This window comes from Paraeggerthella sp., assembly GCF_048427265.1.
In the GTDB taxonomy this organism is placed as follows: Bacteria; Actinomycetota; Coriobacteriia; order Coriobacteriales; family Eggerthellaceae; genus Paraeggerthella; species Paraeggerthella hominis.
Genome location: NZ_DBFOSR010000014.1, coordinates 1 through 40,785 on the forward strand (window position 1 = coordinate 1; position 40,785 = coordinate 40,785).

Annotated in this window: 30 protein-coding genes and 2 tRNA genes; 28 read left to right on the top strand and 4 right to left on the bottom strand. The window is 63.2% G+C overall.

The window, feature by feature from the left end; translation table 11 throughout:
• The 14 genes from ACMNI9_RS01290 to lysS all read left to right on the top strand — a co-directional run.
• A partial coding sequence (locus ACMNI9_RS01290; protein ID WP_418830484.1) for a formyltransferase family protein occupies positions 1–214 on the top strand: 214 nt, incomplete at its 5' end.
• Positions 211–1,200: an XdhC family protein gene (locus tag ACMNI9_RS01295; protein WP_418830486.1), complete on the top strand. Its 990-nt coding sequence runs from the start codon at positions 211–213 to the stop codon at positions 1,198–1,200. The genes ACMNI9_RS01290 and ACMNI9_RS01295, both read left to right, overlap by 4 nt.
• Before the next feature lie 107 nt (positions 1,201–1,307).
• Entirely contained in the window at positions 1,308–2,876 is a 1,569-nt protein-coding gene (purH, locus tag ACMNI9_RS01300; protein ID WP_216528945.1) for a bifunctional phosphoribosylaminoimidazolecarboxamide formyltransferase/IMP cyclohydrolase, read from the top strand.
• A 241-nt stretch (positions 2,877–3,117) separates the two neighbouring features.
• Positions 3,118–3,945, top strand: a complete 828-nt coding sequence (locus tag ACMNI9_RS01305) for a J domain-containing protein (RefSeq protein WP_114567916.1) — start codon at positions 3,118–3,120, stop codon at positions 3,943–3,945.
• 123 nt (positions 3,946–4,068) lie between these two features.
• On the top strand, positions 4,069–5,217 hold the full coding sequence (locus tag ACMNI9_RS01310) for an ATP-grasp domain-containing protein (protein WP_225748767.1): 1,149 nt from the start codon (positions 4,069–4,071) through the stop codon (positions 5,215–5,217).
• A gap of 29 nt (positions 5,218–5,246) precedes the next feature.
• Positions 5,247–6,449, top strand: coding sequence for a lysylphosphatidylglycerol synthase transmembrane domain-containing protein (locus tag ACMNI9_RS01315; protein ID WP_225748768.1), 1,203 nt, complete (start codon positions 5,247–5,249; stop codon positions 6,447–6,449).
• A 141-nt stretch (positions 6,450–6,590) separates the two neighbouring features.
• Positions 6,591–8,069: an extracellular solute-binding protein gene (locus tag ACMNI9_RS01320; RefSeq protein WP_418830490.1), complete on the top strand. Its 1,479-nt coding sequence runs from the start codon at positions 6,591–6,593 to the stop codon at positions 8,067–8,069.
• Between the two features lie 41 nt (positions 8,070–8,110).
• The gene (locus ACMNI9_RS01325) at positions 8,111–11,176 is read left to right on the top strand and encodes an EAL domain-containing protein (RefSeq protein ID WP_418830493.1); all 3,066 of its coding nucleotides are present in this window, start codon (positions 8,111–8,113) and stop codon (positions 11,174–11,176) included.
• A 108-nt stretch (positions 11,177–11,284) separates the two neighbouring features.
• Entirely contained in the window at positions 11,285–11,710 is a 426-nt protein-coding gene (locus tag ACMNI9_RS01330; RefSeq protein WP_114567910.1) for a PaaI family thioesterase, read from the top strand.
• 208 nt (positions 11,711–11,918) lie between these two features.
• Positions 11,919–11,995 (top strand) — tRNA-Pro (locus tag ACMNI9_RS01335).
• Positions 11,996–12,809: 814 nt separating this feature from the next.
• Entirely contained in the window at positions 12,810–13,652 is an 843-nt protein-coding gene (locus ACMNI9_RS01340; protein ID WP_418830495.1) for a CpsD/CapB family tyrosine-protein kinase, read from the top strand.
• Between the two features lie 365 nt (positions 13,653–14,017).
• The gene (tatA, locus tag ACMNI9_RS01345) at positions 14,018–14,281 is read left to right on the top strand and encodes a twin-arginine translocase TatA/TatE family subunit (RefSeq protein ID WP_114567912.1); all 264 of its coding nucleotides are present in this window, start codon (positions 14,018–14,020) and stop codon (positions 14,279–14,281) included.
• Between the two features lie 174 nt (positions 14,282–14,455).
• Complete coding sequence (gene greA, locus ACMNI9_RS01350; protein WP_114567913.1) at positions 14,456–14,926, top strand: transcription elongation factor GreA; 471 nt, start codon at positions 14,456–14,458, stop codon at positions 14,924–14,926.
• Positions 14,927–14,942: 16 nt separating this feature from the next.
• Positions 14,943–16,439: a lysine--tRNA ligase gene (gene lysS / locus ACMNI9_RS01355; protein ID WP_216528940.1), complete on the top strand. Its 1,497-nt coding sequence runs from the start codon at positions 14,943–14,945 to the stop codon at positions 16,437–16,439.
• 464 nt (positions 16,440–16,903) lie between these two features.
• Here lysS and ACMNI9_RS01360 read toward each other — a convergent pair whose 3' ends face one another.
• On the bottom strand, positions 16,904–17,617 hold the full coding sequence (locus ACMNI9_RS01360; protein WP_231088198.1) for a hypothetical protein: 714 nt from the start codon (positions 17,615–17,617) through the stop codon (positions 16,904–16,906).
• A gap of 1,092 nt (positions 17,618–18,709) precedes the next feature.
• On the opposite strand from ACMNI9_RS01360, the gene ACMNI9_RS01365 reads away from it, so the two are divergent.
• The 9 genes from ACMNI9_RS01365 to ACMNI9_RS01405 all read left to right on the top strand — a co-directional run bounded on the left by ACMNI9_RS01365 (position 18,710) and on the right by ACMNI9_RS01405 (position 27,992).
• Complete coding sequence (locus ACMNI9_RS01365; protein ID WP_418830498.1) at positions 18,710–21,274, top strand: ATP-dependent Clp protease ATP-binding subunit; 2,565 nt, start codon at positions 18,710–18,712, stop codon at positions 21,272–21,274.
• Positions 21,275–21,343: 69 nt separating this feature from the next.
• Complete coding sequence (gene ispD / locus ACMNI9_RS01370; RefSeq protein WP_114567809.1) at positions 21,344–22,186, top strand: 2-C-methyl-D-erythritol 4-phosphate cytidylyltransferase; 843 nt, start codon at positions 21,344–21,346, stop codon at positions 22,184–22,186.
• Between the two features lie 40 nt (positions 22,187–22,226).
• On the top strand, positions 22,227–22,733 hold the full coding sequence (gene ispF / locus ACMNI9_RS01375) for a 2-C-methyl-D-erythritol 2,4-cyclodiphosphate synthase (protein ID WP_225748985.1): 507 nt from the start codon (positions 22,227–22,229) through the stop codon (positions 22,731–22,733).
• Between the two features lie 72 nt (positions 22,734–22,805).
• Positions 22,806–23,477 (top strand): serine O-acetyltransferase, encoded by a 672-nt coding sequence (gene cysE / locus ACMNI9_RS01380; RefSeq protein ID WP_225748773.1) that lies wholly within the window; start codon positions 22,806–22,808, stop codon positions 23,475–23,477.
• Entirely contained in the window at positions 23,474–24,976 is a 1,503-nt protein-coding gene (cysS, locus tag ACMNI9_RS01385; protein WP_216528937.1) for a cysteine--tRNA ligase, read from the top strand. The genes cysE and cysS overlap by 4 nt, the downstream gene beginning before the upstream one ends.
• A gap of 162 nt (positions 24,977–25,138) precedes the next feature.
• Entirely contained in the window at positions 25,139–26,383 is a 1,245-nt protein-coding gene (locus ACMNI9_RS01390) for a peptidase U32 family protein (RefSeq protein ID WP_225748774.1), read from the top strand.
• A gap of 318 nt (positions 26,384–26,701) precedes the next feature.
• A complete protein-coding gene (locus ACMNI9_RS01395) occupies positions 26,702–27,334 on the top strand; it encodes a tryptophan-rich sensory protein (RefSeq protein ID WP_418830503.1) in 633 nt (210 codons plus the stop codon).
• Positions 27,335–27,437: 103 nt separating this feature from the next.
• On the top strand, positions 27,438–27,737 hold the full coding sequence (locus ACMNI9_RS01400; protein ID WP_114567804.1) for a CDP-alcohol phosphatidyltransferase: 300 nt from the start codon (positions 27,438–27,440) through the stop codon (positions 27,735–27,737).
• A 179-nt stretch (positions 27,738–27,916) separates the two neighbouring features.
• Positions 27,917–27,992: transfer RNA gene (locus tag ACMNI9_RS01405), tRNA-Ala, on the top strand.
• A 797-nt stretch (positions 27,993–28,789) separates the two neighbouring features.
• On the opposite strand, the gene ACMNI9_RS01410 is transcribed toward ACMNI9_RS01405, so the two are convergent.
• Positions 28,790–29,635, bottom strand: coding sequence for an Mrp/NBP35 family ATP-binding protein (locus ACMNI9_RS01410; RefSeq protein WP_114567800.1), 846 nt, complete (start codon positions 29,633–29,635; stop codon positions 28,790–28,792).
• Positions 29,636–29,777: 142 nt separating this feature from the next.
• Here ACMNI9_RS01410 and ACMNI9_RS01415 point away from each other — a divergent pair, with 142 nt between their 5' ends.
• The 4 genes from ACMNI9_RS01415 (at position 29,778) to modD (ending at position 34,832) form a co-directional block, all read left to right on the top strand.
• Positions 29,778–31,079: an amidohydrolase family protein gene (locus ACMNI9_RS01415; protein ID WP_418830508.1), complete on the top strand. Its 1,302-nt coding sequence runs from the start codon at positions 29,778–29,780 to the stop codon at positions 31,077–31,079.
• 254 nt (positions 31,080–31,333) lie between these two features.
• On the top strand, positions 31,334–31,945 hold the full coding sequence (locus tag ACMNI9_RS01420) for an RNA polymerase sigma factor (protein WP_418830511.1): 612 nt from the start codon (positions 31,334–31,336) through the stop codon (positions 31,943–31,945).
• A complete protein-coding gene (locus ACMNI9_RS01425; protein WP_418830514.1) occupies positions 31,942–33,558 on the top strand; it encodes a DUF4179 domain-containing protein in 1,617 nt (538 codons plus the stop codon). The genes ACMNI9_RS01420 and ACMNI9_RS01425 overlap by 4 nt, the downstream gene beginning before the upstream one ends.
• A gap of 431 nt (positions 33,559–33,989) precedes the next feature.
• Positions 33,990–34,832 carry a ModD protein gene (gene modD, locus ACMNI9_RS01430; RefSeq protein ID WP_225748777.1) on the top strand — a complete coding sequence of 281 codons (843 nt, stop codon included), beginning with the start codon at positions 33,990–33,992 and terminating at the stop codon, positions 34,830–34,832.
• A 43-nt stretch (positions 34,833–34,875) separates the two neighbouring features.
• On the opposite strand, the gene ACMNI9_RS01435 is transcribed toward modD, so the two are convergent.
• A complete protein-coding gene (locus ACMNI9_RS01435; RefSeq protein ID WP_225748778.1) occupies positions 34,876–35,217 on the bottom strand; it encodes a hypothetical protein in 342 nt (113 codons plus the stop codon).
• Positions 35,218–35,534: 317 nt separating this feature from the next.
• On the opposite strand from ACMNI9_RS01435, the gene ACMNI9_RS01440 reads away from it, so the two are divergent.
• On the top strand, positions 35,535–37,607 hold the full coding sequence (locus ACMNI9_RS01440; protein ID WP_418830522.1) for an elongation factor G: 2,073 nt from the start codon (positions 35,535–35,537) through the stop codon (positions 37,605–37,607).
• A 149-nt stretch (positions 37,608–37,756) separates the two neighbouring features.
• Here ACMNI9_RS01440 and ACMNI9_RS01445 read toward each other — a convergent pair whose 3' ends face one another.
• Complete coding sequence (locus ACMNI9_RS01445; RefSeq protein ID WP_418830517.1) at positions 37,757–40,711, bottom strand: SpaA isopeptide-forming pilin-related protein; 2,955 nt, start codon at positions 40,709–40,711, stop codon at positions 37,757–37,759.
• Positions 40,712–40,785 lie beyond the last annotated feature (74 nt).

Below are 40,785 nucleotides of genomic sequence, written 5' to 3' on the forward strand. Positions count from 1 at the left end.
GGTGACGGGCGTGACCGTGCATTTCGCGAACGAGGACTACGACAAGGGACCCATCGTGGCGCAGCGCGCCGTCGAAGTGCGCGAAGGCGACGCGTTGGAGGATTTGGAGGCGCGCATCCATGAGGTGGAGCACGTCATCTACCCCGAGGTGCTGCGCCAGATCGCCGAGGGCCGCGTGACGGTGGGCGAGGACAGGAAGGTGCATATCGCATGATGAGGGACGTGCTCGCCGCGGTGGCGGCTGATCTGCGGGCGGGCCGCACGCCCGTCCTGTCGGCTGACGACTTCCCGTGTTTTTCAGCGGAGGCCCTTGCGGGCAACCAGCATGTCGACCCGTCGTACGCGGACGTGATCGCGCGCAGCTTGGGCGAAGCCGACGCCGTCGTGTTCGAGCGCGCCGTGCGCGCCATCGACGAAGGCGACCTTGCCTGGATCGGCTTCAAGGTGGTCTACGATGCACAGCAGGCCCAGGCCAACACCGACAACGAGGTGACGAAGAAGTACGGCGACCAAGGTTCCGCCGACGGCGAGCCGCTCGTGTTCTTCTGCAACGATGCGAAGGAGATCGTGGCGGCGCGCCCGCATTCCGCACGCGATGCGTTTCAGATGAAGGACGTCACGCGCGGGCCTTCGATGCACAACGAGCAGTTCGAAGGCCTCACCTGGCTTTCCGTCCCGCTGTTCGAGCAGGTGCGCGTGTGGTTGCTGGGCGCGTCGGACGCGGCCAGCGAAGTCGCGGCGCTGGCCGCGCACGTGGGCTTTCGCGTGACGGTGGTCGACTACGACCCCGCGTACGTGAGCGAAGCCCGCTTCCCGGACGCCGAGCGCATCGTCCTTCCCGGCGGCAGCTTCGATGCGCTGGACCAGTTGTCCTGCACGTCGGCGGACTACGTGTGCGTGCTCACGCGCGGCCACATGTTCGACCCCGAGGCCTGCGTGTGGGCGGCCAAGCACGGCGCGCATTACGTGGGCATGATGGGGTGCGCTGGCAAGAACGATCGCGTGCACGAGCTGGTTTTGGCGGCGGGCGCCACCGAGGACGACTGGGTGCGCGTCAAGCGCCCCATCGGCTTGAAGTTCGGGGCGAAGACGCCCGCCGAATTGGCGATAGCGATCGTCGGCGAGCTGGTGGACGTACGCTACCGGCAACGGTACAGTGAAGAAGCCCGCGCCAAGCACGAAAGCAGCTTGGGCAGGTAGATAGAGCGCCGGAGGCAATGCCGGTGCAGGGCAATAGGGCCCGCAGCGTCGAGTTGTTTCGTCGTTCGCAAGGCGGCGGAACCCAAAAGGAAAGGATGTAAGACCATATGAGCAATCCGAAGGTCAAGCGCGTTTTGATGTCCGTTACGGACAAGGCGGGCGTCGTCGATTTCGCCCGCGTCCTCGTGGAGGAGTTCGGAGCGGAGGTCATCTCCACGGGCGGCACGGCCCGCGTCATCGCGGAGGCCGGCGTGCCGGTCACGCCGATCGACGACGTGACGCAGTTCCCGGAGATGATGGACGGACGCGTGAAGACGCTGCACCCGCGCGTGCACGGCGGTCTGCTGGCCAAGCGCGACAACGAGGCCCACATGGCCCAGGCGGCCGAGCACGGCATCCAGATGATCGATATGGTGGTCGTGAACCTGTACGCCTTCGAGAAGACGGTGGCCGGCGGCGCCGACTTCGCAACCTGCATCGAGAACATCGACATCGGCGGCCCGTCCATGCTGCGCTCCGCCGCCAAGAACTTCGAGAGCGTGGCCGTGGTCACGCGCCCGGAAACCTACGACGACATCTTGGCCGAGATGCGCGCCAACGACGGTGCCACCACGCGCGATACGCGCGCGAAGCTGGCGCTCGACGTGTTCCGCACGACGGCCGCCTACGACGGCGCCATCGCCGCCTGGATGGGCGAGCAGCTCGAAGGCGACCAGAAGTACCCGGCCGCCCGCGCCCTCAACCTGACCAAGGTGCAGGACCTGCGCTACGGCGAGAACCCGCATCAGTCCGCCGCGTTCTACCGTCGCGACAGCTACGCGGGTGCCGAGCACAGCCTGGCCCACGCCAAGCAGCACCAGGGCAAGGAGCTTTCGTACAACAACTACCTGGACCTGGACGCCGCCTGGACGGCCGTGCGCGAGTTCGACGAGCCCGCGTGCGTCATCGTGAAGCACCTTACGCCGTGCGGCGTGTGCCAGGACGCCGACCTGGTGGCCGCGTACCAACGCGCGCATGCGTGCGACCCGGTCAGCGCGTACGGCGGCGTCATGGCGTTCAACCGTCCGGTCACGTCCGACGTGGTGGTTGCCATCTTCGAGAACAAGCAGTTCGTCGAGGCCATCGTGGCGCCCGAGTTCGCGGGCGACGCGCTGGACATGTACAGTGCCAAGAAGAACGCGCGTCTCCTGTCCACGGGCGGCGTGAACAAGGCCGGCGGGGAAGTGGAGTACCGCTCCGTCGAGGGCGGCCTGCTCGTGCAGGATTCCGACGGCGTGCTGGAGGATCCGGCTGCGTTCACGGTTCCCACGAAGCGCCAGCCTACCGACGAGGAAATGGCCGAGCTGCTGTTCGCTTGGAACGTGTGCAAGTCGGTCAAGTCCAACGCCATCGCGCTTACCAAGAACCATGCCACGGTGGGCGTGGGCGGCGGCCAGCCCAACCGCGTGAACTCCGCGCGCATCGCCGTCGAGCAGGCGGGCGAGCAGGCGAAGGGCTCCGTGGCCGCGTCGGACGCGTTCTTCCCGTTCCGCGACGGCCTTGACGCTTTGGCCGAGGCCGGCGTGACGGCCATTATCGAGCCGGGCGGGTCCATCCGCGACGACGAGGTGATCGCCGCCGCTGACGAGCACGGCATCGCGCTCGTGTTCACCGGCCATCGCCACTTCAGGCACTAAGCTGGCAGCTGGCGCGCGGCCGAAGCCCGCAGCGCCCCCCCAAGCACGCTTGATCGAAAAGCTGGATCCGCTTGTCGGGTCCAGCTTTTTTGCAGGAAGGGCAACGGCCGCTTTTTCGCATCAATGTCGTAGCCGCGAACGTGTGAGCGTTTCGGGTATGGTTATGTTCCTTCCTTGTCGTAAAAGGAACATACTCGCACCGGGGGCGCAACGCGCAATGCGCTTCGGTATAGTGGGCGGCATGAAGAAATCTCAAGCGTTGAACATACTGAACCTGAGCGAGGGGGCTACTGACGACGAGGTCAAAGCCTCGCATCGCAAGCTGGTCATCGCCCATCACCCGGACAAATTTCCGCTTGATTCCGCCGAGCGTGCCGAAGCGGAAGAGCTGACCAAGCAAATCAACGAAGCGCGCGATGTGCTGCTCAACCGCTCGTGGACGCCGGAGTTCGACCCGCGTCGCGACCCGCGCCCCTATGCGGGCAACCCGTACGCGCATCCTACGGCGAACCCGTACGGATCGCCCCAGCAGGTCGAATGGGACCCGTTCGCGGATTGGCCGTTCGGGCAGGGTTCGTCGCAAGGGCAGGGCCGCACCACCTACGTATGGACCTCGTGGGACGGCGCCCGCTCCGCCGGCGAGGGCGCGCCCGGCGGCGTGCCGTTCGATCCGTTCGACCCGTTTGCGCCGTTCAGGGCATCGGCTCCTCAGAAAACGCCGGAACAGGTGCGCGATGAGACGCGCCAAAGCATCAAGAAGGAAGGCGCCGTCGTGGCGGCGAAAGCGGCGGCTTTGGCGGTGTTGAGCTTGGCGGGGTCTCCTGCCACCGGGCTGTTCGTGTACGTGGTGGCGTCGTTCGTCTACGGGCTGTGGAAGCGTTTGGGCAGCTGTTTGATCGGCTTTTTCGTTCCTATCGCGCTCGTGCTTGCGCCGTTCGTGTTCATGATCGCGCCGCGGCAAGGTGCGGTGACGATAGGGCTGGGCCTTGCGTTTGCGGTTGCGGTTCTTTTCGACATCACGAACGCGCGCGACCTTGTGCGCGTCTATCGTGCCGCCGGTCGGGAGTAGGGCTGCCGGGCGCGGGCGCGCCCATGCTATACTGTTTGTTTGTCGCCGCGCGGTGTTTGCGCCGGCGGATGCGCGAAGCGCTTCGCATGCTCGAAGCGCACCGATGAAGGAGGATTCGAAGCAATGATAGTGCTTGACGAGCCGTATGCATCAGAACCGCTGCTTGCGTGGATGGAGTCTTCGCAGCATCCCGTGCTCGACAACGAATTCGCGCGCACGACAGCCGCGGGCCGTGCGTTGAACCTGGTGTCGGCAGACGAAGCCGTGCGCCGTATCGATGCAGGCGAGCGCGTGTACACCAATTCCGAAAACGCCTTGGCGTGGATCGTCGAGAACGCGCATAACGAAAGCCTGTCGCGCGCTATCGGGCTGTTCAAGGACAAAGCCGCTATGCGGCAGGTTCTGGCTGCCCTCGACCCTGATCTGTTCTTCAAAACCTGCTCGGTTGACGAGCTGTTCAAGCTGGACTTCTCGAAGCTGGAAGCGCCGTTCGTGCTGAAGCCGTCCGTCGGATTCTGCAGCATGGGCGTGTACGCCATCCAAGATCGCGAAGACTGGGAGCGCGCGCTTGCCGACATTCAGCGCAACGCGTCCACCTGGCACGACATGTACCCCGAAAGCGTCATCGGGTCCGGATCGTTCATCTTGGAGGGCTACATCGAGGGGACCGAGTACGCGCTCGACGCGTACTTCGACGCCACCGGCGCGGCGCATATCCTCAACGTCTTGCGCCACGACTTCGTTTCAGCCGAGGATACGTCCGACCGCATGTACGTGACGAGCGCGCCTATCGTGCGCGAAACGTCCGCGCTGTTCACGCAATGGCTTGACCGCGTGAACGCGCTTGTGGGAGCGCGCAATTTCCCCGTGCATGTAGAGGTGCGCGTTCTCGACGGGCACGTGTGCCCCATCGAGTTCAACCCGCTTCGTTTCGCGGGTTTGGGCGGCACCGACGTCAGCTGGCACGGCTACGGGTATCGCACGTACGAGGCGTTCCTGGAAGATGAGCGCCCTGATTTCGATCGCGCGTTCGAGGGCAAGGGCGACAAAGTGTACACGATGTCGCTGCTCAATCCGCCGGCCGACGCTACAGGGGACGAGCGGTTCGACTACGATGCGTTCCTCAGCCGTTTCTCCCATGTGCTCGAGATGCGGCCGTTCGACGTTCGGCGCGTGGGCAATTACGGCTTCCTGTTCTTGGAAACGGATGCGGAATCGGCCAACGAGCTCGACTTCCTCGTGCACTCCGACCTCAAGGAATTCCTCCGCTAGGCGGAGGCGTTCGGGGCGCGAGCAAGGCTGTGAAGCTCAACATCAGAAACCTGCTCATCGGGCTTGTTATCGTCATCGTGCTTGCGGTGGTGCTTTTGCGCGGCGATCAGCTGGTCGAGCTGGTGGAAACCATCAAGAAGGGCGCGGCCATCCCGTTGATCGCTGCGCTGTGCACCCAGCTGGGAAAGTACTTCGCGCAGAGCTTCGCGTATTCGTATGCGTTCGAAGCGGTTGACGAGCGCATGGATCCGCGCTCGACGCTGCCTTTGGTGTTCGGGACGTTTTTCATGAACACGATCGCGCCGTCGCTCAACCTGGCCGGCACTACGCTGGTGGTGGACGATGCGCGCCAGCGCGGCATTGCCCCGGGCAAGGCAACCAGCGCGGCGCTGCTCATGCAGATCACCATCGATTCGGGATTCGCCACCATCATGCTGATAGGCTTCGCCATATTGGCCGCCACGGTGGGCTTGTCGCCCCTGTGGTTCCTGCTCGGGCTGCTTGTCATCGCGCTGGTGGGGGCCATGATCACCATCTTGGTACTGGGCCGCAAGCGTCCGGCGCTCGTGCTGCGCGTGCTGCGGCCCATCGAACGGTTGGTCAACCGCATTCTCGCCCGCTTCAAGAAAGGGCCGCTCGACCCGTGGGTGGAGCGTACGGTGTGCTCGTTTTCCGACGCAGCGGGCCTTATCGCGCACAACCCCAAGACCACGGCGAAATCCTTCGGGTGCTCCATTGCCGCAAGCGCGTGCGAGCTTGCCTGCTTCAGCTTGGTGGGCGTTGGGTTCGGCGTAACGGTTCCCGAAGCGCTCATCTGCGGCTATGTGGTGGCAACGCTGTTCGCTATGATCTCGATCACGCCGCAGGGCGTAGGCGTGGTGGAAGCTGCCGTGGTGGTGGCGTTCACGTCTTTCGGGGCGACTGCGGCGGCGGGGCTGTCCATTGCGCTCGTCTATCGCGGCATCGTGTTCTGGATGCCGTTCCTTATCGGCGCGATACTCATTCAAACAACCAAGACGTTCAAGCGCGATGCCAAGCAGATGCTCAACGATCCGGATGCTGCCGGCCGCTTGTCGGGAGTGTCGGCGGTGGCGCGGCACCTTGACGAGCAGCGGGCTCCTTTGGACGTCGATCAGCCGTTGTGCGACCGTGACCACGAGCAAGCGGCCGTTCCCCGTGCTTCGGCGGCTCCGCGCGATGCGAAGCCTCCGAAAGCGCCGCGGGACTCGTAAGGGCCTGCCGCCAACCCAAAGCTTCCTGCCGTCTCGGCGCGTTCGCAAGTTCGTCGGCCGCAGCTCCGCTTCATGACTTAGAATGTTCTGAAACGTACGCATAGGTGTGGGGTGGTTGTGCGCGATTCAGAGGGGGAGCGGATGAGTGCGAAAAAGACGCTGAGGCAGGCTGCTGCGCTTGCTCTTGCGGGAATGCTGACCTTGGCGGGTTGCTCGGACCCGGGCGCGGCTGCGTCGGGCAAAGACGCTTCTTCGCTGCTCGATCCCGCCGACCCCGTGCAGATCGAGCTGTGGACGTACTACAACGGAACCCAGCAGCAGGCGTTCGAATCGCTTGTCGACGAGTTCAACGCGACCCAGGGCAAAAGCGTGGGCGTGGTGGTTACCAGTTCCAGCCAGGGCGGCGTAAACGATTTGGCCGCAGCGGTGACCGGGTCGGCGCAGGAGCTTGTCGGGTATGCCGATATGCCCGACGCGTTCCTTTCGTATCCCGATACGGCTTCGCTTGTCGATAGCTTCGGGCGCGTGGCCGATCTTTCCGGATACCTGACCGACGAGCAGAAGGATCGGTACGTCGAGGCGTTTTTGGCCGAAGGGGATCTGGACGGCACGGGTTCTCTGAAGGTGTTTCCCGTGGCGAAATCAACCGAGACGTTTCAGATGAATCTGACCGATTGGCGGGTGTTCGCCGATGCAACGGGCAGCACGCTCGACGAGCTTGCCACCGTCGAGGGGATCGTGACGGTGTCGCAGCGCTATTACGAATGGACCGATGCGCAAACCCCGGACGTGCCGAACGACGGACGTGCGTTCTTCGGCCGAGATGCTTTGACGAATTACCTGGTCACCGGTGCGAAGCAGTTGGGTCACGAAGTGCTTTCCGTTCGTGACGGACGCATCGAGCTCGATCTTGATCGCGCTACGATGAAGGCGTTGTGGGACAACTACTACGTGCCCATGGTGCAGGGTTGGTTCTCTTCCGAAGGCAAGTTCCGCTCAGACGCCGTCAAGACCGGCGACCTGCTCAGTTACGTGGGGTCGTCCTCGTCGGTCGTGTATTTTCCCCAGACCGTGACGGTTGATGATCAGACCAGCTATCCCATCGAGGTGATAGCCTTGCCTGCTCCCACGTTCGAAAGCGGCGTTCCGTGCGCCCCTCAGCAGGGTGCGGGCTTCGTGGTGACGAAGGCCGACGAGCGTACGGAGTGTGCGTGCGTCGAGTTTCTCACCTGGTTCACGGCCAAGGAGCAGAATGCCGGGTTCGCCGTGAAAGCGGGGTATCTGCCCGTGACCAAAGAGGCGATCGAGCCGGAGTTCTTGAAGGACGTCGCTCTGTCGCTGGGGGATTCTTCCCGCAACTACGCTGAGACCCTGCCCGCTGCGCTCGAGACCATGGACGCGGGGCTGTACCGGACGTTCCCGACTCCGAAGGGCAACGAAGCTCGTTCGGTGCTGGGCAAATCGCTGTTCGACCGGGCAGCGCAGGATCGGGCCGCCGTGCGCGCCCAGATCGAGGCGGGCGCCAATCCCGCCCAGGCCGTCGCCGCGTTTTTGGACGAATCGGTTTTCGACGCTTGGCTGGCTGATTTGAAGATGCAATTGGAAGCCGTCGTGGCATAGCGCCCGAGGGTGAGGATGTTGAAGGATAGAGCTACGAGGGCATGACGCTGGGCATGAAACAGGTGAAGGGCGCGCGGAAGGGCTTGACGTTCAAGGCCCTTGTCGCGCTGCCTTTCTGCATCGTGCTTATTTTGCAGGGCGTCATGAGCGCTGCGATCCTGTCCGGGAGTCGCGTGTTCGTCCAGATGGACGACGCTGCGTACGATCTGTTCTCGGAGCGCGTGGCCAGTCGGGCAAGCTACCTCGAAGGCGACATGGTCCTTCGCTGGTCGGACTTCGGCTCGACGCCCGACGTTGTGGCCGATCGTGTTGACGAGGTGCTGGCTGAGTGCGGAGCTTCGGTGTCCGATATCGTTCCGGGTTCGGACGTGGCCTTGTCCATTATCGATGCGATGGCCGACGATCTGGTGTCTTTCATCCGGCACAACGAGGTGAGCGGCGCCTACTTCGTGCTGGCGAACGGCGGGGCGGAGGGAGAGGCCGCCGATGCTCGCACGGCGCTCTACATTCGCGATTCGAACCCGAAGGTCAACGCCGAAGGCGGATCGGACCTCATGGTTGCATCGTGTCCGATCAGCGTGGGGCGCACTATGGAGATAGCCCTGGACAGCCAGTGGTCGGCAACGTTTCCGCTGGCTGCCGAAGGCAATCAGCGCAGCGCCTTCTACTACGAGCCCCTCCGTGCCGCCCAAAAGCATCCCGATGCAGAGACAAGCGATCTGGGGTACTGGGGCCGACCGGTTGATCTTGGCTGGGCGGGCACGCCTTCGGTGACGTACAGCGTGCCGATTCGAACCGCTTCGGGGGAATTGTGCGGAGTGCTGGGCGTTGAGATACGCCTGGATCGCATCGAGTCGTTTTTTCCGTATCGCGACCTGAACGAGCGAGGCGACGGCTCGTACCTGCTCACAACCGTGCAAGCCGCCGACTCCGAGCGCAGCGCCGGCGTGGAACCCTTGTCGGACAAACCGCGCGCGTACGAAGTGCTGGCTACAAGCGGGGCGACGCAAAGCCTGTACGTCGAAAACGGCTCCATCGAGGCTTTTCTGGACAACCAGGCTCGCATGGTAGTCGATCCGGCTTTCGACTCGGCAGACCCGGACAAGCGCGCCGTGGCATCCGCGATGGAGCTGGCGCTGTACGACAGCACGTCTCCGTTCGCCTCCGATCGATGGGTGCTTGTGGGGATTGCTCCCGAAGAAGGGCTGTTCTCGGCTTCGCATGCGCTTTCCGAAAGCTTGTTCCGGTCGTTTCTCGTTGCCTTCGTCGTGGGCCTGATCGTGGCCGTGCTGGTGGCGTGGTTGTCGTCATCGCGTTTGCGCAACCTTATGAAAGAGGTTCGCGCGACCGGTCCTGAAGAGCCTATTTCGTTCACGCCTACCGGCATTGTCGAGGTGGACGAGCTTTCCGACGCGATCGAGTCGTTGGGAACCCAGGTTGCTTCGGCGTCTTCGCGCCTGTCCCAGATACTGCAGCTTTCCGATCGCAGCATCGGCGCGTTCGAGTACAACGCCATCCTGGAAACGGTCAGCTATACCGAGGGGTTGTTCTCTACGCTGTCCATCTTGGAGTGCCCCGAAGCGACGCGCTTCTGCGTGGGGCGCGCGGGCTCGGGCACCATGTCGGCGGATGATTTCGATCGGTTCATGGATTGGTACCGCGTGCGCGTCGAGCGCGAGGGGGACGATCGCTACCTGTTCTTCGACGAGCGCGGCATCACGTGGGTGCGCTTGGTCGTTTTGATGGACGAGGATCGCGGCGTGATGTACGGGCTGGTGGAAGACGTGACGCACGAGATTCGAACGCGTCGCCGCTTGGAGCATGAACGCGATCACGACATTCTGACCGGGCTGCTGAACCGCCGCGCGTTCGAGCAGCAGGTGACCGAGCTTTTGCGGGGCCGCAAGAGGCTCGGAGCCATGCTCATGCTCGACTTGGACAACCTCAAGTTCGTCAACGACACGTACGGGCACGATTGGGGCGACCAGTACATCAAGGCAGCTGCGCGCGCTGTGGAGTCGGTGTTCGGCAACAAGGGTCCTTGCTCGCGCGTGTCCGGCGACGAGTTCCTGGCGTTCGTCGACGTCTGTTCGGACCGAGCCGATGTCGAAGCGCTGTTCGCCGACCTGTGCCGTGCGTTCGACGAGAGCGTGCTGGTTGCTCCTGACGGGAAGGCGCTTAAAGTGCGCGCCTCCATGGGCGCTGCGTTCTGCCCCGATGACGCCACTGCCTACGCGCGCCTTCGCGAGTACGCCGACTTCGCCATGTACCTGGCGAAGAACAGCCGAAAAGGCGAGCTGTTCACGTTCGATCGCGCCAGCTACGACGAGAAGTCGTTCATCGTGAACACCGGCGAGGACTTGAACCGCCTGTTCGACGAGCAGCTTGTGGATTACCATTTCCAGCCGATCGTGGATGCTCGGGCCGGCGAGATCATTGCCTTCGAGGCGCTTATGCGCCCCCAGCTGGAGTCCATTTCCACGCCGGATCGCGTGTTGGCGCTGGCGCGTTCGCAGTCGAAGCTTCACCATGTCGAGCGCATGACGTTTCTGGGAGCTTTGGATGCGTTCTCGCAGCGCTACGTAGGTCAAGGGTCTTTGCTGTTCGTGAACAGCATCGCCACGCAGCGCCTGTCCTCTGAAGACGAGCTGTTCTTGATCGAGCGTTACGGCGGCATGCTCAGGCACCTGGTCATCGAAATCATCGAAAGCGATTACAGTCGCGAAATGGCCGTGTACAAAGAAGCGCTGGCGCGACGTTTGGGCGCCCGCCTTGCCGTGGACGATTTCGGCAGCGGATACAACGGGGAGACGTCCCTGCTGGACTACCACGTTGACTTCGTGAAGCTTGACGCATGCATCATTCGAGGAATCGACTGCCAGAAGGACCAGCAGGACATTGCCCGCAACCTGGTGGGATACGCTCATGACCGCGGCATTCGCGTGATTGCCGAAGGGGTGGAGACCGAAACGGAGCTGCGCGCCGTGCTCGATCTGGGCGTTGACTACCTGCAAGGGTACCTGATCGCGCGTCCCGAGCCGCATCCTCGTGACATTCCGGACGAGGTCAAGCGCTTCATCAGGTCGTGTTCCGAGGGCGCTCGGTAAGGCCGGACGGCTTCGCGGGACTGGCCGGGGATGCTTTGGCGTCGGACGGGTATACTAGGGCTCGAACATGGTGGATCCGCGCGGAGCGGATCAGTAAGGAGGAGCCTTATGGCCTTGACCGATACCCTGCATATCGAGGCGACCGATGTCTGCGAAACCCGCGTTGAAGCGGTAATGCCCATCACGCCGGACCTGTACCAGCCGCATGGCTACCTGCACGGCGGGGCGACCATCGCCTTGCTTGAAACGGTGGCGAGCATCGGAACCGAGCAGAACACCGATTTCGATAACGAGCGTCCTTTCGGCATCGACGTGCATGTGCGTCATCGCAAGAGCGGGAAGAACGGCGTGCTGCGCGGTGTGGCCGAGCTTGACCGTCAGGAGCCTTCGAGCGCGGGCGGAGTCAAGCAGTATTGGAACGTGGTCGCGTACGACGAGGACGGCGACGTGGTGTCCGACGGCGTGATCATGACGAAGATCGTGCCGCTTGCGCGTCTTGCTCAGAAGGAGCAGGAGCGCGCCGCCGCGCGCTGACGACGGGGTCTGCACCGCGATCGTGGGCTTTTCCCGTTGGGCGGCGCGCTGCCGTCGTTGTCCGAAGCGGCCGTGAGGCTGCGGGAGAGGCGGCTGAAAGCGAGTCCGAGAAACGGGCGGGAAAATTCTGACGGAAATTCGGGTCATTTTTCCTTTTGCTTTTCGATTCGTTGTGCTATCATATCCGTCGCTGCTTGAAGCAGTACTTCGGGTTGTGGCTCAGCTTGGTAGAGCGCTGCGTTCGGGACGCAGAGGCCGCAGGTTCAAATCCTGTCAACCCGACCAGAACTTGCAGGTCAGTCGTTCGCGGCTGACCTTTTTGCATTTGGGGAAATGCCAACTTGGGGGAGTTGGCGAATTCGGCACCGCAAGCCCCCCGCGCACGGGCGCGGCGTGCGCGGGGGGCTTGCGGTGCGGGGGGCGTGCGGTGCCGGGGGCGGCGCACGCGCGATGCGACGCGCGCGATCGAGCCGCGGGACGGACCCGGCCTTTCGCTGCGGCGTCGCGAAAGGCCGGGTTCCCATCGAGAGGCCGTATTCTGGTAGCGCTCTTGGTGTCCGCCAAGGCCTTGCGCACGAAAAACCGCCCTCGCTGGCAGGTTCTGACGGTTAGGGGTTGCCGAGCCGGCCGCCCTCTTCGCCGCTGCCGGACCCGTTTTGCGTTTCGCCTGGCCATGGCTCCTAGCTGCCGAGTTGCGTTTCCCCGGGCGCCCATCCTGCCGGGTCGAACGACCCCAAACCGTCAGAACCTGCCAGCGAGGGCGGTTTTTCGCGCGCGGCCGATGGGGGAATGGGGCGGATCGGCGGCCCGGGGGCTTCGACGGCGTAGAACTGGGGCTGCGGGCGCGTCCCGCAACTCGGAGCCGAGCTGCTGCCCGTCCGCAACGCGGGGCCGAGCCGCCGCCCGTCCGGGTCGCCGCCTCGTCGAGCGCGAGAGTCGGGGCTGCCGACGGTCGCAAAGATCTTCCGAGCGGTTTTCCTTTGACGTGAGCCGTCGAGGGGTCTATCTTCTACTCAAGTTAGAATAAGTGAACTTACGGTGCCCTGCTTGACGCGAGGAGCCGGGGCCAATGCAGCACGGCTGAACAAAGGAGCGACTTGTGGCCAGGAAAAAGAAATCCGCATCCAACGCGCTCGAAGTGCAGAACGCGGCGAAGACGCTCTTCGCGAACATTCGCTTCATGTCGCCCGACTCTCCGATACGGTCCATCGTGATTACCAGCTCGGTGCCGAACGAGGGCAAGTCGACGTGCTCGATCGAGCTTGCGCCCGCCATTGCCACATCGGGCAAGACCGTGCTGCTGGTGGAGGCGGACATGCGCCGGCGGGCCTTGGCCGACGCTCTTGGGGTGCGTCCTCCTGCAGGCGTGTACGCGGTGCTGACCGACGCCGTGCCGCTTTCGCGGGCCGTGGCCGCCACGCCCACGCCGAACCTGTACTTCCTGGACGTCGAGCCGAACATCCCGAACCCGGCCGACATCGTCTCGTCGAAACGCTATGCCAAGCTGGTGTCCCTTCTTGAGGAAAGCTACGATTACGTGGTGTTCGACACTCCGCCGGTGGGTACGTTCGTCGATGCAGCCATCCTGTCCACGTTGGCGGATGGCACGGTGATAGTGGTAAGGCCGAATCTGGCAACGCGTGCCGAACTGGTGGAAGCTTGCGAGCAGCTGCAAAAAGCCGATGCCAACATCCTGGGCATCTGCGCTACGTTCTGCGAAGGGACCGACTCCGAATACTATTACGCTTACTACACCAACGACGGCGAGCGCGTGAAGCGCGGCGATGATGCGGGCGCGACGCAGGGCCGTACTGCCGCCGATCGGCTGGAGCGCATCCAGGGGATTTCGCGATCTTCCGCAGAGGCCGAACGGCTGCGTGCGTCTTTGAACGGTGCTTCGCGGGCAGCTTCCTCGCGTTTTCGGAGTCGCGGCGATCGGTAGGGCGTTAAGGCGGCCACCTGCGAACCCTTTGCCGGGGCGCCTCTTCGTCAGTGCATACTATGGCGACTGCAAGGCAATTTCTCGCAAAATCGGGAAGCATGCTTCTCATGCTGGTGCATTTGCGGTAATATACCCAGAGTTGTCCGACGGTATCGCTTATACGAACCTCAGACGACGGCATGGCTTGGCTGCGAACCGCTTTGGGATGCGGGTCGCGATTCCAAGCCACGTCATCCCAGGTATGGAGCTTGGAAGGGATGTGCTTTTCTGCAACATCCCTTTTTTGCATAGGTACATCACCCTGACGAGCAGGGTGGGGCGGGGTCGTAAGGCGCGGCCTTTGCACGAGCAATTTGGAGGAACGTATGAAAATTTTGGGAATGGGGATGCCGGAGCTTCTCATCATCCTTGCGGTGATTTTGCTCATCTTCGGCCCGAAGAACCTTCCGAAGCTTGGCAGCGCGCTTGGCAAAACCGTCAAGAACCTTCGCGACGGCATGGGCAGCAAGTCCATCGAGGACGCCGACGATGAGGAAGAAATCATCGAAGAGGTAGTGGAAGAGCAGCCGGCCAAGAAGACGACGACGGCTCGGAAGACCACCACCGCCGCTAAGAAAAAGGCCGAATAGCTCAACAGTTTTGTTCGGTATGCGGTATGTGCAGGTCTGGCCTTGCACATACCGCTTTTTTCATATCAGTGCGGAAACACCGAAGCCGCGCATTTCATCACAGCGAAAAATATAAGGAAGCACGCTTGAAAGCACGAGCGTGCCTGTTTTTGTAATTGGGACAGGTGAGAAAACATGGCAGACGGAAACTTCATTCTTACACAAGAAGGCAAGGACAACCTCGAAAAAGAGCTGCACTACCTTGAGACCGAGAAGCGCGCCGAGATCGGCGAGCGCATCAAGGTTGCTCGCGAGTTCGGCGACATCTCCGAGAACTCCGAGTACGACGACGCGAAGAACGAGCAGGGCATGATGGAGGCGCGCATCGCCGAGATCAGCCGAATCCTCTCCGAGGCGACCGTGGTCAACACGCCGAAGCGCTCTTCGCGCGTGAACATCGGCTCGGTGGTGACGGTCACCATGGGCGGTCGCGAGCGCGTGTTCACGATCGTCGGCGGCGCGGAAAGCGATGCCGCCGCCGGCAAGATCAGCAACGAGTCTCCCGTGGGCGCCGCGCTGCTGGGCCGCAAGAAGGGCGATGTGGTGGAAACGACGGGCCCGACCGGCCGCCAGGTCACCATCACCATTGAGAAGATCGATCACTAAGATAAAGGAACCGCAGATGAGCGACACCACCGACCAGATCATCGAAGACGACCCCATTGAAGTGCGCCGCGCGAAGCGAGCGGCTCTCATCGCTGCGGGCAAGAACCCCTACGGCCACGCGTTCGAGTACACGCATCATTTGACCGATCTTGTCCAGCAGTACGCCGACCTTGAAGACGGCGCTTCCACCGAGGACGAGGTGGACGTGGCCGGTCGCGTCATGGCCAAGCGCGATCAGGGAAAGCTTGCGTTTTTGGAGCTGCGCGACTCGACGGGCGACATCCAGTTGTTCTGCCGCATCAACGTCTTGGGCGAGGATGCGTTCGCGGAGCTCAAGGATCTGGACGTGGGCGACTGGATCGGCGTGCATGGAACCATGATGCGCACCAAGCGCGGGCAGCTGTCCGTGGCCGTGCAGTCGTTCGAACTTTTGAGCAAGAGCCTGCGTCCGCTGCCGGAGAAGTTCCACGGTCTGGCCGACAAGGAGACGCGCTACCGTCAGCGTTACGTCGACCTGGTCATGAATCCCGAGGTCAAAGAGACGTTCGAGAAGCGCTTCAAGATCGTGGCGGCCATTCGCCGCTACATGGAGGACCAGGGCTTCTACGAGGTCGAGACCCCGTTTCTGCATCCCATTCTGGGCGGCGCGAACGCCAAGCCGTTCGTCACGCATTTCAACGCGCTCGATCGCGACTACTATCTGCGCATCGCTACCGAGCTGCCCCTCAAGCGTTTGCTGGTGGGCGGATTCGAGAAGGTGTTCGAGATCGGCCGTCAGTTCCGCAACGAGGGCATGGATCCGTTTCATAACCCCGAGTTCACCACGATGGAGGCCTATCAGGCGTTCTCCGACCTCAACGGCATGATGGAACTCACGCAGGGCTACATTCAGGCTGCTGCGATGGCCGCATGCGGCACCATGCAGGTGACGTACCAGGGCCAGGAGATCGACCTGTCGGGCGACTGGCCGCGCAGGTCCATGATCGAGCTTGCCACCGAAGGGGCGGGCGAGCCGGTGAACTTCGACCGCACGCTTGAAGAGCTGGTGGCTATTCTGGAGAAGAACGGCGGGCACGCCGATGCGGCTTGGGGCAAGGGCAAGCTGATCGCCGAGATCTTCGAGGCCGTGGCCGAAGAGAAGCTTATCCAGCCGACGTTCGTGATCGATCACCCGCTCGAGGTGTCTCCTTTGGCCAAGAAGAAGGCCGACGACGAGAACCTGACCGAGCGCTTCGAGCTGTTCATCTGCGGGCACGAGTACGCGAACGCCTTCGGCGAGCTGAACGACCCGGTTGATCAGGCCGAGCGTTTCAAGGCGCAGGTGGCTGCAAAGGATCTGGGCGACGACGAGGCCATGGGCTACGACGACGACTACGTGCGCGCCCTCGAGTACGGCATGCCGCCGGCGGGCGGCGTGGGCGTGGGCATCGACCGCTTGGTCATGCTGCTGTCCGACGCTCCGTCGATTCGCGACGTGCTGCTGTTCCCGCACATGAGGGACGAAGCGAAGTAGAACCTGCATGCGAGGGCGCTCCGAAAGGGCGCCCTCGCTGCTTGTGCGGGTTCAAAGGCGCTGGCGTGTTGGCGGCCCCTCGCTTGGACAGCCGGACGCGCGCCGGGCGATGGCGCTTTCGGGCCGACGAGGCGGCTATGCGGGACTTCGCCTGCGTTCGGGCCGTCAGCGCACGAAAAAACGCGATCGCTGGCAGGTTCTGACGGTTTGAGGTCGTCGTTTCGGCCCTTCGTTTCGCAAGCCGCAAACACTTCAGTATCGTGCCTGGTCAGAAGCCCGATCGAAAATGAAGTTGGGGAAGGGCAGCGTGAGGCGCGCGCTCGGCAACCTCAAACCGTCAAAACCTGCCAGCAAGGGCGGTTTTTCGCGCGCAACGTGCCAGCCGCAATCGCTTTGCTTGCGACGTTGCTCCGAGCTTCGTCGGCTGCGCTGCGTGAGTTGTACGGTCGGAAGCGTTTCTGGCGTTACGCGAAAAGCCCCTTTTGACTGAGCAACTGCCGACGAAGTTCAAGCTGCTTGAGCGAATAGTCGGAGCAAGCGGGTCGTATCCGCGCTCCTAAGTGGCCGGCCAGAATACGTGCGAAGCGGTTGTATTCTTGGTAGTTTGCCACCTGGCGCCAAGTGGCGGTCACCACGGTCAGGCCGAGTGCTTCGAGCGCGTTGCGTCGGGACGCATCCTCGGCGATGCGCTTCGCGCCGGTATGGCAGAGGGTGCTGTCGTATTCGACCGCCACGCCCCTGTCTCGCCAAAGCAGGTCGCATCGAAAAGAGGAGCGGCTGGTTGTCCAGTTGCTGTGCTGCGGAATCGCTACGGTAGCGTTCATGGCGGGATGCTCCAACTTGCTTCCCCCGTACAGATAGGGAAGCGTTAGCAGTTCGGCGAGGGTCGATTCGCGCGGAGAAGCCGATCCGCCCAAAACGTGAGGAAGTGCCCGGCGGGCTGCTTTCGTTCCATGCAGGTATCCTGCGTTGTCTAGGTACGAGGCCAGCTTTCTCGGATTGGTCAAAGGGGGCCTGTTCCTGATTCCGTAGGGGTGCTGCTTGTCGGGGGCGAACGTGCCGCAGAACTCGTACCCCAAATGGACTGCGAGGGGAAAGCCGATCGCCGACGCCATGTGCACGAAAGTCAGTTCGGGGCAGGTGACGAAAACCGGTTCGTCGAATCCAGGGAAGAACACGGCCCTTAACGATCTTTCCGGTAGGGATTGCGCACGGTGAACGATGAGGGCCGAACTGGCTTTCCTGTTTTCCCGAGCAAGAACGTGGACGGGCAGGGACAATGTGCCGCCGCGAACGAGCGCATGCGTTCGCATGTCGGAGCCGTGCGGAGCTTTCTCGGGCACGGTCGTGCTGCGGCATACGCTGCGCGCCGATCCGACGTCGCTGAGTTCGGATCGCCAGAATTCAAGGGCCGATGTATGGGTTAGGATGGTTTTCATGGTGTGAGTTTAGCACCACATAATACCAGGTCAATAGTTATTTTATGGTTTAGATTCCTGCTGGATTCGCGCTAAATTTCTGTTGGATTTCAGCTAGATCCGCGCTAGATCCGCGCTAGGTTTTTGCTAGATCCGTGTCAGACTCGCGCAACGTTTCCGCTAGATTCCTGCTGGATTTCGTTGCGAGCTGGAAGCTGCGCGCAAAAAAACGGCGACCGCTGGCAGGTTCTGACGGTTTGGGGTCGTCGTTTCGGCTCTTCGTTTTGCAAGCTGCGAGCGCTTCGGTATCGCGCCTGGTCAGAATCCCGGTCGAAAGTGGCGCCGGGGAAAGGCTGCCCATAGCGCGCGTTCGGCAACCTCAAACCGTCAGAACCTGCCAGCGAAGGCGGTTTTTCGTGCGCAACGTGCCGCCTGCAAGGGCAGCGGGGCTTCCTGCTCGTGGTGGCTTCGTTGCTGCGGCGCCTCGCACGCATGCCCGCACGCCCGCAGCGGCATCGGTGCCTGCTCGCATCGCCCGCCCGTCCGCGCCGCCGTCACCCGCCCGCCCGCCCACATTCGCGGCTCGCATCGCACGCCCGCCCGCACCCGCCACCCGCGGTTGTTCGCGCCCGCAACGCGCTGCGAGACGCCTTGGCAAATGCGGGCGTCTCGGGATAATCCGGCGGTTCGTGCACGTGGCGCGAAAGGTCGTGATACGATGGATCCCGTCGCCTCAACGGCTCGACTTGTGGAGCCGCCGTGTGCGGCGTCCAGGTGAATTGGCACTCGATCAGTGCGAGTGCTAACATGGACGAGTAACACTGAAGTATCGCCGCGAGAATCGAGGCTTACATGTCATTCGAGAAGTTCACGGACAAGGCGCGCAAGGTGCTCGTCCTGGCCCAGGACGAAGCGCGCTCGCTCCATCAGCCCTATGTGGGGACCGAGCACATCCTTCTTGGCCTTATCCAGGAGAAAGACGGCTTGGCTGCTCAGGCGCTCGATCGCCTGAACGTCAAGTACGACGCCGTGGTGCAGGCTATCCGCCAGGTGGTCGCCATCGACGAGGACACCGACGTGTCCGGGCACCTGTCCTTCACGCCGCGCGTGAAGCGCGTGCTGGAGAACTCCCTGCGCGAAGCCATGCAGATGGGGCAATCCTACATATCGACCGAGCACTTGCTGCTGGGCATCGTTCGCGAAGGCGACGGCACGGCGCTCGAAGTGCTCACGCGCCTGGGCGTGGCGGGCGACGACGTGTGCGCAGCCCTCAACGACCTGGTGGGGCAGAGCCCGGTGTACGCCGGTCGCAACCCCTTCGACCCGAACGGCGGCACGTCGGACAGCGTGCTCAAGGAGTTCGGCACCGACTTGACGCAGAAGGCGCGCGACGGCAAGCTCGACCCCGTCATCGGTCGCGCCGGCGAGATCGAGCGCGTGATGCAGGTGCTCAGCCGTCGCCAGAAGAACAACCCGTTGCTCATCGGCGAGCCGGGCGTGGGCAAGACCGCTGTGGTCGAGGGCTTGGCCCAGCTTATCGTGTCGAATCAAGTTCCCGATATCCTGCGCGGCAAGCGCCTGTTCACGCTGGACGTGTCCGCGCTCGTTGCCGGGTCCAAGTACCGCGGCGAGTTCGAGGAGCGCCTGAAGAAGTGCATCAAGGAAGTGATGGACGCGGGCGACATCATCCTGTTCATCGACGAGATGCACACGCTTATCGGCGCGGGTTCGGCCGAGGGCTCCATCGACGCCGCCGCCATCTTGAAGCCGCCGTTGTCGCGCGGCGAGATCCAGGTTGTCGGCGCCACCACCATCGACGAGTACCGCAAGCACCTGGAGAAGGACTCCGCTTTGGAGCGTCGCTTCCAGCCCATCACGGTGGGCGAGCCGAACGAGGAGCAGGCGCTGCGCATCATGGAGGGCCTGCGCGATCGCTACGAAGCGCACCATCAGGTCCACTTCACCGACGAAGCCCTGCAAGCTGCCGTCAGCTTGGCGGGCCGCTACATCCAGGATCGCTACCTGCCCGACAAGGCTATCGACGTGCTGGACGAGGCGGGCGCGCGCATGCGCATCCGCAACATGACCCTGCCCAAAGAGCTGCGCGATCTGGACGAAGAGCTGCGCAAGCTTCGCGGCGAAAAAGACGCGGCTATCGGCGCGCAGGATTTCGAGCGCGCGGCGCAGCTGCGCGACCAGGAATCCGACCTCAAGAAGAAGCGCGAAGAGGCCGAAAAGCAGTGGGAGGAAGACGCGCAGAAGTCCGTCCATCAGGTGACCGTCGAGGATATCGCCGATGTGGTCTCCATGACGACGGGCGTGCCCGTGTCGAACCTGACGGAGGCCGAGACCGAGAAGCTGCTGCGCATGGAAGGCGTGCTGCACGAGCGCGTCATCGGCCAGGAGGAAGCGGTCACGGCGCTGTCGAAGGCCATCCGCCGTTCGCGCAGCGGCCTCAAGGATCCGAAGCGTCCGGCCGGCTCGTTCATCTTCCTGGGCCCTTCGGGCGTGGGTAAAACGGAGCTTTCCAAGGCGCTCGCCGAGTTCCTGTTCAATTCCGAGGACGCGCTCCTGTCCTTCGACATGTCGGAGTACATGGAGAAGCACAGCGTGTCGCGCCTGGTGGGCAGCCCTCCGGGCTACGTCGGCTTCGACGAGGGCGGCCAGCTGACGAAGGCCGTGCGCCAGCGTCCCTACTCGGTGGTGCTGTTCGACGAGATCGAGAAGGCTCACCCCGACGTGTTCAACATCCTGCTTCAAATTCTGGAGGAAGGTCGCTTGACCGACGCGCAGGGCCGCACGGTGGACTTCCGCAACACGGTCATCATCATGACGTCGAACGTGGGCGCGCGCGAAATCGCGCAGCCTACCACGTTGGGCTTCTCCACCGAAGAGCAGGCGGGCCTGTCCGACAAGGAGATCAAGAGCCGCGTCATGGCCGAGATGAAGAAGCTGTTCAGGCCTGAATTCCTGAACCGCATCGACGAGATCATCGTGTTCAAGTCCTTGAACGACGAGCAGATCGCCGAAATCGTCAAGCTCATGGTGGCCGACCTGCGCGAGCGCTTGATCGACCAGAACATGTCCATCAACTTGAGCGACGCCGCATGCCGGCTCGTCGCGAAAGAGGGGACCGACGCGGCGTACGGCGCTCGTCCCTTGCGCCGCGCCATCCAGCGCTTGCTGGAAGACCCCCTGTCCGAGGAAATCCTCGAGGGCAAGTGGACCAGCGGTTCGGTCATCGACGTGGACGCGGTCGACGGCGAGCTGGTGTTCACGTCGGGTTCCGGGTCTATCCCCGCGCCTCGGAAACGTGATAGCATAGCAAGAGACGCAGAATTGCTGCTGACGAACTACGACTTGGGCCATGCCGGCGTGTCCGGCGGCGGGTCCCTGTCCGGCGGTGCAGCTGATTAACAAGATTCCGGCGGTCGAATGGCCGCCGGAACTGTATGATGCCACGAACGACCTACAAGAAGGAACGGTATGACCAAGACCATCGACCCCGTATTCTCCTCGGAGGTTCTGAAATCTCCGGAGCTTGCCTTCGACCACTTCGACTTCGATGCGATCTCGCAGGCGATGGGAGGGCTTAAAGGGGAGGTCGACAAGAACCCGCAAACCGCAGCCATCATACTGGCCGGCGGCACGGGCGACCGCTTTGGCAAAGAGGGCGGCAAGCAGCTGGTGGAGATTGCCGGCAAGCCCATTCTTACCTGGTCGGCCGAGGCGTTCGACGCGGTGGGCGACATCGGTCTCATCGTTATCGTGTGCCCGGAGGAACGTTGCAGCGAATACCTCAAGCGCGCCATCGACCCGTTCCCGTTCGTGACGCCCGTGGTAGTGGCCCCTGCGGGTCCCAGCCGCCAGGAGTCGGCGTTTTCGGGCTTGGAGTACGTGCCCGACGACTACGGCTACGTCATCCTGCATGACGGCGCGCGGCCCCTCATCACGCCGGAGCTCATCTCGCACACCATCAACACGCTCAAGGGGAACATCGAGTCGGACGGCGCCGTGGTGGCGCATCCGGCGGTCGACACGCTCAAGGTGGTCGAAAACGGCGTCATCATGGGAACGCCCGATCGCCGCGTGTTCTGGAACGCGCAGACGCCGCAGGTGTTCCGCGCGGGCATCTACCGGCGCGCCCACGCGTCGGCGCTGTCCGACGGGTTCATGGGCACGGACGATTCGTCGCTCATCGAGCGTCTGGGCGGCAAGGTGCTCGTGGTCGAAGGAAAGCGCGACAACATCAAGCTGACCGTGCCCGAGGACTACCTGATGCTGGTAGCGGCGGTACGGGCCATGTACATGAAGGGGATGGAAGAATAGTGGCGGGCGCGACGACTTTTCCGGAGGTCCGCTCATGAGCATGTCCTGCAGCGACAATCCGTTGTCGAACCTGCGCATCGGGCAGGGCTACGACGTGCATGCGTTCGCCGAGGGTCGCAAACTGATTTTGGGGGGCGTGGACATCCCGTATGATCGGGGGCTTTTGGGCCATTCGGATGCCGACGTGCTGGCGCATGCGATCTCTGACGCGCTTCTGGGCGGCGTGCGCGGCGGGGACATCGGAAAGCTGTTCCCCGATACCGATCCCGCTTTCAAGGACGCCGATTCCCTCAAGCTTTTGGAAGCCGTGGCGGCGTTCGTGCGCGATCGCGGCTACGAGATCCTTGACGTGGACAGCGTGATAGCGGCGCAGGCCCCGAAGCTTTCGCCGTATCGCGACCAAATGCGTCAGAACCTTGCGCAGGCTATGGGAGTTTCGGTCGACAGCGTGGGCGTGAAGGCCACCACGACTGAGCGTTTGGGTTTCGAAGGCCGTGAAGAGGGCATATCCGCTACCGCAGTCTGTTTGCTCTGTCGATGTCGTTAGGGGTCGGCTGCCCCGAATTGCAGCCGGCACGCTTCGCTATGCTACAATTCCACATCGACAGTTAGGGTATTCATGAACATATTCAAAACCATTGGCGAGGACATCCGAGCGGTCAAGGACCGCGACCCCGCAGCTCAGAACTCGTTCGTCATCTGGCTGACGTACCCGGGTCTTCATGCCCGCTGGTCTCATGTGGTCGAGCATTGGCTGTGGAACCACGGGCTGAAAAGCCTCGCTCGCATATCGTCGCAGTTCACGCGCTTCATGACCGGCGTGGAAATTCACCCTGCAGCCGTGATAGGCCGACGCTTCTTCATCGACCACGCCATGGGGGTCATCATCGGTGAAACCACGATCATCGGCGACGATTGCACGCTGTACCAGGGCGTCACGCTGGGCGGTACCGGTAAGGAAACCGGAAAGCGCCATCCTACGCTGGGAAACAACGTGCTGGTGGGCGTGGGTGCGGCGGTGCTCGGCAACATCACCATAGGCGACGGCTCGAAAGTGGGCGGCGGCGCCGTGGTGGTGAACGACGTGCCGCCGAACTCCACGGTGGTCGGCATTCCCGGTCGCGTGGTGGTGCGCGACGGGCATCGCGTTGAAAGCGAAGCGAAGGATGCGGCGCAGCACAAGGAGAATCTGCCCGATCCCATCGAGGAGCGGTGCGCGAACCAATGCGAGCGTATCGAGGCGCTCGAACGCAGGCTGAAGGAACTTGAGGAGCAGAAGGGGCGCTCATGATCAAACTCTACAACACCAAAGCGCGCGAAAAGGTGCCGTTCGAATCGCGCGAGCGCGGCAAAGTGGGCATGTACGTGTGCGGGCCCACGGTGTACAACTACATCCACATCGGCAACGCGCGTACGTTCATCAGCTTCGACGTCATCCGTCGTTACTTCATGTGGCGCGGCTTCGACGTGACGTTCGTGCAGAACGTCACCGACGTCGACGACAAGATCATCGCGAAGGCGAACGAGGAAGGGCGCGAGGCGTCTGCCGTGGCGGCCGAGTACACGGCTGCGTTCATCGAGGACATGCGCAAGGCGAACGTGCTCGATCCCGACATTCGGCCGAAGGCGACCGAAGAGATCCCGGCCATGATCGAGCTTATCCAGGAGCTGATCGACGGCGACCATGCGTACGAAGTGGACGGCGACGTGTACTTCGCCGTGCGGTCGTTCCCCGCGTACGGCCAGCTGTCGGGCCGCAACGTCGACGAGATGGAATGCGGCCACCGCGAGCTGCGCGCTGACGGCAAAGGCATCGAGGACCGCAAGCGCGATCCGCTCGACTTCGCGCTGTGGAAGGCGGCGAAGCCCGGCGAGCCTTCGTGGGAGTCGCCTTGGGGCCAGGGCCGTCCCGGTTGGCATATCGAATGCTCGGCCATGTCGCGCAGGTACCTAGGACTGCCGTTCGACATTCACGGCGGCGGCGCCGATCTGGTGTTTCCGCATCACGAGAACGAATGCGCGCAAAGCGAAGCGGCGTGCGGCTGCACGTTCGCGAACTACTGGATGCACGGCGGCATGCTGCAGATCAACGCCGAGAAGATGAGCAAGTCGCTGGGCAACTTCATGCTGCTGCGCGACGTGCTGGAAACGACGCGCCCCGAAGTGCTGCGCTTCCTTATGCTGCAGACGCATTACCGCAGCCCCTTGGATTTCTCCGACGAGCGCTTGGCCGAGGCCGAAGCGGCGCTCGGACGCATCGAGAACGCGGTTCGCAATCTGGATTGGCAGCTTGAGAACGTGGAGGACGTTCCGTCGCCGCTCGATACGCGCGAGCTGATGAAGCGCGCGAAAGAGGCCAAGATCTCGTTCATCTTGGCCATGGACGACGATTTCAATACGTGCCGCGCCCTGGGCGAGGTGTTCGACCTGGTGGCCGACGTGAACGCGCAGGTTACGGGCAAAACGCTCTCGCTTTCCGATGTGCCCATCGTGCGCGAGGTGCGCGATACCATCGTGGAACTGGTGGGCGTGTTCGGCATCGACGTGGCGGCGGCTGCCGACTGCGACGAGTCCGACGCGTATCCCGCCGAGGTTGTTCCCTTGGCGGCGGACGTGGCCGGTTACGTTGGCTCGGATGCGTCCGAGGCCGTGGAAGCGCTGCTGGCGGCTCGCACGGAGGCGCGTGCGGCCAAGGACTGGGGTCGTGCCGACGCCGTTCGAGACGGCCTGTGCGCCCTTGGGTTCGTTATCGAGGACACCCCGCAGGGGCCGCGGGTTTCTCTGGCTTAGGCTGTCTGTAGATTTGCCGGCTGACGAGGCCGGATGACGTTACGGGGTCGTGCAGCACGGTTCCGTCGCTTGATCGCCGCTTTCGCGCGCTCGGCGATGCATCGCGGCGGTTTCGGACGCTGCACGGCCTTTTGCTCGCTTACGAACAACGAGGTTTCGACTATGCTTGGTCAAAATCGTACTCCCGAGCTGCTTGCCCCCGCTGGAGGGCGTGCGCAGCTGGAGGCTGCCGTGCGCTTCGGCGCGGACGCGGTGTACTTAGCTGCCGATCGGTTCGGGATGCGCCAGCGTGCCGAGAACTTCGCGCTATCCGATATCCCCGACGCGGTCGCGTTCGCGCACGCTGCGGGTTCTCGCGTGTTCGTGACCATGAACACGCTTATGCATGCAGACGATTTGGCGGCGCTGCCGGAATACCTCGAGGCGCTTGCCGCCGCGCAGGTGGACGCGTTCATCGTGAGCGACTTGGGGGCGTTTCGCCTTGCGCAGAGGCATGCGCCCAGCGTGGCGCTGCACGTGAGCACGCAGGCTTCCGTAGCCAATGCCGAAGCGGCGCGCGTTTGGCATGAGCTGGGGGCGTCGCGCGTGGTGTGCGCGCGGGAAATGAGCGTGGAGGACATTGCCCGCATGTGCGCCGATGCGCCGCGCGAGCTGGAGATCGAGGCGTTCGTACACGGGGCCATGTGCATGGCGGTGTCCGGTCGTTGCCTGATCAGCTCGGTCATGGCGGGGCGCTCGGGCAACAAGGGGCACTGCACGCAGCCGTGTCGCTGGAGCTACGCGTTGGTGGAGGAGAAGCGCCCGGGCGAGTACTATCCCATCGAGGAGGACGTGCGCGGCTCCTACGTCATGAACGCGCAGGACCTCAACATGCTGGTGCATCTGGACGACCTGGCTTCCGCGGGCGTGGATTCGTTCAAGATCGAGGGACGCAACAAGCGGGCGTTCTACGTGGCCTCGGTGGTGCACGCGTACCGCTCGGTGCTCGACGGGGCCGATCCGGCCGAGGTCGCTTCGGAGCTGCTTGCCATTTCCCATCGCCCGTACGGCACGGGGTTCTACTACGGCGACGCCGAGCAGGCGCCCGACCGCGACGGCTACCTGAAGGAATGCCTGCACGCGGGCACGGTCGAGTCGTGCGAGCCCGCCGGGGAAGGGCTGTGGCGCGTGCGCGCGACCTGTCGGAACCGGTTCTGCGAAGGCGACCGCTTGGAGGTCCTCTCGCCTCGTCGGCCGGTGGGCTTCGTGTCGGCGCGAAACCTTGCGTGGGTTCCTCGGCCCGACGAGGACGATCCTTGCCCGGCGCCCGTGCCGGTGGCCGTTGCGAACCGCGCTGCCGAGTCTTATGCGTTCTTGGTCGAGGCCGAGCTTCGGCCGGGCGACTTCCTGCGCATCCGCATGAGCTGAGCGTACCGAAGCGATCCCTTATCGAGAGGGTCCCGTTACGCTTGTCGCGCCTGCTTGGGGCTATGCTGAGGTATCGATCCTCAGCAGCTTCAATGCTCCTAGAAAAGCGAGGTGCACCATGTCCGGTCGTGCGTATCGTGCTTCAACCGCATCCGTCGCCACGCGTCGTTCGTCCGCCGTCGAATCGGGCGGGCATCGCGGCCGCCTAACGCCCGAGACAGTGGTTATGTGGACTGCGTACGTGCTTACCGTTGCGGGAAACGTGGCCATAGAGGCCGGGCGGCTTGGGGTGTTACGTCGGCGACGGTTGCGTACGGGGTGTTCGCCTGGTTCACACCGGCGGGCTACGTGTTTTCCATCTGGTCCTTGATCTATGTGGCGCTGATCGTGTGGCTGGTTTCCTACACCAAAGGCGCTTCCGCCCGACGTAGGCTCTTCACGCCGACGGCCGGCTTGTTCGTTGCGAGCAGCGTTTTGAACGTGCTCTGGCTGGTGCTGTGGCATTTCCAGATGATCGCTGCTTCCTTCGTCGTTATTCTGATCGACTGGTTTGTTCTGGCGGCGCTGTATTTGACCGTCAGGCGGGGGACCGATTCTCTTGCTGGCTGGGTTCCCGTTTCCATCTATACGGCATGGGTGACGGTTGCGACGTTGTCGAATCTGGCTATCGTGGTCACACGGGCGGTTGGAGGGGGCGTTCCGCTTTTGAACGGGTTGTCCGTCGTAGTGTTGACGGCGGGCGTTGTTTCCCTGGGTCTTTTCATGTGGGCGAAGTTTGGCGATGTGACGTTTCAGCTGGTGTTTCTATGGGCTCTGGTGGGCGTTGGCGTGCATGTGCTCGAGGTGTCGTCGGTGACGGCTGTGGCCGTATGGGTCCTCTGCGCTCTTGGCGGGCTGCCAATGCTTGTGTCTTTCGCGAAGTCGCGCAGCGCGTCGCGCGGGCGAGCCTAGGCGTTTCTTCGATTCGCGGACAGCTAATATTTGTTTTTCGACGAAACGCCCCGCGCTTCTTGCTATGATAAGCGCAAGGTAATCCCGGACGAAAGGGGTTGTTATGGGAACGAAAGCAGCGGAGGCGCTCGACGTATCCTTTGACGAGCTGCCGAACTACCTGCACGCGAAGCATTCCGTGTACATGGAGGTCGGCAGCGCAACGTACTACCTTACCGACGTGAACGACCGGTACTGGCGCGCTCAGGCTACCGATCGGCTCAACGACAAGGGGCACTATGTCGACGCGAGCGACCTGGTGCCTACGGTGAGCGAGTTCTTGACGCTTCCTTTTGCGGACGGGAAATCGATCGCCGACTTGTTTGACGAAGCGACATTCTACGCGTCCGAGAAAACCGAATAGCAAAGCCGAAAGGCGGTCGATCGAACGGCCGCCTTTCTTTTTTGCGCGCGAGGCACAGTGCGGCTGCTTGAGGGCGCTCGAAAGTGCTCGAGGGTGCTTGTGCCCATGCTCAAAAATTTTTTCAAAAAACCGCTTGACCCTCGATCTGATTCGGGTATACTAGTCCTCGCACTTTTGAAGGGGCCTTAGCTCAGCTGGGAGAGCGCATGGCTGGCAGCCATGAGGTCAGGGGTTCGATCCCCCTAGGCTCCACCATTAATTACGCAGGTCAGGCAGTGATTGTCTGGCCTGCTTTTTTATGTTTGGGGAAATATCACAAATGTGGGTCCCCCCATGAATTTTCACCGTACGTTCTCGTGAGCGGCGCGATGCGCACGGGACACGGGGTACAGCACGATATACGGCGATCGGCCTGTGGGGCACGCCGCGTCGCGCATGCGTATGGACTGCGAAATGGAACCGAGTTTTTTCGCGGTGCCGCGAAAGCTCGACCTTCTGTCAAAACGAGCGAGTTTTGCTGGTGAATTAACGTCTACAAGGAACTTGCGCACGAAAAACCGCCTTCGCTGGCAGGTTTTGACGGTTAGGGGTTGCCGAGCCGGCCATACTCTTCGCCGCCGCCGGACCCGTTTTGCGTTTTGCCTGATCATGGATCCTAGCTGCTGAATTGCATTTTCCCGGGCGCCCGTCCCGCCGGATCAAACGACCTCAAACCGTCAGAACCTGCCAGCGAAGGCGTTTTTTCGCGCGCTGCCGATGGGAATGGGGCGAAACGGCGACCCGGAGGGCGGTTGCGGCGCGGATCGACAGCCCGGGGAGCCGCAGCGCGGGTCGGCGACTCGGGAGCGACTGCAGCACGTCCGCGGTTCAGGGGCGACTACGGCACGTCCGCGACCCGGGGGCGGCTGCGGCGCAGGGCTGGGTCGCTCCTGTCCAATGGGCCGCGCTTCTCCCTCAAAACCAAGAAGGCCTCCCCGAACGCTTGCAGCAACGTCCGAGGAGGTCTTCGTCGAGGTTGGGGAGGGGTGTCTAGCGATGCCTTGCCGGGTTCTCTATTCCGCGGCGCAGGCCTGCTCGATTTGGGCGATGATGGGGTCGAGCGCTCCGTCCACGTCGTAATCCTCCACGCGGCCGGCATCGCACAGGCGCGCGAACGCCGGATCGATGGGCAGGGTGGCGTAGGCGGGGATGTTGTAGCGCTCTGCCACGACGGAGCCCTGGGGCTCGCCGAAGATATGATGCTCCTTGTCGCAGTTGTCGCACTTGAAGTAGGCCATGTTCTCCACCAGGCCCAGCAGCTCGACGTTCATGTCGTGAGCCAGGTTCACGGCCTTGCCCACGATCATGGCCACAAGCTCCTGCGGGGCCGACACGGTGACGATACCGTCAACCGGCAGCGACTGGAACACGGTGAGCAGCACGTCGGAGGTTCCCGGAGGCATGTCGACGAACAGGTAGTCGATCTCGCCCCAGTTCGTTTCGCTGTAGAACTGGCGGATGGCGTTGCTGACCACGGGCCCGCGCCATGCTACCGGCACATCGTCTTTCGGAAGCATGAGGTTGGTGGACATGACCTTGATGCCGCTTTGCGTCTGCGACGGCAGGATGCCGTCGGCGTCGGCTGCCAGGGGGTTGGTGATGCCGAACGTCTTGGGAATGGAAGGACCGGTGACGTCTGCGTCCAGAATGCCCACGTTGAATCCGCGCTTCTGCATTTGGCTGGCCAGCAGGCTGGTCACGAGCGACTTGCCCACGCCGCCTTTGCCGGATACGACGCCGATGACGTGCTTGATGTTGCTGCGGGAGTTGGTTTCGATGGTGGAGGGACCTTGGGCCGTGCGATCGCCGCAACCGGACACGCCGCAGCTGCCGCACTCATGCGAACATTCTTCTGCCATGACTTCCTTCTTTCTGGGTTTTCAACGCCCGTCTGCGGCGGGCGCGTCTCTCGTCGTACCGCGCATGATAGCATAAGCTGAAGCAACGAAACGGATAGAAAGCGGGCTACGCACGATGCGGTCCGCGAAAGAAAGGGCGCGCATGCTGTTTGCAAATATCAATCTACTCGACGATAACCTGGACTTTCGCGAAAATCAATGGGTGGGTGTTGCGGACGGGCGCATTACCTACTTGGGCGACACGCCGCCCGAGTCCGCCGCCGCCCAAGCATTCGGCGAAGTGTATGACGGCCGCGAAAAGCTCTTGCTTCCCGCGCTGTATAATGCGCATGCGCACGCGCCCATGACGCTGCTGCGCGGCTACGCGGAGAACCTTCCCTTGCAGGCGTGGCTCAACGACGCGGTGTTTCCGTTCGAGGCCAAGATCACCCCGCAAGATTGCTACTGGGGCACGCTGTTGGCATGCGCCGAAATGGTGCGCTACGGCGTGGTGAGCTTTTCGGACATGTACTACCACATGCAGGAGGGCGCTCGCGCCGCCATTGATGCGGGCATCAAGATGAACCTGAGCGACTCGCTGATCGCGTTCGGCGACGTGGGGCTGGACGATTTGCCGCTGCAGTCGCAGCTCATCGACCTGATCGCGAATTTCCAAGGCGCGGCCGACGGGCGCATCGTGGTGGATTGCAACATCCACGCCGAGTATACGTCGAACCCGCGGGCGGTCTCCGACATGGCCGAGTTCGCGCGCGAGCGCGGGCTTCGCTTGCAGGTGCATGTGTCGGAAACGCAGCTGGAGCACGAGGAGTGCAAGCAGCGCCACGGCGGCCTGACGCCCGTGCGCTACTTCGAGAGCCTGGGCGTGCTGGACGGCCCGGTGACCGCGGCCCACTGCGTATGGGTGGACGACGGGGACATCGACGTGTTGGCGGCCAAGGGCGTGCACGTGGCCGTCAATCCCGCGTCCAACATGAAGCTGGGCAGCGGCTTCGCCCCCGTCCCCAAGATGCTCGAGCGCGGGGTGAGCGTGTGCCTGGGCACCGACGGTATGGCCTCGAACAACAACCACGACATGTTCCAGGACCTGTACCTGCTGGCCCTGCTGTACAAGGGGTCGACGCAGGACCCGGCGGCGGTCTCGCCCAAGCAGGCGCTCGCCGCCGCCACGCGCGCGGGCGCGCTCTCGCAGGGGCGCGAGGACTGCGGCCTGGTGGCCGAAGGGGCGCGGGCCGACCTGTGCGTGCTCGACGCGTCGGGCCCGTCCTGGGCGCCCATGACCGACCCGCTCTCGAACGCGGTGTACGCGGGCCATGGTGCCGACGTGTGCCTGACCATGTGCGACGGGCGCGTGGTGTACCGCGACGGCGCGTGGCCCACGATCGACGTCGAGCGCGCCAAGGCCGAGGTGTCCGCGCGCACGAAGCGCATCATCGGGGAGTTGTAGAAAAAGGTTCTGATCAGGTACTTCTATTTCTTGTGCTTTAAGGGGTTCTGGCTGTTGACCGGACGGTTCGGCTCCGAAATCCATAGGGGAGGGCTTTCGTGCGAAGGCCCTCCTTTTTCATTGCGGGCCGGTTCCGAGCGCGCCGCATTCTTCGCGTATTCGCCCTTTTTCGAGAAACCGGGCAAAAGCGCGTAACGTTTTTGCCGGCCGGGCCGTCTAATGATGAAACGGCCGAAGATGAGGAGGACGCGCTTTTGGAAGATTTGATGCAACGAGCCCGAAAAGGCGACAGCGAGGCGTTCGTCGCGCTGTTCGAGCGAAGCAGGCCTGCGCTATGGCGAGCGGTCTTGGCGGTGCTTGGGAACGAGTGCGATGCGGCCGATGCGCTGCAAGAGGCGGCCGTCAAAGCCTGGCAAGCCATCCCTCGATTCGAAGGGCGCAGCAACGTGGAAACCTGGTTCATGCGCATCGCGTTGAGGGTTTCCTTCGATATGCGCGACAAGCGAAGCCGCGAAGCCCCTTACGCTCCCGAGGCGTTTCAGACCGATGCGCCCTCAAGCCGCGACGACCGCGAGAGGGGCGGGGCCGATACGGTTCCTCTTGACGACTTTCGCGTGATTGCCGGGGGAAAGCACCGAGCCGACCGGGACGAAGCGATGGACGTGCGCCGCGCGATCGCCCAGCTTCCCCCTGACGATCGCCTGGTGCTCACGCTGTTCTACCTCGACGATTTTCCCACGCAGCAGATTGCGACCATGTTGAACGTGTCGGTTGGCGCGGTGCGCGCGCGGCTGGCGCGTGCACGCTCTCGATTCAAGGACGTGTACTGCGGAAACGACAACCAGAAAGCGGAGGTGGCCCGATGACGCACCCTATGAACAACGATGATGAACTGCGCCGCCTGCTGGCGCGCGGCATGAACGACCCGATGCCCCCCGAGGCCCGTGCCAAGCTTGAGCGCACGTACGCCTCGCTCGATTCCATCCCCCAGATGTCGGCGGTATCCGGGACGGCTGCGGGTTCGAATGCGTCGGCAAGCGAGGACGAGGCCGTGCATCCGGTTACGGGAAAGCGTCTGACCAGGCGCGGCTTTGTGGTGGCTGCGGCCGCTGTTGCGGCGGCGGCCATGCTGGGCGGCGCGGCGTATGCGGGATCCCGCTTGCTGCAGATGCAGCCGGGCGACGCCTTGTTTTTCCAGGGCGGCAAGAACCTGCCCGTGTACAGCAGCTTGCAGAAGGGGGTTTCCAGCTTGCAGGCCGATGTGGGGCAGACGGCGGAAGTGGAAGGCGTGCGCGTGACGCTGGACTCCGTGTCGTGCGATCGCAGCATCGTGAACCTGTTCTTCACGCTTGAAGAAGACGGCGGCTTCGACTTGTCGGAGTTGTCGAACTACCAGGGTTCTCAGGAAAACGACTGGTCGAAGCTGCAGAACTTGGCTCCACGTTTTGGATACGAGCTGACAAGCAACGGCGAAACTTTGGGCACCGGCTCCGTTGACCAGCTTGACGCGTACATGGAGGACGGCAAGGTGAAGGTCATGCAGCGCATCGTGCCGGAGTCTACGCTGCCCGACCAGGTGGACGTCGTGCTGAAAAGCTGGGCTCCTTGGAGCGCGGATGCCGAAAGCGGTACGGCGAACTTCTCGATGGACGCCGGCTTGGATTTGAGCACGGTCGACCAGCCGCGCGAGCTGGGGTCGCAGGATTTGACGTTCTTCACGAGCGCAGGCGAGAAGACCATGGGCATCAAGCGCTTCACGTCGTCCGAGCTGGGCACGGTGATGGTGGTTCGCAACGACGAGGTGGAAACTACCGAGGAGAGCGGTCGGCCCCTGTACCGCGTGCCGGATAGCGCGCTGGCGCCCGGCATGCTCAAGGTGGCCGATGACCGGGGCAACGTATTGGTGCCGGTGGGAGCGGGCGATGGAGGGGGCATCGATCCGGCGGGGGACTACGTGGTGGAGTACGCGAACCTTTCCCCCGATGCGAAGAGCGTCACGTTCACGCCTATGTTGAACGCGGTGGATTGGGAGTCCCTCTCCGTTGACGAGCGCAAGGCGCTCGACGACGGGAACTCGCAGCAGATCGACGTTTCGCAGATAGGCGCGAAGCTGCCCACGAGCGAATACGGCGGCTACGAGCTGGCCGGCTGGGACGTGAAGGATAGGACGGTGAGCATCACGCTCAAGCCTTACGGCTGGCAGGCCATGGGCGGCTATATGGAGCTTATTCCCGAAGAAGATGCAACGCCCCTGGTGAGCACGTGGACGAATCCTGAAACCGGCGAGACAGGGCAAGGCTACCACTCGGCCATCGTGTGGAGGAAGCGCGATTACTTGACGGGCGAACTGGTGCAGATGACGTCGTATTATGCGGCGAGCGACGAAGAGCTGCGCGGGTTGACGAGCTACGGCTATCGCAGCGCGTTCGGTGAATACCGCGAGGAGTCGGATGCGGCGCAGACCGTGTCGTTCGCTTAAAGGTTCGCCGGTTGGCAACGCTTGCTTCGAGGTTGCCGAGCGCAGCGCATGGTCGCTGCGCTCGGCGGTTCCGGGCGTAGCCGCGTCGACTCTTGCTTGGCGGCCTGCACTCAGGAGGTGGGCGCGAATTGGCACGCGGTTCCGGTTGCGCTCGAAACTGTCACGGGTCTTCATTCGCGCCCGCATTTCGCGCGCCTGCTTTCCGCCTCGCATTCATGCTGGCTCGTCGGCAAGCGCGGCCGAGCCCCCGCGGCGCTGCGGAAAGTTCAGCTAGGCGAACGGGCGGAAAAGCACTATTCTGGATTGGTGATAATTCTGCAGCGGTCAAGCCGCCTGCCGTCTGCCGCGCGTCGCTCGTCGTCTGCTGCGCGGGCGTTGCGCGGCTTGGTTTGCGCTGGTGATCGAACATGTCGATGGAGGGAGCCGGTTCTATGCTGAGGATGCCCGATGCGCGAATCGATGGGTTCATTGCCGAGGACGTGCCGTACGTCGATTTGACGTGCGCCGTGCTGGGCATTGGCGACGAGTCGGGGGAGATGGACTACTTCACGCGCGAGGATTGCGTGCTGGCCGGCGTCGGAGTGGTGACGCGCATTATGGCGAAGCTGGGCTGCCAGGTGGTTTCGGCTGCGGCCGACGGGGATCGCGTGGCGGCTGGCGAGACGTTCATGACCGTGCGCGGTCGTTCGGCGGACTTGCACGCGGCATGGAAGGTGTGCCTCAACGTGTTCGACCATCTGTCGGCCGTGGCCACGAAGACGCGCGCCATGGTGGATGCCGCGCATGCGGGAAACCCTCGCTGCGAGGTGCTGACCACGCGCAAGAGCATGCCGGGTGCGAAGGATCTGTTGACCGAGGCCGTCATGGCGGGCGGCGCGTTCCCTCACCGGTTGGGGCTGTCCGAAACGGTGCTCGTGTTCGAGCATCACCTTACGTTCTTCGGCGGATTCGACGCGTTCGTCGAGCAGCTGCCGACCATCAAAGCCCGCTGCATCGAGAAAAAGCTGTTCGTAGAGGCGAATGCCGAGCAAGCGCGCATGTTGGCGCGCGCCGGGGTGGACGGCCTGCAGCTGGACAAGATCCCGACGGACGAGTTGGCCTTGCTGGTTCAAGAGCTGCGTCGGATCGACCCGCGCTGCACACTCGTCGCGGCGGGGGGCGTGAATCCCCGCAACGCCGGCGCGTATGCTGCGACGGGCGTTGATGGGTTGGCTACGACCGCGCCGTTTTCGGCGAAGCCGCTCGATATGAGCGTGCGCATGCGTGCGGTGTGAGAGCGTCCGGTCTCGCCGTCGGGGCGTCCGGTTGCGTGCGGGGCTATTTGCCCAGGATCTTCTTGATGCCCTTCCCGGCGATGACGGCTCCGCCTCCTATGGCGACCAAGCCGGGGCCGGGCAAAACGAGCATGGGGACTCCCAGCAGCATGATCGCGCCGCCGACGACCGTTTGCACCGCGCCTCCTATGGGGTTGGGCTTGCTGGCGGCGGTCCCGTCTGCGCCTATGACCGTTGCCGAAGCGGCAGGGGCTGCGGGCTTCTTCGCCGCCTGCTTTCCGAACGACGGTGCCACGAAGCGATCGTGGCTGGAAGGCGTCTGACCTGCGTTGTCGCGTGCGCTGGCAACGGGGCTGACGTCGATGATGGGTGCGTGCTTGCTCATACGTCCTCGCTTGCGGTCGGCGGGCTGAACCCGCGGTGTGGTTTCCTCGATTATACGGGGCGCGTTTTCGCTCGGCATCCGATATTGCTTCTCTTCGCGGCATTGTCATCGTTCGGTAACGAATTCTTTGCGACTTCTTCAAAGGTCTGCGGTCATTATCTGCTCGCGACCGGCGCTTGCATGCGATACACTGATGGCAGCGGTTTTCGCGCATCGAGCGCGAGAGTGAAGTAGGCATGTAAGGCTCGACTGTGGTTCGCGCCTGGGAATTCATGGCGAAGGCGCAGGATCACGCAACACGAAAGTTGGTGGTCAACATGGCAGCTCCTGCTACCGAACACGTGCGCAACATTGTGCTGGTGGGCCAAGACGGCGCCGGCAAGACGTCGCTCGCCGAAGCGATGCTGCACGTCAGCGGTCGTACGCCCCGCATGGGCACGACGCACGACGGGAAATCCTACCTCGATTACGACGATGAGGAGATCCGGCGCAAATTCACCATCGGCACGTCCATCGCTCCCGTTCCGTACAAGGATTACAAGATCAACCTGCTGGACACTTCGGGGCACCCGGATTTCATCGGCGATACGCTGGCTACCATGCAAGCCGCTGAGATGGCCTTGTTCGTGGTGGATGCCGTGGCGGGACCGCAGGTCATGACCACCAAACTGTGGCGCGAGGCCGAGGACATGCGTCTTTCCCGCGCCGTGTTCATCAATCATATCGATCGCGAGAACGCCGACTTCGACACCGCTATGGCACTTCTGCATGCGCGCTTCGGGTCGCGTTTGGGCCCGGTGACCATCCCCATCGGCGTCGATGCGGACTTCAAGGGCGTCATCGATGTCATTCGCATGAAGGCGCGCTATTTCGACGAGGGCAGCGACGCGGAGCGCGTCGAGGACATTCCCGCCGATTACGCCGATGCGGCCCAGGCGGCGCGCGACAAGCTGTGCGACCTGGTGGCAGAGGCTGACGACGAGCTGATGATGAAGTACCTGGACGGCGAAGAGCAGCTTACGCAGGCGGAGCTGGAGCAGCTGCTGGACAAGGCTATCGCGCAAGAGCTGTTCATTCCCGTGTTCGTGGGGTCCACCATCATCAAGCAGGGCATACAGGGCGTCATGGAAGACATCGCCACCTACTTCCCCCATCCGCGCCATCATGGCCGCTTCCGCTTGGCCAACGGCGAGGAAACGTTCGTGGACGAGACGGGCGAGCCTGCCGGATTCGTGTTCAAGACGGTATCGGATCCGTTCGTCGGTCGCTTGAGCTTCTTCAAGGTCATATCCGGCGTGCTCGAGCCGGGCATGGAGCTGGTGAACGCCCGCACGGGGAAGAAGGATCGGCTGGGTCACCTGTACGTCATGATGGGCAAGGAAGCCACGGACGTGAAGAGCGCGAAGGCGGGCGACATCATCGTGGTTCCGAAGCTGACGGACACGCGCGCCGGAGACACGCTGTCGAAGTCGGGCTCCGTGGCTATCGATCCCTTGCCGCTTCCCATTCCGCAGTATCCGGTTGCCATCGAGGCCGTCAACAAGAAGGACGAGGACAAGCTGGGCACGTTCCTGACGCGCGCCGTTGAGAACGACCCCACGCTGCGCGTGAGCCGCAACGAGGAGACGCATCAGACCGTCGTGACCGCTATGGGCGATGCCCAGGTGGACACGTTGCTGGCCCGACTCAAGGAGCAGACGGGCGTCGAGGCGAAGCTGGTGCCCGTCCGCATTCCGTATCGCGAGACCATCTGCAAGGTTGCCGAAGCGCAGGGCCGTCACAAGAAGCAAACGGGCGGTGCCGGTCAGTTCGGCGATTGCTGGCTGCGCTTGGAGCCGAATCCCGGCGGCGGCTACGAGTTCTCGGACGAGATCGTGGGCGGCAAGATTCCGCGCGGGTTCATCCCGGCGGTCGACAAGGGCGTGCAAGACGCGATGACCGAGGGCTTCTTAGCCGGGTATCCTATGGTCGATGTCAAGTGCGCTGTGTTCGACGGCTCCTACCATGCGGTCGACTCCAATGAAATGGCTTTCAAGACCGCAGCGCGCATAGGCTTCCGCGCGGCATGCGAGAAAGCCTCTCCCATTCTGCTCGAGCCGATGGCCACGCTTGACGTGACCGTGACGGAGGAGTACGCCGGCCCCGTCATGGGCGATATCTCCACGCGCCGCGGGCGCATCGTGGGCACCGACTCCAACGATGCGGGAGAGACGGTCATCATGGTGCGCGTGCCGTACGCCGAGGTGGTTACGTACACGAAGGATCTGCGCTCGATCACGCGCGGATCGGGGTCGTACTCCATCGAGCTGGAAGGATACGAGCCCGCGCCCGCCGAAGTGACGAAGAAGCTGGTCGAAGCGTATCAGGAAGCAAGGGCCGCAGGGAACTAGCATCGTTTGCGAGGTGCGTTTGCAAGGTTTGAGGCGCGCCGCCCGTTCGTTCGGGCGGCGCGCTTTTTCATGTGTTGAACCCGCGCTGCGCCAAGGTTTGCTCGACGTTGGGCTTGGCAGCTTCCGGGGCGCGTGCGGCGGCTGCGGGATCAGGCGCATCGGGTTCCCGCTCGGACGGAAGGTCCTGCAGCTTTTTTGAACGATGCGACTGCCAGGAAGGCCGCGGCGGCTATGATGCCCGTGATCGAGAGCGCTGCGGATTGCGCACCGTCTCCGGTTTCGGCGATAGCGGGTTCGGGCTGATCGTCAGGCAGGGGACTGTCGGCAAGGTCTAAGCGCGCTTCCACCAGGGGCGTCTCTTGATCTTGGTACGCAAGCTCCACGGGGTGCTTGGCCTCGTCAATCTGGTAGCCCTTCGGGGCTCGGATTTCGACCGCTTCGTAGCGGCCGAGCGGCAAGGGCGCGGTGGTTGCCGCTCCCGAATCGTCGGTGAGCAGCGTGGCCGCTACGTCTTCGGCTCGCAAAAGCACCGACCCGTCGGCGGCGACGATGTCGTGCGCTGCGCGAATCTCGTACAGCGCTTCGGCAAGCGGCTCTTTGCTGACGGCATCGGTTTTCGCGATGGTTATGCAGCCTTGGGCCGACTGGTTCGGGAACTGGACTTCTGCATGGACGCACGGCTGCGACGGGTCGCCGTAGGCAAGCTCGACCCGCAGGGGCTCGGTTGCGCGGACGTAGCCTTGCGGCGCCTGCGTTTCGATGATCTCGTACGCGCTCAGATGAAGCCCTGTTGCGCATGCCGAACCACTGTCGTCCGAGATCAGCGTTGCAACCGTTTCTCCTTGGGATACACGCGTGGTTCCGTCGGCGCTGACCACGTCTTGAGCGGCGCGCACTTCCCAGCTGATGCCGGGTCGGGCTAGGGGCAGCCCTGTTGCGGCATCGGTCTTGCGAAGGGTCAGGCAAGCCGTTTGGGGCTTGTTCTCGATCGCGACGACCAGGGGGTCTTTCGGATCGTGCCCGTTTCCGGCAGCGAGAGAGAACGGCACGGGATTTGCGTCCAGCACGTAGCCGTACGGCGGTGTGATTTCCTGCACCCAGTACGTTTCTCCGCCGTTGAGCTTTCCGGGCAGCAGGCAGCTGCCCGATTCGTCGGTGGCGAACTCGGTTTCGGCCTTCGCGTCGCCATCGCTATCGGCATTGAAGGGCACTGCATTGCCGAAGCGGTCCAGGATTCGAAACACGGTGCGTCCGGCTATCGTTCGGCCCGTATCCGCATCGCGTTTCACCACCTTCAGAAACGTCCCGGTATCGTTTTCGACCGTGTAGGAGTAGGTGCGCCCGTGATCCGCCACGGTGACGGGGAACGCGGGGGCGGCCTGGTATCCGGCGGGTGTGGTGGCAGGGTCTTCCTGCACAAGGTACGTGCCGAAGGGCAGCGCCCCCGCCTGTTCGGGGTCTTTCGCGTGCGCGGTGGCGGCGAGGCCTTGGTCGTCGGTGACGATGCGCGCTGCAACTTGCCCGCTTGCCTTGTGCACGATATCGAACGCCACGCCTTTGAGCGGGCGCTTCTCGGCCTTGTCTCCTGTGGTTCCTTCGCCGGCGCCTACCTTGAGGATGGCGATGTCTCCGCGAATTACCCGATCGGGTACTTCGGCGGCGTGAAACAGCGCGTCGAGCGGCTTGTCGCCCGATGCCGTGATCGGGCAGGCGAAGGCCGGCGATTCGGAAAGCAGGTACCCTTGCGGTGCCGAGACCTCGCGAACCACGAGGGTTCCCAGCGGCAGCCCCGATCCGGCGCCGTTCGACGGAAGCAAAGCGGGGTCGATACGCGCAACGCCTTGCTCGTCGGCGACGGCCGTGAGGGTGAGCGTGGGCGAGAGCCCCGATGCGGCGGCTTCTTCCGGCGTTGCGAACACGCCGGCAAAATGCTCAACTTGGAAAACCGCTCCGGCAAGGGTCGCATCGCCCTGTGCCTGCGAGGTCCCCGATTCCGCATCGATCTTTAGTGCGACGGGCTCGACAAGGGCAAGCTGCGGTTCGTCGACGACCCTTGCAAGGGGAGCCTTGCCGTCGAGGCAGCTTTTCACGCTTAGCGCAACGGGATAGCTTTGCGCATTCAGGGCGTAGCCTTTCGGTGCCGAAACCTCTTTGATCCAATATGATCCGGGCCATAGGGTTGCTTCGCTTTGCCCGAAACCGTTTGCGTCCGTTACGATGGTCTGCACCTGGTTGGTGCAAGCGGGGTCATCGTATACGCCGTACACGGCGCCGGAAAGGGCGTAGCAGGGGTTTTCGTTCGTTACCGCGGGTGCTGACGACGTCTTTTGCAGGCCGATGGATCCGGTCAAAGGAGGCTCCCAGCTGTTTGCGTAAGAGGTTTTGCCCCCTTCGACAACGATGGTCTGATCCGATTCGTCCAGGGCGTAGCCGGGCGATGCCGCGGTTTCCACCAGCCGGTATCGACCGAGGGGAACGTCGGCTGCCGTCGCTTTTCCCTTGGCATCGGTGGTCAGGGAGGCGCATGCCGAGCCGTCGGCGGCAACTAATTGGTACCGGGCTCCTTCGACGGACGCCTCGGGCACCGCGTTTTCGTACGCCGGGTTTCCGTGCTTTTGAAGTTCGACCGATCCGTGCAGGTAGATAGTGAATTCTCCGACGTTCTGCGCGCCTAGGGGCGAGTAGTGGTTCGGGTACATGCCCGCGTCCGAGCAGTCGATGGCGATCGCATAGCCGCCGTTGCCAAGGCGCGTTCCCGTGAACGGGTAGTGCCCCGGAAGCGGGGTTCCGTACATCGGGCCCGACGTGCAGTGCCCCGTGGCTTCGATTCCGTATTGCGGGAAGCGCACGACGAACGTGTTGCCTCCCATCGGCTCGTCGATTTCGGGGTTCGTGCATTCGACGTAGCAGGTGCCGTTGATGGTCGAGGGCGCGGCGTGCGCCGGTTGCGGCGCGCAGCAGGGAAGGCTTACGATCAGGGCTATGCCTAGTGCTGCGAGAAACCAAATGAGCGCTCCTCGGTCGGATGCTTCGGAGCGAAAGGGCTTCAGCTGTTCGAAGCCCTTTCCGCTTTCCGCACGGTTGTTTGCGCGACGCCGATCCATGGCCGTTCCCTTTCTCGCCGATGGCGGCACCAGCGCGATGCCGTGGCTCCATCATAGCGAGGCGTTCTAGCAGG

What these genes read in the sequence shown, in the direction of transcription:
- ACMNI9_RS01295 (WP_418830486.1), top strand. Translation starts at nt 211, where the DNA reads ATGATGAGGGACGTGCTCGCCGCGGTGGCGGCTGATCTGCGGGCGGGC.
- purH (WP_216528945.1), top strand. Translation starts at nt 1,308, where the DNA reads ATGAGCAATCCGAAGGTCAAGCGCGTTTTGATGTCCGTTACGGACAAG.
- ACMNI9_RS01305 (WP_114567916.1), top strand. Translation starts at nt 3,118, where the DNA reads ATGAAGAAATCTCAAGCGTTGAACATACTGAACCTGAGCGAGGGGGCT.
- ACMNI9_RS01310 (WP_225748767.1), top strand. Translation starts at nt 4,069, where the DNA reads ATGATAGTGCTTGACGAGCCGTATGCATCAGAACCGCTGCTTGCGTGG.
- ACMNI9_RS01320 (WP_418830490.1), top strand. Translation starts at nt 6,591, where the DNA reads ATGAGTGCGAAAAAGACGCTGAGGCAGGCTGCTGCGCTTGCTCTTGCG.
- ACMNI9_RS01325 (WP_418830493.1), top strand. Translation starts at nt 8,111, where the DNA reads ATGACGCTGGGCATGAAACAGGTGAAGGGCGCGCGGAAGGGCTTGACG.
- ACMNI9_RS01330 (WP_114567910.1), top strand. Translation starts at nt 11,285, where the DNA reads ATGGCCTTGACCGATACCCTGCATATCGAGGCGACCGATGTCTGCGAA.
- tatA (WP_114567912.1), top strand. Translation starts at nt 14,018, where the DNA reads ATGAAAATTTTGGGAATGGGGATGCCGGAGCTTCTCATCATCCTTGCG.
- greA (WP_114567913.1), top strand. Translation starts at nt 14,456, where the DNA reads ATGGCAGACGGAAACTTCATTCTTACACAAGAAGGCAAGGACAACCTC.
- lysS (WP_216528940.1), top strand. Translation starts at nt 14,943, where the DNA reads ATGAGCGACACCACCGACCAGATCATCGAAGACGACCCCATTGAAGTG.
- ACMNI9_RS01365 (WP_418830498.1), top strand. Translation starts at nt 18,710, where the DNA reads ATGTCATTCGAGAAGTTCACGGACAAGGCGCGCAAGGTGCTCGTCCTG.
- ispD (WP_114567809.1), top strand. Translation starts at nt 21,344, where the DNA reads ATGACCAAGACCATCGACCCCGTATTCTCCTCGGAGGTTCTGAAATCT.
- ispF (WP_225748985.1), top strand. Translation starts at nt 22,227, where the DNA reads ATGTCCTGCAGCGACAATCCGTTGTCGAACCTGCGCATCGGGCAGGGC.
- cysE (WP_225748773.1), top strand. Translation starts at nt 22,806, where the DNA reads ATGAACATATTCAAAACCATTGGCGAGGACATCCGAGCGGTCAAGGAC.
- cysS (WP_216528937.1), top strand. Translation starts at nt 23,474, where the DNA reads ATGATCAAACTCTACAACACCAAAGCGCGCGAAAAGGTGCCGTTCGAA.
- ACMNI9_RS01390 (WP_225748774.1), top strand. Translation starts at nt 25,139, where the DNA reads ATGCTTGGTCAAAATCGTACTCCCGAGCTGCTTGCCCCCGCTGGAGGG.
- ACMNI9_RS01400 (WP_114567804.1), top strand. Translation starts at nt 27,438, where the DNA reads ATGGGAACGAAAGCAGCGGAGGCGCTCGACGTATCCTTTGACGAGCTG.
- ACMNI9_RS01410 (WP_114567800.1), bottom strand. Translation starts at nt 29,635, where the DNA reads ATGGCAGAAGAATGTTCGCATGAGTGCGGCAGCTGCGGCGTGTCCGGT.
- ACMNI9_RS01415 (WP_418830508.1), top strand. Translation starts at nt 29,778, where the DNA reads ATGCTGTTTGCAAATATCAATCTACTCGACGATAACCTGGACTTTCGC.
- ACMNI9_RS01425 (WP_418830514.1), top strand. Translation starts at nt 31,942, where the DNA reads ATGACGCACCCTATGAACAACGATGATGAACTGCGCCGCCTGCTGGCG.
- modD (WP_225748777.1), top strand. Translation starts at nt 33,990, where the DNA reads ATGCTGAGGATGCCCGATGCGCGAATCGATGGGTTCATTGCCGAGGAC.
- ACMNI9_RS01435 (WP_225748778.1), bottom strand. Translation starts at nt 35,217, where the DNA reads ATGAGCAAGCACGCACCCATCATCGACGTCAGCCCCGTTGCCAGCGCA.
- ACMNI9_RS01440 (WP_418830522.1), top strand. Translation starts at nt 35,535, where the DNA reads ATGGCAGCTCCTGCTACCGAACACGTGCGCAACATTGTGCTGGTGGGC.
- ACMNI9_RS01445 (WP_418830517.1), bottom strand. Translation starts at nt 40,711, where the DNA reads ATGGATCGGCGTCGCGCAAACAACCGTGCGGAAAGCGGAAAGGGCTTC.